This window comes from Pseudoalteromonas sp. 1_2015MBL_MicDiv (assembly GCF_002407505.1).
Classification (GTDB): domain Bacteria; phylum Pseudomonadota; class Gammaproteobacteria; order Enterobacterales; family Alteromonadaceae; genus Pseudoalteromonas; species Pseudoalteromonas fuliginea.
This window is the reverse complement of the sequence record NZ_CP012738.1, coordinates 346,029-403,699: the sequence shown is the minus strand read 5'-3', so window position 1 is coordinate 403,699 and position 57,671 is coordinate 346,029. Positions and strand designations below refer to the sequence as shown.

Genomic DNA, 57,671 nt, shown 5'->3' with positions numbered 1-57,671 from the left:
CTGGTATGGTAAAGGTTGAAAAGAACCAATAGATGCTACATTAATAATTCCGCCGCTATTTTTATTTACCATTGCAGGCAAACATAAATGAGTAAGTTCAACTAATGCATTAACATTTAACATCAACATTTTATGATAAGTTTCAAAACTCTCACCAGAAAACTCACAAAATTTTCCAAAACCAGCATTATTAATCAAATAATCAACTGACAAGCCTAAATCATTTATTTGTTCAAATAATTTTTTAGGGCCATTTAGTTCACTTAAATCGGCGGGAATAGTTTTAATCCAAATGTTCCTATGTTCACGCTCTAACTCTTGCGCTAAACTTATTAGATCGCTATGCGTTCTGGCTGTTAGGATTAAATTAGCTCCTTTGCTAGCGAGTTGTTTAGCAAACTCTTTCCCGATGCCTGAAGATGCGCCTGTAATTAATATATTTGTGTTTTCTAAATTCAGCTTTTTCACTATAAATCATCCTATGAGTTAATTATCAGTTAACTGTAAGCCTTTCCCTTGAGGGGAAGGTCAAGTGAATTCTTTAACTAAATCTATTTTAAATTGCTTCAAATTCTCATTTTTCAGCAAAATCTCGTCAATCTCTTGTTTTAAAAGTGATATTTTTTTATCTATAAGTAGGTGAATCAAATCAATAGGAAGTTTCTTTTCCTCCGTTTTTTTAGACACTATATCCTTGATTTCACCGAGGCTAAACCCAAGGGTTTTAGCACGACAAATCATACTTATAACCATAACATCATGATTACTATAAATACGGTAGCTACCTTTTCTATTTGGAAGCGTTATCAAACCAATTGACTCATAGTACCGAATAGCTTTTCGAGTTGCTCCAGTCAATTCAGAAACACGACCTATTAACATAGTAATCCTTATGAGTGATGGAATAGATAATCGTCTAATGCTTACATTAAACGGCTAAAGAACGTTGGCTGAAATGTGTGAAGCACGAACAATAGCCAGCTGTTATTAGCCCGTTTGAGAGTAAACTTGGTGAGCAGGCTTCAATGAGTTTTTCCATTGACCTAATCCTCTAAACACGGCCACCCCACTAAAAATGGTTATAACGCCCGCATAAACAGCGGAGCAAGTTGGACGCTTTTTTGCGCCGTGTTTTGCAAAAAACCGGCCTGCTTGCGGAATCAGGTTTGATGCGTTTGGTATATTTTTTTGTAAACGTAAAAACGAAATATTAAGGCTTGAAATAGTGCTGCGAGACCAAACAACAATGAACCTTTATAAAACAAGGACGGTAGAACAAACGCCATTGGTATAGCAGCATAATATAAATAGGAACGATTTGTGTATTTGCTTATTAAAAAATGAAGTGGAAACCCAATTACTAACCAACCTACGATAGAAATAAACAGATAAACACCCACATATAGTAAAAATGTAACAACCAACCCTAAAAGGTCGTTTACTGATGATGGTGCTAAACCAGTAAATAAAGCCGAGACAGCAATGCCTATTCCCACAAATAAGAGGCTTTTGAGTATTGCGTCATCCCACCTTCCAAGACTCAATTTTTTATCCTTAAAATTATTAAGGTGTGAGCAACGCTAGCACAAAACCTAACCTTACCACCGTAAACACAAAACCCAACGATGGAATGAAAAATGCCAAGCATTGGGAATCACTCTTAAATGCTTTGTTATGTATTTTTTTTGATGATTTCTCTTAACTGATCTGGGTGCATTGCTGGCTTTGTTCTATGAACCATAGCATGGCAATTTGGGCAAAGTGGACGAAGATCATTTATAGGGTCAACTTTGTACTCTTTCCCAACAAGAGCTATATCCAATACGTGATGAACATGGATAAATCCTGAACCTAGCTCAGCTCCGTACTTTTCAGAAAAGTCAAAATCACATGAGTTACACACGGCACCATAATATTCAATGCACTTTCGTCGAGCTTCAGGATTACGTTCGATTGCATTTACAGTAACTTGCCTTACCTTACCCTCTTTGTATTCAGGTTCGTTAGTCTCATCTGGATATAAAGAAATATTAACGTGGCTGGAAAGTAAATAAATACCACCAGTTCCATTAAACACTTTTGCTGATAACTTTTTGCCAATTTTAGTGGCAAATTTTTGCAGTTCATCAGAAGCTAATTTGTACTCTTCTGATGTCTCCTCTAGCTTGGAAAACCACTTATTTAAGACAGCTTGAGTCTCTCCGCCATTTCCTTTACCAACGTAGTTTGAAACTGTTGTATTTCTGTACCCGATGAATTTACTTGGAGCAAATAAGCTGAGCTCTGGGAAATAATACCAATGGAAGAACTGGGAAAAACGGTCATAAGCAATGCTATTCCCTTTAACTATGTAACTAAATTCTCGAGCATTTTCGATTACTTCAGCAGTAGACTCAACTAAGTTCATTTTTCACCTGATTTTGAGATTTTCGATAAATACATAAACGCCTCGTTAAGAGGCAAAAAATTGTTGGCCAAAATTAGCGACGAAGGAGCAAAAGCCTGAGAGTACACTTGACACCCATCTTAATTTAAATAAGGAAATTTAGGATGGGTGTCGCTGTAATTGCTGCGAATCACCCTTAAACAGTTTGTTATATGCCGCTTTAAACTTACTATAAAGCAACTCCCATTTTAAAGTAAGAAACATCAGCTTTATAAAAACGCTCTCCGTATGGCTGCATACCGAAACGCTGATAGAAACTTAAAGCTGATTCCCTAGCATCACACCAAAAAAAATTTACAACCGTATTATTAAGGGATTGAAGAATAAACTTTAGCATTTGAGAGCCAATGCCTTGCCCTTGATAATCAGTTTTAGTAGCAAACTTACGTAGGCGAGCTTTATGTGATTTTATGTATACGGAAGCAACACAAACAAGTTCGTCATTGATAAATGTACCAAAATGAATTGCATCAGGATCACCATCTACATGGCAATATTCAGGAGGCTTGTTTGGCCAAAGAATACTTTGTCGAAGCGGGATTGTTTGCTCCCAGGAAATATTGCGAATTTCCATATGATTTTGAAGAACCTCTATAGGCATATAACGAGCCTGTAGATTAACTCGTTTTTTATTTGTTTTTATTGATGAACAAACCATAGCTGAGTTCCTATTTTGGTTCAATCTATTACTGTATTTTATGCAGAATATAGAGTGGGAGTTTGGTGTTGTTTTAATTGCCGTTTTGGAAGGAATTACGGGGGTTGAGTGGCTTTTATTTAGGGTGAAAGGGCTTAACTCTAAATTTTCAAGGCAAACATTTGTGAAATTGGCAGGATAGTTGGCAGCAAAAAACCAAAATGAAATTCCATAATACCATCATCAGATCATTGGCATTTAAGTGGATACGAATCCTATTTAGGTACTGGAAAACACGTACGCTTTAAGACGAATCAACTTCCTTAACTTCATTGAAAAGTAAGGGTTCACCGCTGTTAAAATTTGCGGTGGAAAGTGAGCTTTAGCGCATGCTATCCACCTCAGGGCGAGTTCTTAGATTTCAAAGTGATGCAATATACGCCTCGGATTTTTTACGATAACTCTCTTCAAAAGCGATAATTGCAGCCACCACGCCAGAGCCTAATAAAACAAACATGGCTGATGGAAATATAGCTGTTGATAAAACAAACAATTGATTAATCCCAAATCCCGTTTTCATGAAGAAAGATGTGATAAAGGCAATAATTGATACGACAATAGCAATGAGCGCTAAAACAGTTGTAACCCTCGTGATTAGCAATAGCAAAGGTAAGTTTTGTGTAGATAAATTTTTATACGGCTTCATCGTAGATTCCTTTCATTGAAATATAACGAGCCTGAAGATTAACCCGTTTTCTATCTGTTTTTATTAATAAACAAACCATAACTGAGTTCCTATTTTGGTTCAATCTATTACTGTATTTTATGCAGAATATAAAGTGGGAGTTTGGTGTTGTTTTAATTAGTTTTTTGGAAGGAATTACGGTGGTTAAGTGCAAAATTTAAGGTGGGTGATGAGATGGACGCTCCCCAAAACGGCGTCAATGCGCCAAACTGGTTATAACTCACATTCAGTTAAAGGGAACGTCCACCATGAAAATTAGCACATTATCAATTGATTTGGCAAAAAATGTATTCCAAGTCGCTGGCTTCAATTCTAACCATAAAAGAGAATGCAATAAACGCTTAAACAGACCTAAACTCAACGCATTCTTGGCAAATACCCCACCGTGCCGCGTCGTTATGGAAGCCTGTTATTCTTCCCACTACTGGGGAAGAGTATTTTCGTCTTACGGTCATACCGTTGACCTTATTCCTGCACAACACGTTACCCCCTTTGTTCGCGGTAATAAAAACGACAGTAACGATGCACTTGCTATCTATGAAGCAAGCTTACGCCCTCATATTAAATTCGTTCCTATTAAAACCGAAGCTCAGCAAGAAATACTCATGTTCCATAAGATACGTGAGCGACTTCTGCAAAACAGGATTGCTGCAACCAACCAGTTACGCGGTTTATTGGTCGATTTTGGGTATGTATTTCCTGTCGGTATTAAGGCGTTTGAGCAAGGGATAATTGCCTTAGAAAGTGACTCTGAGCTTCGCCCTCAGCTGCGCATAATGGTGAGTGATATTTACACCGAATACAAAACCCTTGTTAAACGCATTAAAGCTATTGAAGCGATGCTTACTGCACACGTTGAACGGGATACAAACGCTAAAATACTTCACTCTATCCCTGGCGTGGGTGTACTCAATGCCTCAGCCTATGCAGCATCAATCGGGAACGGTCAGGCATTTAAGAGCGCAAAAGAACTCGGTGTGTGGCTAGGATTAACACCTAAACAATACGCATCAGGCGATAAAAGTAAAATGTCTGGTATTACTAAACGCGGCAACAGTTACCTACGAAAACAACTTATTCACGGTGCTCGCGCCCTTATCGCCAGAAGCCACCATAAAACAGATGCGCTAAGCCAGTGGATAAACCAGTTGCGCGAGAAAAAACACTTTAATTGTTTGGTGGTCGCCACCGCACACAGATTGGCGCGGCTGATGTGGGTATTGCTGACCAAGCAAGCCCTCTATTCACCTCAGTATGTGCAAAATACACGCAAGGATGCTTAATTATGCGTATTTTACACGCCAATCACACCCGAGTTTACGACTTAAGACAGCCTGGTTATGACATAGGTTTTAAAACCTGAGTGGGTGTTTGGGCACTTAAGTCGTAACATACGCTTATCCTGTATGTACTTCACTTATAATGAAACAAAAAGCGCACGCTAACCAAGGTTAACCAGATAAAGACACGAGATTAAATCTCGTTTGGGTGAATATTTTTTAGGTCCCTTGGTACGAAGCTCATTAGGAGCATGGCGCATGATAATCATGACACCATAGCTCGAATATATGTCAGTACCTTTGCTTTTTAGCAAGCTTGTGACGCATCATTACTGCGAAATGGAATACATGATAATGAATAAAAGCACCAACTTAGATGTTTATACATCGGCTCGTCTTGACTTCAAGGGAGCGTCCATATATGTCTTTGTTATTCTAAGTTTTACTTTCGCTTTACTTCACTAAAACGCATAGCTTTGATATTACCTTGTGATTCAAGCTTACTAGTATTTATCAAGTGATGAACCCTAAGTAATAACTTAATATCATTTAGATCTTTAAATTGATCGCGCAATTTTAAAGATTTGGCAATAACCATAGCTATTTTTTGCCAACTTTCACTCGTATGAGAATAAAGAGTATTATCAATTAATTCTAATTCATATTGGCTAAGCTGATTAAAGTAATTTAAGTCACTTTCTGTAAATTCGATTTCAACAGGTACTTCCATAGTTTTCTCATCTCGACTGTCACAACCTAAAAGAAAATACATTGTGATTAATATTGCTAAACTTGATTTCATCATCGTAAAACTAACGCCCTAATAATGGGCATAAAATTGTTGGCTAAAATGTTGAGGAACGAAAACAGCCAACTGTTTTTTGTCCTTATTAATTAGCTTGTTATGTGGCATTTAAACGCCCAGCTTTAAAAATTGCTAATGCCGATACTACCACACCAAATAAGATCATCATTGCTGTAATGTCAGAAGTACGTTCCCAAATAACAAAATACTCACTTAACCAAGTTGGAAAGAAAAACGAATATGGAATATATAAAGCAATAAATATAAGTGCTGCAATATACTCTAGTACGATTTTCCCTTTGATTTGAGCACGAATAATCACATTAAGTTTCGCAATATAGAAACACGAAAAAATATAGATTAGAACGCAAATAGTGAATATTAGAATACCGACTCCTTATGACACATAACGAGGCTGTAGAATAACTCTAACAGCCAAATTCAATTAAAAAACGAGCTCCTGTAATTAACTCTAAGCGTTTTTAAAGCATTAGGTAATGCATTGGAACCCATAAAACTGGCTGTTTTTCTTAAAAAAGAGTAATTCTACAGCCACAACGCCTCGTTAAGAGGCAAATAATATGTTGGCTAAAATAAGCGACGCAGGAGCAAAAGCCAACTGTTATTTGTCCTGCTTTAACGACTTGTTATACGAATTTTCACCTAACCATTCAATTTTTACTTATATAATCCATATAAAATGTCTTTAAGTCTATCGTATACCTAAGTCCACCATCATTTACTGGTCTATCGTAACCAACATAAATATAAGCAGAACTTAATTGGGTTTTGTCCAAAACGACCTCCAGAACATTTTTATTAGAGGAGTCTTGTGTATAACCTAGTTTAGAAATAAATAGCACTTCTGAGTCGTATATAATAGAACTATCCCCAAAATACCTATGTAAGTTCTGCTCAGCGATATTAAGTGGTTCTTTTGTTAAAACGATCCAAGCTGACTTTTTTAAAATAGAGAACTCTTCTTCTTTTCCGTTACCTACATAGTGATCGTCTAGCGTTAATTTAAATTGTTTGGAGAATTTTACTTTATTAAATGTAAATTTAAACCTTTGTTCATGTATGTTTTCAGGTGTGATTCTCGAATATGCAGACCATCCTGCATAGCTGTTATGGGAGATGAAAAATAGAGAAAGCAAGGCTATAAGAACGGTAGAGGTACTAATTATAACAACTTTATTAAGCATTCCTGGCTCCCTTTTTTAGCACCTAGCTAAAGATTCGTATAGACATAATGACTCCCACACGGTGTTAGCCTCCGCTTTTCGTGGGTTAGCTTAATTCAAAGCCAGAGCCATAATTAGTTTGTCAATTAACTAAACAGCAGAGGCTAACATGAATAAACATAGCATACTTTTTATCGGTCTTGATACACATAAAGAATTCAATGAAGTCGCCTATATTGAAGAACATAGAGGTGCGAAACCCGTTCATCTTGGCCGAGTTTCGTCTTCCAAAGTGGCTGTTCAAAAGCTTGTTCGTCAGTTTGAATCCAAATACCCTGGCGCAACACTTCATTTTGTTTATGAAGCTGGCCCATGTGGTCATTGGATTTACAGATTAATTACCAGTCTCGGCCATTGCTGTTATGTGGTTGCACCCTCTCTTATTCCCAAAAAGCCAGGTGAGAAGATTAAAACCGATAAACGTGATGCCCTTAAGCTCGCTAAATTACTTAAATCTGAAGATTTAACACCTATTTATGTTCCCGAGCCTGAAGATGAAGCCGTACGTGATTTATCTCGCGCACGCGAAGTGGCAATGAAGGATTTAAAAGATGCTAAATATCAATTAAAGGCACTGCTGCTTCGCAATAATATTAATTACAGAGGCACTGCAAATTGGTCACAAAAACATTTACGTTGGCTCACTGAGCTTGTGTTGCCACATCCCGCGCAGCACATCGTCTTACAAGAGTTTTTACACACAATTAATGAACGAATAAGCCGACTTGAACGGCTAGACAATGAACTAACACACCATGTTCACCAGTGGCGTTATTATCCTGTAGTAAAAGCAATACAAGCTATGCGTGGCGTTCGTTTGTTGGTCGCCACCGGCGTTGTTGCTGAGCTTGGCGATTTATCGCGCTTCGACCACCCCCGCAAATTAATGAGTTATCTTGGTCTTGTACCTAGTGAGCACTCGAGTGGTGGCAAACGCCATATTGGCGCCATCACAAAATGCGGAAACGGCCGAGCGAGGCGCCTTCTCGTTGAAGGCGCACACACTTATCGGTATGCGGCAAATATATCGACAGATATGCAAAAACGACAAGAGGGTTTACCAAAGGACATTATTGATATTGCGTGGAAAGCACAACTTAGGCTCTGCAAGCGCTATAAAAAAATGATAGCCAAAGGGAAACATTACAACCTGGTTGTCACCGCCATTGCTCGAGAAATGATTGCATACATATGGGCAATTGCAAAAGAAGTGGTGCTAACGCCAGTAAATACAAAACTTAGATTGGCAAGAGTACCTGCATGATAAACGAATTAGAGTTAATGCATAGGATCAAGCATCGGGAGTGGCACAACCACCGACGGCGTTAGGATGGCAATGTAGCTAACGCTTCATTGAACCACGAACATAGACTGAAGACAGGTGCCACGACGAAATAAGTAAGGTCTGCTCTGTTACTAGAAATAGTAATAACCAACGAATATCAGCAAGATAACCGACGACATTACTTGCTTCATCCTATGTATTAACTCGCTCTAATTCGAGCTAAAGTAATTATGGCTTAAAAAAGTTAGGCAGGGATCAGTGCGTTTAACTTGACAGTGGGAGTCATACCAACGCCCAAATAACAGGCTTAAAATTGTTTGTTAAAATTTTGAGGGACGAAAAACAACAAACTGTTTTAAGTCCTAGTTTATTTGCTTGTTAGCTTTTCAGCTTATATTTACGACGAATTTCATTTACCAAACGATGCCGTGAACTTTTTAACCTTTCGTGTGGTGCAAACAATGAACTAGCAGAGTCTAAGAGATTAACAGCTATAGTGAGTTTATTAGTTTGTTCCGTAGACAATTCACCAATCTCTGAAAGTTCATTAATTTCAAGGATTGAGAACTCTTTAGCTGCAATATCTTCTGGTAAGCCTGATTTAGTACACAATCCATATATTCCATTTAAAAAATGGCTCCACTCTTCCTTAATATGAGTATTAAATTCTGAAGCTATCTTAGGATTGCTTGAAGAATGACCTTGCTGTTTAAGGTTTTCAATTGCTAATTGATAACGGCTTGCAAATACGGAATAAATAGCCTCCGTTGAATTTAATGATTGTATTATGGCTAACCAAGATGCGTAGCCTTTAGCATAATATTCAATTTCCTGTTCATCATTGTGTAAACCGAAAAACGAGTCACTTTTCAAATTTAAACTTAACTTATAAGAGCACTTAGGCATCATTCCATTTTCTTGATATTTTACTAGATCACGCTCTGTAACTTTTGAAATATCAAGCAACTCTTGCTTAGTAAAAAAGTGCTCATTTAGATATTTGATTAATTCCACAGACTTTGAATCTCCATAAAAGCTAACGCCTCAATAATAAGTGAGCCAAATGTGGCGGGCGATTTGCTCCGCAAATGGCATGACATGTTTAGCGAATCTTAATTTATTGACTTGTTAGCTGTACTTTACACCCAAATATCATTTTCAGCCGTCAGCTCGCTACCTGAATCACCAGTATTAACGACTCCTTTAGGTTCAACAATCATAATCTTACATTCACTGTTAGCAACAGGTTTATGTTCTACACCTTTTGGAATTACAAACATTTCACCCGAATTTAGGGTTACGATGCCGTCACGGAATTCTATATTAAGGATACCTTCCAAAACGATGAATATTTCATCTGTATCAGGATGATCATGCCAAACAAATTCGCCTTCAACTTTTACTAACTTAAATTGATAGTCATTCATTTCTGCAACAACACGCGGAGACCAGTGTTCAGTAAATTTCGAGAACTTATCTTTAAAATTTATAGCATCAAACTTCATTCTTACTCCATACATTTATGTACTGCTAACGAGCCTGTAGATTAACTCGTTTTTTATTTGTTTTTATTAATGTATTAACCATAGCTGAGTTCCTATTTTGGTTCAATTAATTACTGTGTTTTTACGCAGAATATAAAGAAATGTTTGATATTGTTTTAATTGACGTTTTGGACGGGATTACGGGTGGTTGAGTAGCTTTAATTTAGGTTAAAAGGGCTTCCCCTTCTTAATGCATCGTGTTTTGCAGCTTTTCTATATTATGAACTAGGCAATACAGTTGCCATTGCGCATTCACTTTCGTTTGACCCCGTAAGGTCAATTTATTCATGCCTTTGTTGACGATAATATTGCACTTTTAACCTAAAGAAAAGCCGGTTCAATACAGCAAAATCGCTTGCCATTCTTTAATAAACAGCTGTCGTCGCCCTATTGGGCAGTCTATTTTTACTTTCATTTTGTCTACATTGCTCAGCTTTTTGCGTAGGGTGGGTGTGTTGCTTATTGTGCTTTGTGATTTATTTATCATTGCGTTCATACGAAAGCTGGTAGCGATCATGAATTTAATGGTGAGAGATGGTGTCATCTGGAACCCTAAATTGGTTTAAAATTAGGTATTGACACCAAACTTACTTTTTAACTTATAACTCATCCCGCGAAAAATCAGTTATACTATCTCCGAACTGACTGATGGCTCTCTCCTTCAAAGGATTTAGTAACAAGCGCAGCTCAATCAAATCATTGCCTACATCAGCAATCTCATCTGAGTCATCTGACGTTTCACATATTTTTGCCATTTCTTGTTCAAGTGCTATGAGACCCTCTAGCACGTATTTTAGCTCTGATCCTGCAAGTTCAAGCTTGAACTGACTCATACAATCTTTCCTTCTTTCTTAAATACTCGAGATGCTTTTAGGGCCATTTCCTCAAGAAGTCCCTTGAACTTGTCAACCGGCATATTCCGAGTGGGCGAAATACAGTAATGGTGTGGCTTATCCTGAACCATCTTCAATCCATGAGGCGGCTGGGTATTCGGTGGAAACCTCCAAACCCAACCAGTCATTGGTGCATTGTTGATACCTTCTATATCGAAAACGCTGATCCCTTTTCCGTTTGCGATAATAACCTTAATTCCATTTACGGTTGTAACATCAACATCACGAGCTCGAACATTCGATAGACGAGGACTTGAAGCATTTCCGAGGCGGAAAAGCTCTTCGGGTAGGATGTAAAATTCTTTTGGGTACATAATGATCTCCATATCGTTGACAAAAAGTTAGTTACTCTCTCTGAGGCCTTTATCGTTTTATAGACCGTAAAGTTTCATAAATTACGATGTATTTATCTTAGCCATCAAATAATCTTATGTAAACAACTAGCTAACTATGAATCAGCTTTTTATAAAACTCATATTATTAAATCACTTTTTTAACGCAGTTAATGAATTATTTAAAGCCCTGAAGTTTCAACATTTTAATTCAATTAGTATCCTATTTATGTATTACAACAAGCAGTAAGTGGTGCAATGGACCCCTTAAAATGAAAAAGCGCCGCAAATATGCAGCGCTCATTACTGAGTGATTGTTGTATTAAAATTTTTTAAAAGAAGCCAAGCGGATCTTCGCTGTAGCTCACTAATAAATTTTTAGTTTGTTGGTAGTGATCAAGTGCCAGTTTGTGCGTTTCGCGCCCTATTCCTGATTTTTTATAACCACCGAATGCAGCATGTGCTGGGTACATGTGATAGCAGTTGGTCCACACTCGCCCTGCTTCAATTTTACGACCCATGCGATAAGCACGGTTCATGTTTCTGCTCCATACACCGGCGCCTAAACCAAACTCAGAGCTGTTGGCAAGCTCGAGTGCTTCGGCTTCATCTTTAAAGGTCGACATAGAAATAACAGGGCCAAAAATTTCTTCTTGGAACACACGCATGTCATTTGTGCCCTTTAATAACGTAGGTTGTATGTAGTAACCACCGTTTAAATCGCCACTTAGTTGCTCTACGTTTCCGCCAGTGAGCACTTCTGCACCTTCTTTTTTACCTATTTCAATGTAGCTGAGTATTTTATCAAACTGTGCTTTTGAGGCTTGTGCGCCAACCATAGTTTCGCTGTCGAGTGGGTTTCCGCGTTTAATTTTTAAGGTACGTTCGAGTATTTTTTCAATAAACTGCTCGTAAATATCTTCTTGAATAAACAGCCTTGATGGGCACGTACACACCTCGCCTTGATTAAAATAAGCAAGCACGGCGCCTTCAATAGCTTTGGATAAAAACGCATCGTCTTTTTCCATTACATCATTAAAAAATATATTAGGTGATTTACCACCGAGCTCGACCGTAGAGGGAATAATATTTTCAGCAGCGCATTTCAAAATATGTGAACCTACAGGCGTTGAACCTGTAAATGCAATTTTAGCGATTCGTTTACTGGTGGCCAGTGCTTCACCTGCTTCTTTACCAAATCCATTTACAATATTAAGTACGCCTGCGGGAAGTAAATCGCCAATAATTTCCATTAACACTAAAATAGAAGCTGGGGTTTGCTCAGCCGGTTTTAAAATTACGCAGTTACCTGCAGCAAGTGCTGGCGCGAGTTTCCAGGCAGCCATTAAAATAGGGAAGTTCCACGGAATAATTTGCCCAACCACACCTAACGGTTCGTGAAAATGATATGCAACGGTGGTTTCGTCTATTTCGCCTATTGTGCCGTCTTGCGATCGCAGGCACCCTGCAAAGTAGCGAAAGTGATCAGCCGCTAGCGGAATGTCAGCAGCGAGTGTTTCACGAATTGCTTTACCGTTATCCCATGTTTCGGCTACGGCAAGTAACTCTAGGTTTTGCTCAATTCGATCGGCTATTTTTAGCAGTATGTTACTTCGGTCGGTCACCGACGTTGTGCCCCACTGCGCTCGCACTGCATGCGCTTTATCGAGTGCCAGCTCTATGTCGTCTTTATCTGAGCGCGGTATTTGGCAAAACACTTTACCGTTTACTGGGCTTATATTATCAAAGTATTGGCCATTCACTGGCTTTACCCACTCTCCGCCAATGTAATTACCGTATTGTTGTTTAAAGTTTAAAAGTGCGCCGTCGCTGCCTGGATTTGCATATATCATGTGTGTGCTCTCTTTATTGTTGTTAGCTAAAGGTCGAACATTTATATAAATCAAAATGCTTTATATTTAATCGACATTAAACTAACAAGCGCCTAAAAACTTGATTAGCTGTCCACAAAAATTGTCTGTGAGTCCACATTAATAAAAACCTAAAGGATTGATATGCACACATCTCAGTTAAACAAAAAACGCCAACAACTTGATGTATTAATTGAAAATAAAGTCACGTTTGCGGCCGATAACAGTGAGCTGAGTATTTACGACACGTATCAAAGTGCGCAAAAGGTGGCACTGCACTCAAACGAGTTACTGTTTTGTGCAATGCTTAGCGGCAAAAAGGTAATGCACGTAGAAAGCAGCCAATACCATAAAGCATTTTTACCACACGAGTCGTTTGTATTAGCGCCAGAGCAAGGCGTATTAATTGATTTTCCACAAGCATCAATGAGCACTCCTACTACCTGTTTAGCCATTGAAATTAGCACCGACAAAATAACGAGCGTGGCTAATGCGCTTAACATGCAGCAAAACTTTGCACACGATAGCTTGTTTGAATATGTACCGCAGTTAGTGCACACCCAACACAATATTCAAACGCAGCAATTATTAGAGCGTATTGTGCATTTATTTAGCGAACAAGGTGCCCAACGCCATTACTTGATTGACTTGTCGTTAAATGAATTGATCACCCGTTTATTACAACAACAAAGCCGTGAGTTATTACTGGCTAACTGCGATAAACCACACCTTAAAACAAACGTTAGTGATGCCCTGCTTTATATTGAAGAACATTTAAATGAAACGCTCGACATAAATACCTTATGCAAAATAGCCTGCATGAGCCGCAGTAAATTTTATCAGCAATTTAAACTCACATTTGGTACTAGCCCAGCCCTTTGGCAACAACAGCTAAGACTAAAAAAAGCGCGCACTCAATTGCTACAAGGTCATGCAATTAGTAAAGTTTGTTTTGATGTTGGATTTAATAGTGCGAGTCATTTTAGCCGTTTATTTAAACAAACCTTTGGCATTGCCCCTAAAGAGTGCCGACATTAGCCCTAAAATCTCATTTTTTACTTTGCTAACTCGCTGAATATGTTAATTTATTAATACCCTGTTTAATGGCTAAAAATAATTAATGAGCAAACCAATCCGCTGGACCCTAAAAAGTATCGCTAAAGAATTAGGCGTGTCTAATGCGACGGTTTCTAACGCGTTTAATCGCCCAGATCAACTCTCTGCCAAACGCCGTGAAGCCATACTTAATGCATGTAAAGAGCTTGGTTATTATGGCCCTAATAAGGCCGCGCAATCGTTGCGTAATGGCACATTTAATATTGTTGCTTTAGTGCTGCCCGACAGTGTGGAATACATGGTGTCTGACCCCGTTGCTAGCAGCTTTATGCGCGGTGTTACCTCGGTGCTTGAAAAAAACGGCATTAATGTTTTATTGTTTTCAGGTAATAGCGATAACCTTAACAACGTGGTCGACTTGGTAGATGGCTTTATTTGTTATGGCCGCCCTCGTAATAACGCGTTAGTTGAGCAGTTAAAAACAGTGTCTAAACATGTAGTGACAATTGATTTTGATATTGCTCGCAATGCCTCTGTAAATATTAATAACGAGCAAGCAAGTTACGAAATTGCTAAACACGTACTGCATAATCAAAGCGATAAAGTGGCTATATTAGGGCTTAGGCTACTTGATGAAAACGTATTATGCCGCGTGTATGAGCATCACGAATTTGAAACCGGACAATCTATTTCGCATCAACGTTTACGCGGGTACCAACGCGCTTTAAGCGAGGCAAATATTACGGTGGCTGACGATCGTATTTGGAACATTCCTGAAAGTAGCGAGCGTTTTGCAAATATTGCCGCAAAAGAAGTGCTCAGTGCCTCCCCTCGCCCTAATGTTATTATTTGTATGAGTGATTTAATTGCCCTTGCCACAATGCGAGAAGCAATAAAACAAGGCATAAAGATAGGTGAAGAACTGCGTATTGTGGGCTTTGATGGTATTGATGAAGCAGCCCGGTTTGTACCTCGCCTCACCACCATTCATCAAAACAGCCAAGAAAAAGGCGTTATAGCCGCTGAATTATTTATTTCTAAAGAAGAAAAAACTCGGGAAGTCAGTTACGAATTAGAGATTGGTGCGAGTAGTTAGCTTACAAACCTTGTAATAGTTTTATGTGTTAAAAAGCCAAGCTACTTAAGCTTGGCTTTTGCTTTACATGGCGTTGGTAAATTACTTTTATAACATTAAGCTAAAAATGAATTTAAGTTAATCGTTGTTTCTTCATCGCCGTTCACTTGCGTAATAAGTGCATGGCGTAATTTAAAATCAACAGTGAGTGAAATAGTTTGCTCATCTAGTTGCCACGATAAACAACACATACTGCCTTCACCTTGCGCACTAAACTCACCTGCAAATGCAGGGTGTGAATTGCGAATTTTAATTAATTCAATTAAACCTTTTACTACAGGCTTATTTAAGGCTTTGTCGATTATATTTGCATCTAAATATGGGCGGTTAATATCACGGCCTACATTTGTATTTGTCAGTAATTCCATGTCGTTTTCGCAAGCAAATAGGCCGCCGTAATACACTTGTGGTACACCTGGAGCAAAAAATTGAATTGCACGCGACAATAAGTAATCAAAGTCTTTAGCGCCTAATGCGTTGTAGTACGTACAGTTAACTTGATATAAGTCGACATTACTCGCCGCAGCGCCCGTAGCTTGGCGGCTTTGATTGTTGCTGTTGGCGTGCATTGTTTCGACTAGGTTATCAATCTGCTGTGCATTTAATAGCCCTGGTTTGTCGCCCATTGGACCTGCGTCAATAATGCCAATACCGTCGTGTGTATCAAGTACAGTTAAGCAATTACGTGGCGAAATTTGTAACCATTTGAGCAGTGCATCTACATCGTTGTTAAATAAGCTGTGTAAAATAAGTGGTGGTAACGCAAAGTCGTAAACCATATTTACGCGTTTTGCCACTTCTACCTGAGTTTGATAATGGCTATGTATTTCTGCAATGGTTTCCATGCCTAAATCGTTTGCTTGCTTAGATAAGTTATCTAGGTAGCCAAACGTTTCATCAAGCATAAAACAGTTAGTGCCAGCTTGCTTAATGGCGTAACCCGCCGCATCTAAACGAATAATATTTACATTGTTAGCCGAAAATTTAGTAAGTACGTTATTTAAATACGCAACACCCGCTGCTACTTTTACGTTTATGTCAATTTGGTTATCGGTAAATGTGGTCCAAAAATCATACGTTTTACCATCACCACACTTCATTGGGGTAAAGCAACTACCTGGACGCGGACGGTAAATAGCTTTTTGCTCAGCTTCGCTCATACCATTTGGAAATACATCATCTTTGGTTAAAAACAAATCCCAAAATTCTGATTGCTTACCTTTAGCTATTACATCTTGAAACTGAAAAGACTGCGCCGATACATGGTTAACAATTAGGTCTGCCATTAAGTCGAGATCTTTACCTAATACTTGTATGTCTTCCCAAGTGCCTATTCTAGAATCAACTTCACTATGATCAATAGGGTCAAAGCCAGCATCGCTGCCATCAATAGGGTTGTAAAATGGCAATAAGTGCACACCACCAAATACGCCTTTTAAAGGGCCGTTTAAAAGTGTGGTTAGCGCGCCTATATTTTGGCCAGTGATTCGATCAGCGTATGTGATCAATTGAACTTTATTCTTCATCATTGTGTGAATACCATGTTGAAACTTAATCGATTAAGATATATCTTTAACTAGCGAGTAAGAATTTACAAGTAATTTTTAAAAATTTTACATACAAAAATCGTGGCTCACATGATACTACAATAAGTAACTGATTGACTTACTGGGTGTTAACAGAGCATTTAACGAGGAAAAATACATGACAAAATCACACACACACGTAAGCAACGATCCGTTGCAACAAATACGTTGGCTTACATACATGATGTTTTTTATGTTTGCCATGACCTCTGACGCAGTAGGTATGATCATCCCTGAACTCATTACTGAGTTTGGGCTGAGTATGACCCAAGCCAGTGCATTTCATTACGCGCCTATGGCACTCATTGCCTTTAGTGGATTGTTTTTAGGCTTTTTAGCCGATAGCCTTGGGCGTAAAAAAACTATTATGCTAGGTTTATTAATATTTTCAGCGAGTTGTTTTTTATTCGCCTTTAGCACCAGCTTTGCATTCTTTTTAGTACTCCTTTGCTGTATAGGCTTAGCGATTGGTTTATTTAAAACTGGTGCACTTGCCTTACTTGGTGATATTTCACATAGTAACGAGGACCACACTAAAACAATGAATAAGGTTGAGGGTTTCTTTGGCATTGGTGCCATTGTAGGACCTGCGCTGGTTGGAATATTACTCGTGCAAAACGTAAGTTGGACATACCTGTATATTATTGCAGGAGTTATGTGTTTAGTGCTTGCTTTTTTAGCTTGGCGTGCCGACTACCCTAGCGTTGTTAAAACAACTGAAAAGCCAGCCTCTTTGGCAACCACCATGAAAATGATTAAAAACCCGTATGCCCTTGGTTTTTCGCTAGCTATCGCACTTTATGTAGCTACTGAAGTTGCTATATACGTATGGATGCCTACGCTTTTAAAAGACTACACTGGTTCTTGGCCACTCCTTGCAACCTATGCACTAACCATATTTTTTGTACTACGTGCAGCAGGTCGCTTTATCGCGGTATGGTTATTAAACCGTTATAGCTGGCAAGGTGTTATGGCTTATTTAAGCTTTGGCATTGCATTGTGCTATGTAGGTACGTTATTTGGAGGCGTTGATTGGGCTGTCGTGTTATTACCGCTTTCGGGTTTATTTATGTCAATGGTTTACCCAACTTTAAATTCCAAAGGTATATCGTGTTTTGCAGTGCAGCAACACGGTGCTGTAGCAGGCGTTATACTCTTTTTTACTGCTTTATCAGCTGCCTTAGCCCCATTGTTTATGGGTATGATCAGCGACTACTTTGGCCATGTACGCTATGGATTTTACTTAGCAACAGGCTTTGCAGTTATTCTGTTTTTAGCTATGTTATTTAATTATAGCCGTGACCCATCAGCAAGTGCTTTAACAGAAAGTAACCCAATTACAGAGTAAATTTGTATTTTAATACAATAAAAAACACTATAAAAAACAACAGATGGGTAAATAAATAACAAATTAATAATAAAATAATTTGCTTATTGTAAAATATTTGTTATTTTTACTTAATCGATTAAGTAAAAATAACAAACCCATCGGGCTCAACACAACGAGGCGTTCACATGACAACACACAATACACCTTTATATTTAATCAGTGCTTTAGCACTTGCCGTAAGCCAAGGCGTTCACGCACAAGAAACAGATCAAGCAAAACCAGAAGCGTCACAAAACAAAGGTCTTGAAACAATTGTTGTAACCGGCGTACCACGTCGAACAACAATCATGGCTTCTAGTGTATCAGTTAGTAGCGTATCACTTGAACAAGTTCAAGTGTCTACCCCTCGCTCAACAGCAGAAGCGTTTAGAATTATTCCGGGTATTCGTGCAGAATCTACCGGTGGTGAAGGTAATGCAAATATTGCTGTTCGTGGTTTACCTGTAGCATCAGGCGGTGCTAAATTTCTACAATTACAAGAAGATGGGTTACCTGTAATGCAATACGGTGACATCGCTTTTGGTAATTCTGATATTTTTATGCGATTAGATAATACGGTGCAAACAATTGAATCGATTCGTGGTGGCTCAGCATCTACTGCAGCAAGTAATGCACCTGGTGGCATTATTAACTTTATCTCTAAAAATGGCGAAAACGAATCTGGCAGTGTGTCTACAACACTAGGCTTAGATTACGACAGCGTTCGTACAGACTTTGAATACGGCACTTACTTAACCGATAGCGTGCGTTTTCATGTTGGTGGTTTTGTTCGACAAGGCGAAGGCCCGCGCGAAACAGGTTACACGTCTAATAAAGGTGGCCAAATTAAAGCTAACCTTACAAAAGATTTTGAAAATGGCTACGTTCGCCTTTATTACAAACACTTAGACGATAAGAGTGTTGGCTACCTTCCTATGCCAATGTACTCAAATGGTGACTCTATTGCTGGCTTTGATGCGCAATCAGACACCCCTCACTCAGCGTTATTTACTAAAACAGTACGCTTAAATGGTGAAAACCAAATTAGCAGCGGCGATATACGTGATGGTATGAATCCAAAGGTTGACTCTGTTGGTTTTGAAGCTGTATTTGATCTAGATAACGATTGGCGTATTGAAAACCGTTTCCGTAAGTCATCAATTAGCGGTAACTTTAATTCACCTTTCACAGAACAAGTCGGTAGTGCAACATCAATAGCTGAAAGCATTGGTGGCGCAGGTGCAACCTTGAGTAACGCGAACACCGGTGAAGCGTTTAACGATGGTTTAGCAATGAAGATGGTGACATTTGATGTCACAATGAATGACTTCGGCTCTATAGTTAATGACTTTAAATTAACTAAATCGTTCGACGATGATACCAGCCTTACATTTGGTTACTATGCATCTACGCAAAACATTGCTATGTCGTGGTTATGGAACTCTTACGTAATGGAGCTCAAGGGTGACAATGCTGCATTATTAAATGTAACAGGTGCCGATGGCACTGAGTTATCTGAAAACGGTTTATACGCTTACAGTGCATTTGGTAACTGTTGTCAACGTGATTACGATACAGAATACGATACTCGCGCCCCTTACGTAGCATTTTCGACTAAGCTAGGTGATGTCAGTATTGATGCAAGTGCTCGCTACGATAGCGGTGAAGCTCGCGGAACATACGCAGGTGCAGTGACTTCAACAGTAGATATGAACCGCGACGGTGTGATCTCTGTGCCGGAACAAAATGTTGCTGGAATTGATACTGCAAACGCAAGTCCAGTAAACTATGACTGGAACTATTCGTCTTATTCAATTGGTGCTAATTACCAAATTGACCCAAGCCTTGCCACGTTTGCACGTATAAGTAAGGGCGGGCGAGCAAACGCCGACCGACTTTTATTTGGTAAAGTACGCGCCGACGGCTCTGTTGCAAAAGAAGACGCAGTTGATGAAGTGAACCAATTTGAGTTTGGTGTTAAAAAGCGCTTTGATTCATTATCAGTGTTTGCTACTGCGTTTTTTGCCGAAACTGAAGAGCAAAACTTTGAAGCAACATCACAAACATTTTTTGACCGTGAATACGAAGCAAAAGGGATCGAAATAGAATCCACTTACTTTATAGATGCATGGGATTTCCGTGGTAATTTAACCTGGACCGACGCAGAAATAGCCAAAGACGCACTTGCTCCTGAGGTAGTAGGTAATACACCGCGTCGTCAAGCTGATTTAATTTATTCATTAATGGCACGTTATAACTATGAGCAAGGCTCTGCTGGCCTTAGCTTTATTGGTACTACCGATGCATATGCACAAGATAATAACGACCTTAAACTTGACGGTTACACACAAGTAAATGGCTTTGTAAGTTATGACTTATCTGAAAACCTTAACATTGCCCTTAATGTAAATAACCTCTTCGATACAGTAGGTATTACAGAAGCGGAGGAAGGTTCAGTACCTGAAAACAACATTATCCGTGCTCGTGCTATTAATGGCCGTACAACATCTTTAACGCTTAAATACGCGTTTAACTAATAGAGTTCTAGTGTGTAAGCGCTGAAACGATTTTTTTTCAGCGCTTTATAACTAACCAAACTTATTTAACCTGAACTCTGGTTAAGATATTTACTAACGTATTGAATCATGGTGATATTTAAATTTATTTTCTCTAGCCAGATATTTTCTGTGAAAACAAGGCGAATTTACGCGTCAATAGCTAGCCTATTACATATAAATTCAACGCAGTTAGCGCTGAAAATAGCTGCTCGAGATAGATTTATTATCCAGAGTTCAGGTTATTTAGTAATTCTCCCACTGACTTTAACCTAGCCTTGCTAGGTTTTTTAGGATTTACAATATGACCCAACTACTTAGCCTCGGCGAACTACTGATTGATATGCTGCCGCAAGACTCTCAAAACAGCGCTTATTTACCTATTGCAGGCGGCGCACCTGCTAATGTAGCCGTAGGCTATGCAAAGTTAGGTGGTAAAGCTGCTTTTTGTGGTGGCATGGGCGATGACTACTTTGCCAAGCAACTTGCTAAAGCACTTACACAATACAATGTAAGCACTGACTACTTATTTACAGTTATGGGCTCGCAAACTGCAATGGTAATAGTTAGCCTTGATGATACAGGCGAGCGCAGTTTTAATTTTTATCGCCAAAATACGGCCGATTTACTTTTAACGAGTGATCACTTGGCGCAAATTCAATGGGAAAAACTAAGTACCCTACACTTTTGTTCAAACACGCTTACCAATAACGCAATTGCGCAAACTACATTTAGCGCTTTGCAGCTTGCTAAAAGTAACAATAAATTAGTAAGCTTTGATGTAAATTTACGCTACAGCTTATGGCAAAGCATAGATGATATTGAAGCAAATGTACGTGCTTGCTATGAGTATTGCGACATAGTTAAACTCTCTCGTGATGAGTTAAACTTTTTAGCAGAACAAACAAAGCAGCTACCCGAGGATTATTTACAATCACTTTTAGATGTTGGTGTTAGCGTAGTATTTTTAACAGATGGTCCTGAGCCTGCTACGGTTTATCATAATGAGTTCACGCTAAGTGAAGCGGCACCAATTATTACAGCAGTTGATACAACAAGCGCAGGCGATGCTTTTATTGCTGGTGTTTTATATTATCTAAACCATAACAATGAAGATGTATTACTTACTACTAAAATAAATGATGAGAAAATAGTAAAACGCGCCCTCAACTTTGGCCTAAAATGCGGCTCAAAAGCCTGTTTAGCTAAAGGGGCATTTCCGGCATTACCTGTACTGGCTGATGTAATTTAATAGACCTAATGTTTTTTAAGTTCAAATATATGCAGTAACGCGTAGTTACTGCATAGCATCAAACACCATTTTACTATCCACTATTTGTTCAAAGTGCGTTATTTTTTGATTTTTAAGCTGCCAAATATGCGCGACCCTAGCTTGCATTTTTTTACCCGTTTTAATATAAGTACCAGAATACGTGCCATACACTACAACAGTATCATCTTGGGATAAGTAGTTTTGTGGCGTAAACGTATAGTTATACCACTCGCTTGCAAGCTTTTGAAAAACATGTTCAGTAATATCATTCATACCATGGTAAGTACCAGCATAGGCAAAACCGTCAGCCTCTTTCCAAGTAATAGTATCACTTGCATGAGCAACTAAATTTTGCCCATTCTCTTGTGATGTTTTGCCTTCATACGTACTTTTAATTATGTCTATGTTGCTCATTTTCACACACCCTTGCATTATAAAAAGGAAGCTCAATAAAGCTGTAATATAAACAGCTTTATTATTTAGAAATTTCATCACACTATACTAGCGCAACTGATTGCTGTAAGTAGGTAACCCACTGCTCAGTTTTTCCATAATAATGGGCTATATCAGCTTTTTGCCACTTACCTGTGTCAAATTTAAATGCTGCACTAGGAAAACCTTGCCCATGAATATCGTGTAATAAGCCGCGGCTTTGTGCTATGTGTTGATCTGTTGCATCGCCTTCTAGCGCATTAAAGTGGGTTTCAAATACGGCCTTGTTTAAACCCAGCTCCAATGCAATATCAGCCAGTACATGCAGCTGCATAATGTTTTTACCCTGAGCATAATAAGCATGTTGAATACTATTAAGCATTTTCCCACCTGATATACCAAGCTCTTGCGCTGCCAATATAGCGGTAATAGCCGGAGCCGAGTTGAGTATAATATCGTTGGTTTTTAAAAGCCCATCGGTATAGTTACTACCAAATACCTGACCTGTTTTCTTCGCTATGACACTGTCGTTTTTAAGTGCAAATTCACGCCATGCAGGAGTCACTGATTTTACATTATCACCTGTTAGCATGCCTCCACTGTGTACTTTTACAATTAAACCATCAATATTTTCAGCAGCGGTGATCAAGGGCACACTGCCATAAGTCCAACCACATAAAGGGTCAACAATTATATGTAACGTTACGTTTTTCATTAATATTTCCTATCTAAATAATTGCTTAACGCAAGGGCGCTTAGTGCCATTGCATCTCACCCATAACCACTTTTGAGCCCAACTCTAAAATGCTTCTTGCACCTAAATCAGGGTAGGCTTGAGTCATGAACTCTACAAATTCAGTTGAGTTTTTTGCATTTTTTGCAGCGCTATCCGCTTTATTTAAGTACCCTTTCATGAATGACACACCAGAAAGGTCTTGTTTACTGCCCTGTAAAAAGTGACCTGGAATAACAGTCTGTGGTTTTAAATTCTCAATGTTATCTAATGTTGACTGCCAAGTTTGACGCTCTGCGGCAGTGCTCGAATCAGCCAACCACACATGCATTTGATCAAATACTACAACCCCACCCAGCACTGTTTTTATAGAAGGGATCCAAAGGTAAGTATGCTTTGGATCATGCTGTAAATTTTTAATAATAATTTCTTTCCCATCTATAGTTAGGGTATTTGATAGTATTACTTCTGGCAAAATAAGTTCTTTAGGTGCATTGCTCTTTAAAATAGGCCCCCAATAATTTAACTTTCCTTGCATTGAGCGTTTAATATTCTCTACTGTTGATTTAGTCGCTAATAACTTTGCTTTTGGAAAAGCAGCTTTAATTACATCTAAACCAAAGTAAAAATCAGGGTCGCTGTGACTAATATAAACAGCTGTTAATGTTTTACCGCTCGCTTTTATTTTTTCAACCAATGCTTGTGCATCATTACGCTGAAATTGGGCATCCACTAATAACACTTCGTTATTACCACTTATAATGCTTGATGAGACAGCAAAAATACTTTTGTCTTGTGGGTTATATACATCCACAACTAATTCACTTTGCGCTAATACCGGTTGCATTAATGTACTTGCTAATAAAGCTGTTGCTGCTAATACGTGTTTAACTTTTTTCATTCTCAGTAGCCTGTTTGTTATTTCGTTAAGATGAGGCTATTGTATGTTGCAATTTAAGAATTAAAAACCAGGAAGAATGCAACCATCTGTTGCATAAATCGAACATATAGGCAAAGTGAATGGATAGAATTATTGCAGCTGATGTATTTATAAAAATTGTAGAGCAGAAAAGTCTAGCCGGTGCTGCCCGTGCTTTAGATATGTCTAGATCTATGGTTACACGGTATTTGAATCAAATGGAAAAGTGGGCAAATACCCAACTACTCCATCGGTCAACAAGAAAAATTACACTCACGGCAGAGGGTGAAAAAGTACTTAATCATAGCCGAGAGCTCATTGCCATCGCCCAAAATATTAGTGCGCCGATAGAAAGTAATAACAAATTAAACGGGCAAATTAGGTTGTCGTGCTCGCCTTTTTTAGCACATGATGTACTACAAGATATGTTCCAACAATTCTTACGCGCTCACCCCGAAGTCAGTATTGATGTACAAATTAGTAATCACGTTACAAATTTAGTAGAAGAGCGAATAGATTTAGCAATTAGAATTACCAATGACTTAGATCCTAATATAATTGCTCGCCCACTTGGGAAATGCCATTCAGTATTATGTGCAAGCCCAGAATATTTAGAAAAAAACTCTAAGCCTATAACTACGGATGATTTGAGTCGCCATAACTGTTTAAACTATTCACGGTTTGAAAAAAGTATGTGGCATTTTTCACACCCTGAAAAACCCGTATCTGTGGCGATTGCTGGTAACTTCAGTGCTAATGATTCGAGCTTACTGTTAAAAGCTGCTCTTAATAATCAAGGAATAACTCTACAACCTAAGTTTGCTGCGCAGAAATATATAAATAATGGAAAGTTAATACATTTACTACCACACCTTAAACCACAAACTTTGAGCATATACGGTATTTACCGCTCCAGGAAACATCAATCACTTGCACTTCGTTCATTTATTGATAGCTTAGTAACGTATTTTGATAAAATTGATACCTAACAATAAGCAAAAACTATTAGACGCTCGCTATAAGTCCTTTATTTAAGAGTTGAAATAGCGCTTTGTAAGCGCTATTTTTTGGGAGAAGGGATTTATTATTCGTCTAACCAATCTATGGCTGCGGTAGCATTTTCAAAGTATTGAACCTCACCCGATATAAACCAGTTACCTATTTTTGCCATTCGAGCTTGCCACTCTTTATTACCGTAAATAGCTACTTTTTTAAATTCTTTAGAGTGCTTAACACCTAATTTTAAGTCATCCCACGCTGCGCGTAACTCCCAACCTTCAAGTTCGCTACCATCTATTAAGGCGTTCACGACTGGGTGCTTAACTTCGCCAAGAGCTGAGTTTATCATTGGGGTAATTATCTTGTAATCGTCGTGAGTAAGCGTACCAACGGCTTTGAGTTTTAAAAAAAACTCTCTTCCTGCACGTTCAAGACCAATAGATAAACCATGTGTTGTGTGTACCATTACTGCTCTCCTTAAATAGGCTGAGTGGTAAAAGTACACCTTCTAAAATTAATTAGTCCTGAACTAGATCAATAAATAGTCTCAAATAAACGACTCAATTACGCATTTTGTATGCGAGATATCTGGTTTTCTACATCAATTAAATGACCCGTTTTAAGCCATACTTTTGCACCATTACTTCCCGCTTTAACGTTAACGGAGCTATTGATAGGCACTCTTAACCAACTGTTTTTTACAAAAGTATCGGCTTGCTCATCAAATGAGCCTTCTAGTACTAAGAACTCTGCTCCACCTTTTGCGCTTATAACCATGCAGGCGTTGGGCTTAAAGTGCAACAAGCTTACGTCTTCAAAGTCGTCTTTGTATAAAGGGGTTACGGCAACATTTTTAAAACTAGGGTGCGCCGTACTTTGCATCAAATCTGTTTGTAAACCCACGTGGGTTCTATCATCTGGCTGAAACTGCCATAACTTTACAAATATAACGCAGCCATTTTCAGACCCCGGTTTGTGCTTTGATTGCGGTGGATTACGGATATAAGAACCTGTCGGAAAGTCACCATGCTCATCTTGAAATACCCCTTCAAGCACAACAAACTCTTCACCGCCTGTATGTACATGCGGCGAAAATTCACTGCCAGGTGCATAACGAACAATGGTCGTTGCGCGAGCAACTTCGTCGCCCACTCTATCGAGCGCTCGTCTATCAACACCCGCCATTGGCGATGCAACCCACGGGAGCGATTCGCTATGTACCACAACTCGTTTACTAAAATCGGCAGCTATTTTCATATTTGGCTCCTAAGCGTAACTTCACTTAAATTTTAAACTAATAATCTAACTAAGCTGCAACACTTGGGCGTTTTGCTACTTTTTCTTGCCATGCAACTAAATGGGTTAACTCATTCGGGATTGCTATTTGTGCAAATCCAGCAAATACCAGCCCAGCATACAATGTAATATCAGCAATACTAAACTGCTCACCGCCAACAAATGCCGATTGCGCTAGTACATCATTAAAATAGCTAAACCCTTGGCGCGCTTTTTCGCCTTGTTTTTCACCCCAAGCCACATTTTGATATGTTTCAAGCTCAGGACCTAAGCCATCAGTTGCATGATGAAAGTAAGTTGCCACAGCGTCAAGCACCATAGATTCTGCACGCTTTTGCATCATGTTAATTACTGCACGCTCTTTTGCGGTTTCACCCATTAAAGATGGGCCTTCAAATGCGGTATCAATATACTCAGTAATAGCGGTACTTTCTGATATAAACGTGCCGTCATCTAGCTCTAATACGGGTACACCTGCTAATGGGTTTTTAGCTAAAAAGGCTTTTGTTCTGTGTTCACCATTTAATAAATCAACAGCTACAAACTCAACACTTGAAGTGGCATTTTTTTCAGCTAAAGCGATACGAACACGAAGTGGATTTGGAAAGTTTTCTACATCATAAATTTTCATAGCAATCTCTACCTTTATTGTTTAGAAGTGAATTAACGGCGCAACCTACCTACCGATAGGTAATTTATAATATTAAACTAAATTTAAGTCAACGTTTAAATTTTTCTGATTTATGGGATTTAACTTAATTCATAATAAAATTTGGGGGTTGCTTAAAAGTAAAAACACTTGTAAATAACTACCTACTGGTCGATAATTTTACTGTACCAATTGCATTAAATAAGCGTTCTATTATTGCGCTAAGAAAATAGTGCAATAACAAAGCGAAAGTTATGACAACTAGTTGTTATTTATTAATAATTTTTAACGCGGTTAGTAAGTTGTTTTATGCGATACAATGATCATGTTTTAATAAAATTGGTATTGCTACGGATAGGAAATATTAAAAATGAGTAAAAAAGAAGCTTTATTAAAAGCAGCTGAAAACAAGGTGCGCCTTGGCGGGTACAGTAATTTTAGTTTTAGAGAGCTCGCCAGCGAAGTCGGCATTAAAAGCGCCAGTGTGCACTATCACTTTCCAACTAAGGCCGATTTAGGTGCAGAGCTTGCTCATCAATATACTGATTCTTTTTTAGCTGCGTTAGGCGAGCCAAGCGAGCTTAAAGCAAGCGGTAAAAATCCTATTGATGTGTACATACAGCTTTTTAGAAGTGCATTAGTAACCGATAAAAAAATGTGTTTATGCGGGTTGCTAGGAGCCGAAAGCGATAGCCTTCCAGATAAAGTACGCCTTGAAGTAAAACGCTTTTTTAATCAAAACCTAACATGGCTTAGCGCTGCGCACTTAGCTAATGGTGAACTCAACCCTACTAAAGCGGCTATTCAAACAGTGAGCTTGCTTGAGGGCGCTATGATGATAAGCAAAACGCTCGACGATAATAGTTACTTTGAACTTGCAACTCAGTAATACCTAAATTTAGTACACAAAAAAAGCGAGCTATTGATTATCAATAGCTCGCTTTTTTAATGCTTGAAATAACTTATGTGATTATTATACCGCTGTTGGTTTAACTTTATGCTTAGAGTGCACAATTGCTAAAACAATTAAGCCAATCACTGTTACTACAGCGCCAATAGGTTTACCTAAATCGCTTGATAAGTTAAGGCCAATTGCTGCAGTGCCAATATAAGAAACCGTTACCGCTGTTGCTATAACAGCAGGAACGCTGGCAATCCAATGGAATGTGCCACGGTCAAACAAGTACTTAGTGGCAAGCCATAATACGCTTGTAGAAAGCAGCATGTTTGAGAATGCAAAGTAGCGCCAAATTAATGAAAAATCGAGCTTCGTCATAAAGTACGCAATCGTCAGTATAGGAACAGCCAATAATAAGCGGTTACGTAAACTTTGTGGAATATTAAACGCATCAACAACAGTTAAACGTAATGAGCGGAACGCTGTATCACCAGAAGTAATTGGGAATACGGCTACTGCAATAATTGCCATTATACCGCCAAATACGCCTAAGTAACTGTTAGCTACATGGTTTACTACTAAACCTGGACCACCTTGATCAAGCAATGCTTTTAAGCCTGCGTAACCCTCTGGGAACGCTGCAATACCAGCAAGTGCCCATACACAACCTACAATACCTTCACACATCATAGCGCCGTAATAAACTGGACGTACGTATTTTTCGTTAGTTAAACAGCGCGCAATAATAGGCGCTTGAGTAGAGTGAAAACCACTAATAGCACCACAGGTAATTGTTATAAATAACAATGGCCATGTTGGTAGTCCATCTGGATTTGGCTCTAAAAAGTCATGTGCGTGATCAGCTTCAAAGTAAGCTAAAAAGTCACTTGGTACCGGTAAGTGCGGCGCATTAATAAGTAATGAAATAGCAATTGCCACTGTCATTACAATCATTAGCGCACCAAAAATTGGGTAAAACTTAGTGATAATTTTATCAATTGGTAGCAAGGTCGCTAAAAAGTAATACGCTAAAATAGCAAGTACCCAAAAGGTGTTGTTTGCCAGTATTGTACCTTCAAAAAAATCAAGGTTACTTAGCAAACCTGCAGGGCTCATAATAAATACTACACCTACAAAAAACAGTAGCATGGCAGTAAATACAAGCATAAAGCCTTTAAATACGACGTTGTAATAATGGCCTGCGATTTCTGGTAGGCTTTTACCGTCTTCTTTTATACTCATTACACCTGAGAAGAAGTCGTGTACAGCGCCACCTAAAACATTACCAAGTACAATCCATACTAGTGCAACTGGTCCGTATAAAGCACCTAAAATTGGGCCAAATATTGGGCCTACGCCAGCAATGTTTAAAAACTGAATTAAAAATGCTCTTACAGGGTGAATAGCGACGTAATCCACACCTTCGCTAAAGCGTTTTTGTGGTGTGTCAGCAGTTGAATCCAAACCGGCTTGTTTTTCAACAAATGGGCTGTAAAACTTATAGCCCAGTATTAAAATAGTGAGGCAGATAAAAAAGATGATCATAAAGCACGTTTCTCTTTTTGTATTTGTATTATAGAGCGCATTGTGTGTCGCCCCGCCTTTTCAATCCGTGAATAATCGACGAACAATAACAAAGCTTCAACCCTCAAACAATAAGACGTTTAGCTAATACAATAATCGATATAAGCCACTATTTACGCAACCTGCACACTTAACGTTCCACATTGAATATTTATTACACGCGTCTTATTTTGGGCACAAAAAAAGCGGTTAAACTTTTACGTTATAACCGCTTTCACACACAATGTTTTTTAAAGTGGGTTCATAAACTCACTAATTTGTTGATGCGTTAAAGTAGGTGTTGCGCCAGAACTTTCGGCGACCATTGCTCCAACGGCACATGCAAAGTCTACGGCATATTGCGCGTCGTCGTTGCTACAAAGCTGATAAATTAACGAACCTAAAAACGAATCCCCTGCGCCAACAGTGTCAATTACGCTAATTAAATAACCTGAATTATAAAAATTATCGCCTTTGATTGTTAATAAAGCACCGTGGCTACCTTTGGTTACACATAAGTAATCGGTATTTGTTTGCTGTGCTATAAACGCTAAATTTTGTTCAAGCGAATGAAACTTACAACCCATCGCTTTTGCTATTTCGTATAGCTCTTCATCGTTTAACTTAATAAAGTCTGCTTTATTCATTAAATCTACAAGTGTTTCTAACTTGTAATGCGGCGCACGTAGATTTACGTCAAATACTTTAAAATTTGCTACATCAACGAGTTGATTTAACGTTGCTAAAGACGCTTCGCTTCGCCCAATTAGGCTGCCAAATACAAATACATCGCTACTTTTAACTTTACTAAGTAACTCATCGGTAAGCGCTATATTATCCCACGCAGTATCTGCCACTATTTCATAACTTGCAGAGCCACCATTGTCGAGTGTTACCTCAACCGTGCTAGTTTTTTTATCACTGTTAATAGCAATGTACTCGCAGCTTACGCCCTTGCTAGTAATTTCGCCTAGTAACTCAGCGCCTAACTCGTCGTTACCAACAGCGCTGATCATGTCGGCTTTAATGCCAAGTGAGTTAATACGCACACACATATTAAGTGGCGCGCCACCTAAGCGTTTACCTGAATCAAAACAATCCCACAGCACTTCGCCAAAACAGCTAACACTTACGTTTTCGCTTGATTTATGATTAATTAAAATGCTCATAATTAGTTACTCTTTTGCTCAAGTACGTTTTTCATAATGGCTTTAACTTTACTATTAGGTGCATACAGCGCAGCAATCGACTTTTTATATTCAGCAGTAAACGTTTCGTTATGCTCAAGCTTACCAAACAAGCTCGTTAACTTTAAAAATGCAATCGGGCTAGTTTGAGTCTCTTGCGCGTAAGAATTAAGCTCTTTGTGCATCGCATCTTGAATTTCAAGCTGCTCGCCGTTTTCACTTAAACCTTTATCGCTGTATAAACACCAAGTAGCAATAACAAGCGTTGCCAGTGATACATCTCGACCTTGTACTAGGTTTTCGTTAATTGTGGCAATTAAAAACTTAGGCAGTTTAGCTGAGCTTTCACTACAGATACGCGCTAGGCTGTCTTTAATATTAGGATTAGCAAAACGCTCTATTAACGTATCTTTGTAGCTTTCAAGGTCAATGCCTTCAAGTGGTTCAAGATTTGGGGTTACTTCTTTATCCATAAAAGCACGTAGGTATGTGGTAAATAATTCATCCGATACCGTTTCGTCAATAGTGCCATAGCCATGGATTGAACCTAATAAACCAAGTACAGAATGCCCTGCATTAAGTAAGCGTATTTTCATGGTTTCATAAGGCGTTACATCAGTAACAAACTGTGCACCAACAACGTCCCAATTTGGGCGAGAGTCACTAAATGTGTCCTCTATTACCCATTGTGTAAACGACTCACAGGTAATTGGCCACTCGTCGCTAACACCATATGCATCAACCACGTAATCAATATCACTCTTTTTAGATACCGGAGTAATACGGTCAACCATCGCATTTGGAAACGATACGTTTTGCTCAATCCACTCACTTAGGTTTTTGTCTTGCTCTGTAGCAAAGGCTAAAAGCATTTTGCGTGTTACGTTACCGTTGTGCTGAATGTTATCGCACGACTGTACTGTAAACGCGCCTAGGCCTTGCTCTTTACGCAATTTTAACGCAGCAGTAATGTAGCCAAACGCTGTAATTGGGTCGTTTGGGTTATTAATGTCGTTAATAATATCTGGATTACTGGTGTCAAACTCGCCCGTTGCAGGGTTAAAGTTGTAACCGCCTTCGGTAATAGTAAGCGACACAATTTTAGTATCGCTGTGCGCTAGCTTATTAATTACCGCTTGTTTGTCCTCTGGAGCAAACAAAAAGTCGATCATTGAGCCAATTACTTTGTTATCTATTGTACCGTCTGGGTGTCTAACCGTAAGCGTGTAAAGGTAATCTTGCTGCTTTAAAATATCACGCAGACCACGGTTACCCTCTAAAAGGCCAACACCACATATACCCCATTGCTCAGAGCCCGGAGTTTTTAAAAGCTCGTTAACATACACTGCTTGGTGAGCACGATGAAAACCGCCCACACCAATATGTACAATACCGGCTTTAACTGCGCTACGGTCGTAGGTTGGTGTATCAACATGGCTTGGTAATTGAGCCAAGCTTTGTTGGTTTAGCCCTGTAACTAGAGCGTCAGTGTGTTGATGTTGCGTCATGGTGCGACCTTACTAAACAAAGATAAAATATAAATTACGATACTGTATTACGATGCTGTATTGAGTACTTTATGGCGTTTTAACGACCAGTACGCAGTAACAAAATAAATAACAGTACAAATAAAACAGGCTATTTCGAACTGCGATTTATTAGCGCTGTACATATTCATAGTTTCACTGAAAAACATCACTTGGCTGGCAAATATAAAAATAATAACCAGTGAAACCGTAGAAACCGCGTTAAGTACTTTTGTAAATACAGAGCTGTCAATTACTGGCTTTGGAATGTCTTTAGCCTCAGCAGCTTGATATTCTTTAATATCACGTTGCTCTTGCTCTTCTGCTTCAATCTCTTGTGTGTAATCGTCACCAGCGCCGTATTTTTTAGCTAAAAGCGTGTAAACAACAATGGTGAAAATCCATGTAGGAATAAACAAGTAGTAAAACGACATTACATCAATTGCGTTTAAGCCAAAGCCAAACACAAGTGCTAACGCCCAAGATGCTATAGCCGGTACGCTGCGGGTAATATTTTTATATTTAGCCCAGTAACGTGTTAGGCCAATTTTAGGAAATAACACATGCTCAGCAAACACAATGCCGCCTACTGGTACAACTAATAAGCCTGCGTAGGTAAGTAGCGGAAGCATTTGAGAAAATACAAATGGGAAACACGCAATAATTACGGTTACAACACCTACAATAGCGGTGGTGCGTTCACGTGATTGATTAACAAATATAGATTGTGCTGCAAGGCCTGCACGGTAAAGGTTTGCGTTAGCTGTAGTCCAACCGGCAATAATTACAATAACAAAACCAGTCCAACCTAATGCATGGTATGCAACATCGCCCGGATCAAGTGATGAAATAGTTGTTTTAAGTAATACCGCAACACCTGCGCCCATAATACCGGCAGAGATCCACGCTAAGTAATGACCAAAAAACATGCCCACACCAGAAAACAAGCCATAGCTTTTGCGTTTAGCAAATCTAAAAATAGCCATGTCGATTAAACCAAAATGAGTAATTGAGTTAGCAGCCCATGCAAAGCCAATCACTTCTAATAGGCCAATGCCCTTTTCACCATCGGCGTTGGTGCCCGTCCATATGGAGGAGTCGCCTATGGTCATAAAGTCGCTAAAGCTACTTAAAGAGGTAGAACCTAATACATGATTTGAAAGCTCAGGGAATAACGCGAACGAGCCTGCAATAAATATAACAAATAGCCACGGCGCACACAGCTTTGAAAAGTCAGCAACCGTAGAAAAGCCATACATCGCAACAAATACAACAATAGATCCAACAGCTAAAACAATGGCTACAAACCAAAAGCTATTTGGATACCAATCAAGTTGCGCAGGTATATCAAACAAAAACCGCACGGCGGTGGAGGATACCGTGATCATAGCGGCCGATATAACACTAAAAATAACCACGTTAGCCCAGTTATAGAGCTTGGTCATTGAGTTACCAGCAATTTTGTTTAAGTAGTTATATAAACTTAAGCGGGTTTCTACTGCAATGGGTGCAGTAATCAGCCACCAAGAACACATTGCTAACAGGTTACCTATTAATAAACCAAGTAGAATATCGATGGTTGAAGCGCCTAATGCAACAAACGTTGCACCAATAACAAATTCAGTAGCCGCAACATGTTCGCCAGCGTATAGCCCTGCAAAATGCTTCCAGCCGTGAAGCTTATTATTAGCAACAGGAAGTTGCTCTTCGTTTACATCTTTAAATGTGTGTGTGTGTGGACTCGTTGCCATGGTATTTCCTATTGTTAACAGCAAAATATTTAATACCTAAATACTTTACCTTTTATAATTTGGCCTATAAACGCATGATGTTTTGCCATGTTTTGTTTTATTTTTAGTAAAGCAAAACCATCTACATTTATATTTTGCGTTTGCTTGCCTGTCAGTGTGTAGGCGAGCAAATCACGTTTAAAACTTTGTTGATTTAAAAAGCCGCGTGTTTACTACTTTTTAAGTGCAGGGTATGCACTAAAAAAATCTTGCCAATGCGTTAAATGATCAACATTTGGGTAAGCACTGTGTACATGATTAACAGAGCCTTGCATATGTTGCCCACCGCTGTAATGCAGTACTTGCATATTGGCGTCAACTCCTGCGTTTACGCCTGCTTTACTGTCTTCAATTACTAAGCAATGCTCTGGCTTTACACCCATTTGTTTAGCTGCATGTAAAAATAAATCGGGGGCTGGTTTGCCACGCTTAACTTCGCTGCTGGTAAAAACCGTATCGCTAAAGTACTTGCTTAAGCTCACTACGCTCAACGCTTTTGCGGTGCGTGCTGGGCTGCTGCTAGTAGCTATACAAATAGGCACAGCTAAATTGTTAAGTACGTCTTTTATACCGTCAGTCGTGGTTAGTCCGGTTTCAAATTCGTTTAACAGTGCCTCGCGGTAGTCACCTTCAAAGCTTTCAGGAAGAGTGACATTAAATGCATCCGCTATTTTTTGGCTTACTGTTTTAAAGTTGCAGCCTAAAAAATGTTGCTGTACATAAGCGCGGTCAATCTCAACGCCTTTTTCAACAAGCATATTAATGAGTACTTGTGCGCTTAAAATTTCGCTATCAATAACAACGCCATCACAATCAAATATCACTAGCTCAATATTAGTATTCATCTTGTCACCTTATTCAAACTGTTTGGTTTAGCTAATTTAAGCATAACGAATTAAGCGCGATTAATATTGTGCAACTTTTTAGTACAACCCAACCATGGGCATAAGCCCACAGATTGAGCATATTCCCTTTATTGCGCGAATATGTCAACACGCTGTAAGTATAAAACGCACCAACGTGGTGAAAATACCGCCAGATAAAACTAAACACCTTTGTATTTAATAAATTTTATAAAAGCATATTGCGACTAAGGTCGTAGTAAAAAAATTACATTAATGTAAAAAGTGTATCTGCAAATTCATTTCATCTATTTTACAAATCACATCAATCTAATTAATCAGTTTTACCGAAGTTAATAAAATTAATACTATCGTTAACAGATTAACAGCCTGCACCACTGCCGGCACTTTTAAATAGATGAGGTCGACAATGAATACTCAAATAAACAAAACAAAATTAACACTCACTGCACTGGCACTTGCAATAGCATTACCGGCAAGCGCAGCAACAACTCTTACTAAAGATAACGGCGCGGCTGTTGGCGACAACCAAAATTCAATGACTGCTGGCGAGCGCGGCAGTGTATTACTAGAAGACGTGCAACTAATTCAAAAACTGCAACGCTTTGCACGTGAGCGTATTCCTGAGCGTGTTGTGCATGCTCGTGGTACTGGCGCACACGGTGTGTTTGTAGCATCAAAAGAGCTAGATGATTTAACAATTGCAGCACCGTTTGCACAAGCTGGTAAAGAAACAGACGTATTTGTTCGTTTTTCATCAGTAATTCACTCAAAAGGCAGCCCAGAAACACTGCGCGATCCACGTGGCTTTGCAACTAAGTTTTACACAGACCAAGGTAACTGGGATTTAGTAGGTAATAATTTACCTGTGTTCTTTATTCGCGATGCAATCAAATTTCCAGACATGGTTCACTCTTTAAAACCATCTCCGGTTGATAACATTCAAGATCCTAATCGCTTTTTTGATTTTTTCTCGTATGAACCAGGTTCTACACAAATGCTAACGTGGGTTTACAGCGACTACGGTACACCAGCAAGTCTTCGTAAAATGGATGGTTGGGGTGTACATGCATACAAAATGATTAATAAATCGGGTGATGTTAAATACGTTAAGTTTCATTGGGTAAGCCAACAAGGTATTGATAACCTTGACGCAAAAGAAGTAGCTAAAGTGCAAAGCCAAGACTTCCAACACTTAACACGCGACCTTTACAGCGAAATTGGTAAAGGCAACTTCCCTAAGTGGGATCTATACATTAAAACGCTTGATCCGTCGCAGCTTGATGATTTTGATTACAACCCATTAGATGCAACAAAAATGTGGTTAGACATTAAAGAAACTAAAGTAGGAACAATGACCCTAAACCGCATGCCAACTAACTTCTTCCAATCTACGGAACAAGTAGCAATGGCACCGGCAAACATTATTCCAGGTATTGAGCCATCAGAAGACCGTTTATTACAAGGTCGTATGTTTTCTTACGCTGATACACAAATGTACCGCCTAGGTGCTAACCACCAGCAATTGCCAATAAACCGTGCAAAAGTTGAAGTGGTTAACTACAACCAAGACGGCGCAATGAATATTGGTAACACTACAAGCAATGTGAACTACCAGCCAAGCCAAGAAAACGTAGCTGAAAACCCAATTGCACGTAGAAGTAACACAGAGCTAAAAGGCTTTGTACAACAAGCCGCGATTAAAAAGCAGCAAAACTTCGCGCAAGCAGGTGTTATATACCGTGGTTTTAGCAAGCAAGAACGTACAAACCTAATTAATAACCTAGCAGGCGATTTAGGCAAAGTGCAAAACAGCAGTGTTAAACACAAAATGCTTAGCCACTTTTACAAAGCTGATAGTGAGTACGGTACACGCTTAACTAAAGCTGTAAAAGGCGATATTAAAATGGTTAAACAACTAGCAGCTAACTTATAAGCAACTAGTTAAAAGCAATTAGTCCCAACTAAATAGCTATTTAAACCACAACCATGAGGAAGGAATAAACCCCTTCCTCTTTTATAAGAGGCAATGGTTATGCGTAATTTATTAATTATAGTCGCCCTACTGCTAAGCTTTACCAGTAGCGTTTACGCTCAAAATACATCAGATACACAAACACCCAGTACGCAAGTTGAAAACCAACATTCTGCAAAAACTCAATACCAAAGCTTATTTGCTTATTATTTTGCCGCAGCACGCACAAACGACACCGCAGTAATAGAGCAATTTGTAGATGCTGGTATTCCTATCGACAGCTACAACAACAAAGGCTACACCGCGTTAATGATTGCCACTTATCACGGTAATAAAAACACGGTTAACACGCTTTTACACTTAGGCGCTAATGCCTGTTTAGAAGATAACCGTGGCAACACAGCGCTAATGGCCGCTATTTTTAGAGGTGAATTTAGTATCGCTAAAACGCTCGTATCACTTGATTGCGATAACGCGCATCAAAACAAAGCCGGTCAAACAGCCGAGCAGTTTGCACAAACATTTGGTCAACAAAAAGTTATAGAGTTACTAGCGCAGGTAAATAATGCAAAATAATCTGCACGCAACAAAAAGCCCTAAAATAATAGGGCTTATTTTTAATAAAATTAGTCTTATGTTGCAGACACTATTTAAGGTTGTTTAGGCTTTTCTCGCGTTACAAAGTAGCAAATTAGCGAGCCCACTGTTACCAGCACAACCCCTTGCCAAAACGAAGCACTCAGCGTAATAGATAAATACAACGCCGAAATAATAGTAGAAAACACCGGTGTAAAGTACGAAAGCGTACCCAACAGCATTAAGTTACCGCCAATAATAGCTTGATTCCACAGTGCATAACCGCTCCCCACGACTACACCAGCTAATAGCAATGTTATGCTTGAGCCCAGTGAAAACGTTAATGGCGCTTCATTACTAAGACCATATTGCGCCCACAAACTCATTGCCGTAACAGCAAAAAATAACGTAATGGCATTTTTACCATTACTCAGCTTTTGCGTTACTACGCAATAAATAGCCCATATAAACGCTGCAGCTAATGCCATTAAGTAAGTAGCAGGATTATCAGCAAAGTTAGTAACAAGCGTATCGAGTGACATTTTTTGATCGCCCGTAATACACCAAGCAACGCCTAAAAAAGCAATGATCATGCTTGGGTAAACCCAGAAACTTACTTTTTTACGACCAATAATAATAGAGAGCAATATAGTCAGCGTGGGCCATAAATAATTAATAACCGCCATTTCCATTGCCTGATGACGACTATTTGCCATACCAATAGAAAGCGCCAAACAAATTTCGTACGCTACAAATAATAAAGTACCTACTACCAAGTAACGTTTTGAAAACCCACTAAACTTGGGCACTCCCATAACCAAAATTAAAAATATCGCACTGACAGAGTACATAGCCGCCGCACCACCAATGGGGCTAAACAACTCAGAAATATCCCGTAGTAATGCAACTAAGCAACTCCACAGTAATATTGCAGCGACTCCATACAGTGTATATTTATTTTTGCTTAAAAACTCCATATTAAACCTAAAGTACTACTCGTAAATTTGAAACTAAACTAACAGTAATTATTTAATTAAACAATAAGGGTCTGTTGTTCTTTCAAGGTTAAATTTGCAGCAGCCTGTTTGGTATTTAGGCAAGGCAGAGCCTATATAGTGTGGTTATTCCCCATTAATGGGCGATAACGTAGCATTAATGCCAAACAGGCGCTGCCCAAAGGGCTGACGAATCCCCAAAACGTGACAGGCACAGCAATTTATGATCTTATGTAAATCACCACAACCCACATAAGTCACAACTGCTATGCCTGACACATCAGTTTGCCATAAGTACTTTAAACATGCATTAGCGCCATTCAATAATGCCAGAGTAAAAACATTACTAAGCTGCAGTAATGCATTAATTTCGGGCAATAAACTTACCTTAACTGAAATCGGCAGAAATTTGTCTGGCGCTGTGGATGTAAAACATAAAATAAAACGCGTTGATCGCTTCTTAAAAAATACTCACCTCTACAATGAAAGGGTCGCTATCTATAAAGCATTAGCTCATCCTATTATCGACTCTTTACCAATGCTTGCAATTGCCGTTGACTGGAGCGGTGCCTGTGGTCACGACTATCACTTACTGCGAGCAAGCTTACTTGTGGATGGGCGCTCTATCGTGATTTATAACATGATTGTTGAGCAGAAGAATTTTGATAGCCCAGCAACCAACAGCCTGTTTTTAGATGAACTTTATGAAGTGCTTGGACGACATCCTAGTGTCTATATTGTAACAGACGGCGGCTTTCTTACGCCTTGGTATAGTAAAGTACGCGAACTTGGTTGGCATATGATAGGTCGATTAAGAGGCTCAATGAAGTGTAAACTAGCCATGCAATCACAATGGCATACATTAAAACAACTTAGGGCTGGTGCCAGCGATATACCAAAGGCGTTAGGTCAAGCAAGACTAACTCAGTCCAGCCCGACAGCATGCGATGCATTTTTACACGTATATCATGGAAAAAATAAAGGAAGAAAAGGAAAAAGCAGATTTACGAAAGATACAAAAATGTATCAAAACTTAGCGAAAGAGCCATGGTTACTCGCGACATCAGACAATACAATGACGAGTAAGCGAGTAGTTGGTTTATATAGTAAAAGAATGCAAATAGAGCAAAATTTCCGCGATGACAAAAGTTTGAGATATGGTTTTTCGTGGCGTTTTAGTAAAAGCACCGGCATAAATAGAATAGGAATATTATGCTTGATAGCCACAATAGCGAGCACTGCGTTATGGTTTATAGGGTGTGAAGCAGAAAAAAGAAAGTGGCATATAAAATTTCAAGCAAATAGTGTTAAGAATCGCCGAGTTCTTTCATTTTTAACCTTAGCCAAGCAAGTCATAAAGCTATGTAAGAGACGTATTACACAAAGCTATATAGAAAAAAGTTTAAAAAACTTTATTTCTAATTATCAAAAAGAGGCCGCTGGATAAAGTGGGGATCCCTCAGCCCAAAGGGTTCTTCCTAGGGGCTACTTACTCTTTGTTGCTCGGTTTTTACTTAGCCCACTAGGTTACAAACCTCGCACCGCGATTAAATAGCCCCTAGTTTGAACAAATTTTAATCCGCAAAGATCAACAGACCCTAAAGTTAATAGCTTAAACCTCTCGTTTGTTTTTAGCATTCACCTTTTTTAGTAATTGACCTTTTGGTCAGTAAAGCTACAATCAATCAATACGTTAAACACGCAAACTCTATAATGACCACACAAATAAAGCCAAATAAAAAAGAAGTGACACGCGAGAAAAACCAAAAACTAATTTTAGATGCCGCCGAGCAATTGTTTTCGCAATTAGGTTACGACGGAGCAAGTATGAGCATGGTTGCTAAAGAAGCGCAGGTGCCAAAAGCTAATATTTTGTATTACTTTAAAAGTAAGGATGGTCTGTACGAGTCTGTGATCGACCGCATAATAGCTAATTGGAACTTAGGGCTTGATAACGTCACAATTAACGACGATCCAGCTACCGTGCTTTATAACTATATTAAAAGCAAAGTAATACTCGCCGTAAATCAGCCAATGCAATCTCGCTTATTTGCCAGTGAAATACTGCGCGGTGCACCTTATTTACAAAACTACTTTAGAACCAATACCCGCCCTTGGGTTAAACAAAAGGTTGATGTACTTCAAGCATGGATGGACGCAGATAAAATGGATAAGGTTGATCCCTACCATTTGCTCTTTACTATTTGGTCTACCACGCAATATTACGCCGACTTTCAGGCTGAGGTTTTACTCGTAATGAACAAATTAGAGTACGACGAAACCGATGTGGCACAAATTACGCAATCAATTGCCCACATAATTTTAAAAGGTATTGGTCTTAAAATACCTGAGCAAAGTGAGACTTAACCCATGACATCCTTTACTACACCCGATTTATTTGACGATCATCGCGATAACGTGCAAGTAGCAGACAGCGGCCTTTATCACTTTGGTAAAAAAACCACGTTTTATGGCAAAGTAGTTACCGTTACCTGCCCAGAAGACAACTCTTTTGCCGCCGATATATTGCATGAAAATGGTAAAGGTAAAGTGTTAGTTATAAACGGGTTTGCGAGCAAACGCTTTGCGTTTATAGGCGATATTATGGCTGAGCGTGCCCTAAATAATGGCTGGGAAGGCGTAATAATAAATGGCTGTTGCCGAGATATTGAGATACTTGCCACGATGAACTTACCTGTAATGGCGCTAGGCTCTACACCGCGTAGTACCTTAAAGCGCGGCTTTGGTGATAAAAACCAAGCTGTTACCATGCTTAGCACCACTATTGAACCTAACGATTGGGTTTACGCCGATATTAACGGTTTAATCATCAGTAAAACGCCCCTTATTTAGCACTCAAAACCATATAAATAGAGACCAACTTGGTGCACCTACGCACCAAGTTGGTTTGTTTTAGCTCATTTTAATCTCACTATTTCTACAGCCCACATTTACAAACCTCATACAACCCAATAAAACCTGACCAGTTGGACAGGATTTTAATTTATGGCATTCCTCTTGCTTAGGTTTTAAACAATATAATAAGCTAAACGATTAAAAAGCGGATCAGGCTCTGTAAAATAAAAACAAGATGTTACGCAGTGAGCTGAAAAATAATAAAAATTAATCCGTCTTTTTAATCACTCTAAATCTGAACTGCTTGGTCAGATTTTTTATAACGAGTGGTGATATGAGTACCAAAAATAATAATACGACCGGTATTTTTTGTGACCATGGTCCTACCCTGTGGCAAACAAACCAATCTGGTCTACTTGCAAACAATCGCTTAGCTGTAAAAGATGTATTTGCAGTAAAGGGCGAGCGTAACAGCGCAAGCAACCCACACTGGTTTAAAACAGCTAAACCGGCTCAAAATACGGCAAGCTCGGTTACTAAGCTCATGACCGCTGGTTGTAACTTTATAGGCTTTACCCACACAGACGAACTGGCTTATAGCTTAGAGGGTAATAATATACATTATGGCGCTGCGCAAAATCCTAAATTAAAAGGGCATGCCTGCGGTGGTTCGAGTATGGGGTCTGCTGCATCCGTTGCTGCAAACTTAGCTGATATTGGCTTAGGCACCGACACTGGCGGCTCAATTAGAATACCCGCCAGCTATTGTGGTTTATATGGCATAAGGCCAAGCCATAACGTGGTTGAAAAAGACGGCCTAATACCGTTGGCTCCGCCTTTTGATACCATAGGTTGGCTTACCCAAAGCGCCGAGCTATTAAGCGATGTAGGTAATGTACTGTTACCAAATCAAGCTATTAATAACGTTGATACCTTAGTTATTTGCGAGCCGTTATTTGAACTCGTTGACCCTGCTTTACAAGCCCCACTTAAAAAATTGCTTGAAAAAACCAAGCCTAATTTTAAACACCATAAAGAATTTGAACTACCTAACAGCAGCTTATTAAACGAACTGGCTGATAGTTTTAGAATACTGCAAGGGCGAGCAATCGCAAAAACGCATAAAGATTGGCTTCAATTGCAGGGGCAACTTCCCCAGTTTGCTCCAGCAATTGCGGCACGTTTTAATATGGCGCTTGCCCTAACTGATCAAGAAGAACAAGAAGCACTAAAAGTACAAACCCAATGGCAAACACTAATAGCTAAAAACCTAAATACAAACAGCTGTTTATTTTTGCCAACCACACCCACAACCGCACCTAAATTAGGCGCCGACACAAGCGCCTTACGCATGCAAATTATTACGCTTTCGGCAATTGCAGGGCTTAGTGGCTCAGCGCAAGTGCATTTACCGCTGGCTGATTTAGCAAATGATCATCCGTATGGTTTTTCATTAATGATGAGCCACGGTAACGATAAAAGCCTACTTGCTTGCGTTAAGCACCTAGCTGCACACTTTAAACAAGGCACAACGGCATGACCACACACAACATTGCATTTACCGCATCTCATTTTTCGGCCACTGAGGCGGGTATAAATATACTAAAACAAGGCGGTACAGCTACCGAGGCTATGGTAGCGGCTGCCGCTGCGATTAGCGTTGTATATCCACATATGAACTCAATTGGTGGCGACAGCTTTTGGCTTATCGATAACCCAAACCAAAAAACGCCTACCGCTATTGACGCCTGCGGCCGCGCAGCAACTAATACAACGCCCTATAACACGCTCACGCAAATACCAGAGCGCGGCGGATTAAGCGCACTAACTCAAGCGGGCACAATACGCGGCTGGCAAAAAGCGCTTGAACTAGATGAGCACGCAGCACTACCACTGTCAAAAATTTTAGCACCTGCTATTGAACTTGCTCGCGAGGGTTTTACCGTTACAAAAAGCTTGCAAGCAGGCTGCGAAAAGCTAGCCGCTGCTAACAATACCAATGAGGCGTTTAAAAACCTCTACATACCCAATGGCAAGCCCTTACAAGCAGGTCAACATTTTAAAAACCCTAAACTTGCAGCAACGTTTGAATACCTAGCAAAGCATGGTTTAAACGCATTTTATGAAGGCGCACTTGCCAACTCATTTGCCGCCGACTTAGCAAAAGCAGGCAGCTCAATTACAGCAGGTGACATTGCAAATACTAAAGCCGAGGTAGTTACTGCGCTAAATGCAAACCTCAGTGGTATTGATTGCTACAACTTACCCGCGCCAACACAGGGCGTGCATTCACTACAAATAATTGGTTCCGTAAATAAGTTAAAGCATTTAGCTAAAACCGATGCCGACTGGACGCACTTAATTGTTGAGGCAACTAAGCAAAGCTTTACGCATCGCCCTACCCTTTGGGCTGACCCTGATGTGTTAGGGGATGATTATAAAAACGCACTAACCGATAATCGCTTAAGCGAACTTGCTAATAATATTGATATGAGTAAAGCCAAAAAATGGCCATTTAACGCAGAGCCTGGCGATACTGTGTGGATGGCAGCCAGAGATAAAAACGGGCAATTAGTCAGCTTTATTCAAAGTATTTACTGGGAATTTGGCAGCGGAATATTAATGAGTGAAGGCGGCTTTGTGTGGAATAACCGTGGTTTAAGCTTTAGTTTAAACAATCAAGATACCAACGCCCTTGCTCCAAATAAAAAGCCCGCTCATACACTTAACCCAGCACTGGCAAAGTTTAGCGATGGTCGTCGACTTGCTTACGGAACAATGGGCGGTGAAGGGCAGCCACAAACTCAAGCCTCTGTTTTTGCAGGCTATGCGTGGCGAAATAAATCAATAAAACAAGCAATTAGCGACCCTCGTTGGTTACTTGGACGCACATGGGGCGATACAAGTACAAATTTAAAAATTGAAAAAGAGTTAGTTTTTCATATAGAACATGAATTAAATCAACGTGACCACGATTGGGTAAGCGTTGATAATAATAACGAAATGATGGGGCACGCTGGGGCTATTTTAGATACACCTACAAGCCTTGAAGCTGCAACAGATCCTCGTTCAGATGGACGTGCAACAGTAACTACAGCAGGAACACAATGTCAGAAATAATAAATCAATGGCCAATTATAGTAGCCTTAATAGCAACCGGTATTTTTGCCGGTATTTTAGCAGGACTTTTTGGTGTAGGCGGCGGTATTGTTATCGTCCCTGTGCTGTATTTTTTACTGCAAGGTTTTGGCGTAAGCCCAGAGTCGGCAATGATGATAGCCACCGCTACATCACTTGCAACCATAGTACCTACTTCGCTTTCATCTATTCGCTCGCATCATAGCAAAGGGAATATTGACCTTGCGCTAATAAAATACTGGGCACCATTTATTTTAGTTATGGCCGTTGTAGGCAGCTACTTAGCGCACTCAATACGCGGTAATGCACTGGTACTTATGTTTGCCTGTATTGCTATTTTAGTCAGTTTAAACATGCTATTTAGAGCCGGCGCACCCGCGCTTGTAAAACAACTACCAGGTAAATTTGGTCAAGGCGTTATGGCAAGTATTGTAGGTGGTTTGTCGGTAATGATTGGCATAGGCGGCGGCACTATTGGCGTACCTATGCTAAACGCATTTAATGTACGTGCCCATGTTGCAGTAGGTACTGCGGCCGTTTTTGGTTTATTGATTGCGCTACCTGGCGTTATTACTTTATTAAGTATTGGCACAACGCCAACCGATGCTCCCCTAGGTACGTGGGGGTTGGTTAACCTCCCTGCCTTTTTTCTTATTATTCCGCTAACTATTTTATTTGCGCCTATTGGCGTAAAGATTGGTAGCAAACTGGATCAAAAACAACTAAAACGCGCCTTTGCCGTTGTCTTAATGATAACCGGCGTACGCATGCTTATTCAGACTCTGGGAGCCTAAAATATGTTTAATAACACGCAAGTTCAAACCTTAAACCCACCACAGCGTTTATTAATGGGACCAGGCCCAATTAATGCCGACCCTCGTGTTTTACGTGCTATGTCGGCGCAGCTTATAGGTCAATACGATTCAGTAATGACCGGTTTTATGAACGAAACCATGGCACGTTACCGCGAAATTTTTAAAACAAAAAACGAATGGACCATGCTAATAGATGGCACATCGCGCGCTGGGATTGAAGCCGTACTGTGCTCTATTTTGCGCCCAGGCGATAAAGTATTGGTGCCAATTATGGGGCGTTTTGGGCATTTACTGGCTGAAATTGCAGAACGCGTTGGCGCAAAGGTGCACACAATAGAAGTACCGTGGGGCGAAGTGTTTACGCCAGAGCAAATCGAAAAAGCCATTGTTGATGTAAAACCCCATGTACTTGCTATGGTACAAGGCGATACATCCACCACCATGAACCAACCTCTTGAGCATATTGGCGATATTTGCCAAAAGCACGATGTACTATTTTACTGCGATGCCACCGCATCTATTGTGGGTAACGAACTTCCTGTCGATGAATGGAAACTCGATGCACTTTCGGTTGGCCTGCAAAAATGTTTAGGCGGACCTTCTGGGTCAGCGCCATTGACACTAAGCGACAAATGCGCCGAGTGGATCCAAAAACGTAAAAAGGTAGAGGCAGGTATTCGCACGGCCGATCATATCGACGGCACAGAGCCATTTGTACGCTCAAACTACTTTGATTTAGGCATGATAATGAATTACTGGGGCGAGGAGCGCCTAAATCATCATACCGAAGCCACCAGCATGTTGTATTGCGCCTCAGAATGTGCTCGCATTGTTATTGAAGAAGGCGTGGATAACTGCGTAGCGCGCCACACATTACATGGCGATGCCATGCTAACAGGCATTCAAGCGCTCGGCTTAAATGTATTTGGTGATTTAACACATAAAATGAACAACGTACTGGGTGTGTGTATACCCGAGGGCATTAATGCCGATCACGTACGCGGACAAATGCTAACCGATTTTGGAATAGAAATTGGCACCTCGTTTGGCCCACTGCATGGAAAAATTTGGCGTATTGGCACTATGGGCTACAACGCCCGCAAAGATGCTGTATTACAAACACTTGCAAGCTTAGACGCTTGCTTACATGCCAACGGTTACAAAGGCCCTAAAGGCGAAGCCGCCATTGCCGCCCTTGCTCACTATAAATAAAAAAAGGATTTAGCATGACGATTGTAAGCCCACAACACAGCCCTTTATTAGATAAAGAACTTGCTGATGAATACGCAACACGCGCTTTATCTCGCTGTAAAACCCTCAGCGCACTATCGCAAATGCAAGGCGGTATTCACCGTGTGTACTTATCAAAAGAGCACAAAGAGTGTAACGCCGTTACTGCATCGTGGATGGTTGAGGCAGGCATGCAATCGTGGCAAGACGAAGTGGGCAACCTTTGGGGGCGGCTTAAATCATCAAACCCACATGCTAAACGTTTAATTATAGGGTCGCACCTCGACACCGTACCAAACGCAGGTGCATTTGATGGTATTTTAGGTGTACTACTGGGGATAGAAATTGCCGCGCTTGCACATAAGTTAAAGCTCGACCTGCCCTTTCATTTAGATATAGTGGGCTTTTGCGATGAAGAAGGCACCCGCTTTGCCACAACTTTAATTGGCTCAAAAGCACTCGCTAACGAATTTGACCCACAGTGGCTAAACATTGAAGACACAAACGGCATAACTATGCGCCAAGCCATGCTCGACTTTGGCTTAAATCCCAGCGACTACGCAAAAGCCGCACTAAATAAAAGCGAATTACTAGGTTACTGGGAAACTCATATAGAGCAAGGTCCGGTGCTCGAATCGGTTAATCAGGCGTTAGGCGTTGTAACGGCTATTGCAGGGGCAAAACGCGCCATGCTTACCCTAACAGGCCAAAGCGGTCATGCAGGCACTACGCCTATGAATTTACGTCAGGATTCGTTAGCAGGCTGCGCCGAATTAGTAACCGAAATTGAAAAACTAGCAAGCAATGCTAAAAATGGCGAAGTAGCCACCGTAGGGCAAATACAGTCTCGCCCAGGCGCTACAAACGTGATTGCAGGTAAAACAACCATAAGCCTAGACGCACGCGCACAAAGCGACACCGATCTCGCTAACTTACTAAGCGCCATACAAAGCAGCGCACAGTCTATAGCAAGCAAACGCAATTTAACGCTTGATTGGCAATGGACTCATGCCGCCGATGCCGTAGCGTGCGACACCACTATTCAGCATTTATTTTCAAGCGCATGTAAACTCAATAACCAAGCATCGCCTTCACTTGCCTCAGGCGCAGGGCACGATGCAATGGCAATCGCTCCAATTTGCCCCGTTGGCATGTTGTTTATACGCAGCCCTGGCGGTATAAGCCATCACCCAGCAGAAGCGGTTATCGACAGCGATGTAACAAAGGCACTCAGTGTAATGTACAGCGCGCTTTTACTTTATGTGAAAGAGTGTGAGTGATTTAAGGTAATCGAGTAAACCAAGTATATTAACTTGGTATGCTTAGGGGCTTAAACCTCCTCAAAGTCATTTGGAGGTTATTACTGAAGGCAGGTAAATGCAGGAATATACGTTATTTAAAGTAGCTTTATCGGGCTGCCCTTTGCTCTTTTAGGCTAAGGCGTTTATGTGAGCTATATACATGTTGAATGTTTGTACCATTAACCAAATATGCATCCATTTCGACGGTAATTAAACCCGATAATGGCTTGATTTCTAGAACACCCAACTCACCTAAATTTGCAGATAGTAAAGTATTATTCCTAAAAGCGAACAAAGTCTTGTCAGTATCTCGTAAGTCACCATTTACATATAATTTAGCACCACTAAACCAAGCGTTAATTATTTTAACTTTGATTGACTTAACAGTAAATTCAAAGGATTTTCTCATCAGACCTCCATACCCAGAAATGTAATTATTACACTTTATGTTTTTATGTGTTTAGCGCACAAACACTTTCTTTTAATACCCGTTTAGTCGATGCTGGGTAATTTTTTAGTGCAGCCAAAGGGCGAATTGGCCGCTGAACCAAATTACCTGAGCAGTTTGGGCACACGTTATTTAATACCGTTTGAGCACAGCCCGAACAAAATGTGCATTCAAATGAACAAATAAAAGCCTCTGTGGACTGTGCAGGTAGATTCTTATCACAACATTCACAATTAGGTCTTAAATCTAGCATTTAGAGCTCCCTTTTATCCACCCAATGCTGAGTAAATATCTATTACCTTTTATAACTTTTGATACCTGATGCTCACTTACATCAGGGCGGAATAGCTTAACCCGCTTTGTTTCAAATATCGGATTACTACAAATAAACTCACCACCCAAATCTGCTTTTTTAAGCACTATATTCAATCGATAGTGTTTACCAGATTCAACTTTGTCTGTGTGTGGTGCTATTTCACTTCCTTGTGGGAATTTAAGCAAATATGTATCAAATTTAATTGGCCACGTAGCACCACAAATCAACATTTTATCGTAGCCTGATTTTTGTCGGCCTCGCTCCCAACAAAATAATTTACTCAAAAAAAACATACAATCCCTCGAAACAGCTAACAAGCTGCAGGTTAACTCGTTTTTTATTTTTATTGATAAACAAACCATAGCCGAGTTCATATTTTGATTCAATCGTTTACTGTATTTTACGTGGGATATAAAAGGGAGTTTTAATGGTGTTTTGATTGGCGTTTTAAAAGACATTATGGTGGCTATAATTGACAGAAAATCAAAATATAGCCACCCGTTTTACTTTAATGCTTATTTAAAGTCTTATTTAATAGTTACCTTTGCATCACTTACCCATGTCTCAGTTATAGCTTCATCATTTTTATCAACTAAATACGCGCGTATGTTCACCGGATTGTTGTTAGCTTGTTTGTAGTCAAACGCTAATCGCCATTGGTTTGTACCAACTACCGGATAAACCCCAATAGGCTCTAGTATTTCACCATTGCTGGCTTCAACAATCGGCTTTATACCACTTTTGTTATCTAAGCCTTTAAATACTGGACCTTCAAAATCAATCACCATTTTATTAACGCCTTCAGGAATAGGCTGGCCGGGAATTCCGCCTAAGCCTTGGCGAGTATTTACAACGCTTGCAAGGTTTTTTGATTTTGGATCGAGTGGACGCCATTCAATATCATAAGAAAAGGTAAACTCATCACCTTTGCGCGCCTCTTTTTCGGGCACCCAGTAGGCAACAATGTTGTCAAACGTTTCATCTTTTGTTGGAATCTCGATTAACTGAACTGCGCCTTTGCCCCAATCGCCAGTAGGTTTAATCCACGCTGATGAACGCTTATTGTAAAATACGCCGTCGTCTTGGTAGTTATTAAAGTCACGGTCTCTTTGGATTAAACCAAACCCTTTTGGGTTCTCATCGATAAAGCTATTGGTCGACACCGACTGAGGATTATTTAATGGGCGCCAAACGTATTGACCCGATCCTGTGTGAATCGCCAGGCCATCGCTATCGTGAATTTCTGGGCGCCAATCTTTAGCTTCTGTTTTATCTTTTTGTGAGTACCAATACATACTGGTTAACGGTGCTACGCCTAAGCGTTCAACATCGGCGCGCATATACAAATTAGCGCTCACTGAGATGATATGGCCTTTGGCTTCTTTGTTATCTTTGCTTAAACCAAATCGATAAGCACCAGTGATAGAAGGCCCTTCAAGCAATGCCCAAACAGACACGCTTTCACCTTTTTTCTCTGCGGGGCCAATCCAAAATGCAGAAAAGCGCGGAAATTCTTCTGGCTGATTCATACCCGTATTAATTGCAATACCTCGAGCCGACAGTCCATATTGCCCCTCTGGCCCGTCGGTACGAAAATAAGACGCGCCTAAAAAAGATATCCAATCGGGTTTCATATCTGGGCGCATTATTCTAAAGCCTGCAAATCCAAACCCCTCTGGGAGATCGTGAGCTGGGCTGTCATCAGGCATATCAAAAACGTCATTACTAAAAGGTATGTTTTGAACCTGATTTTTATCATCTCTGATGTAAATACTTACTGGCTCAGGAAAATATCGCCCAGGATAAAATAATTGTACAGGTGCCTTTTTTCCACTTGGATATAAGGTTTCATCTTCTTTAAAGCGTATTTTCCAATGTTCGTCATACGTAATTTTATCGATTAACTCCGGCGCTGGCACCTTGGTTTCTGTATAGGGCTTTTTGGCTGAGGCTTTTGCCAGCGCTTTTAAGTCTTCGAATGAAAACTCCGTTTGATCTACTGTTTCTGTCGCGTAAGACGACATCGAAGTGCTAAAAATAATTGCGATAAATAACTTTAATTTCATAAAAAGAATGTCCAATAAATTGAGTCAAATAAAAATGGGAACGCTGCACGAACGTATGTTTAGCTTAAAGTTCTGTATGGATATTACGTCACGCAATATGAACTAGCGTTTACTAAAGTATTGTTATTTGACTACAGGACCTCCCATAATTAATTTTTTTAGGGTATTGGTTTTAATAGAAATTGCGCGCGTTTAATGATATCGCTGAAGTGAAAATAAGTGGAATAGCGCAATTGATTATTAGATCGCTGGTATTCAAATGGATAAGGGTTGTATTTAAGTGGTGGAAAACGAAGAGGCTCACCACTTTTAAAACTTGCAATTAATGGCTGGATTTTACTTGGCCCTCACTTCAGGGCATGTTTTGAAGTTAATTTTTCAATGGCATTTTTAGCTTCTTTCAAACTTACACCATGAACAGATCTATAATATTTTATTGCTCTAACTTTATGACCTGATTTTAAAGCAACAATAACATCATCTTCAGTTATGCTGCCATGCTTAGGTATTGAGTTACCAAATATTAATATAAATAAAACTGCAATAACCGCTAAAACACCCCAAATATATTCAATTTCCATAAATATCCTCGATGTTCGAAAAATAATGAGCCTGTAGATTAACTCGTTTTCTATTTGTTTTTATTGATAATCAAACCATAGCTGAGTTCCTCTTTTGTTTGTAATAATGTTCACCAAGAGCAAAATGTATTTTTATCTTATTTTAATTATTCTTATTGGCTACTGGTTAAATAGCCTTTCGCATTTTATTTAATAACTCGTAGCATGCTTTATACAACAGTATTTCCATGTCTTCGTTATGATACAAAGGACCCCAACGAAAAAAGCCTCTTAAGCTAAATTTTTTAGCTATGAATTCGCGCCACGTAACAGATTTAGAAACGCTGAACGTTTTAATCGTCTTGTTGTGTTTAATGTTATACAAGCGCGATACTAACTTAACTTTTGGTCGCCAAAATAGCGGAATAATAGCTGTATCAAAATCTATAGTGAATGCATCACCACCATGCAAAGTAACTATAACAACATCTAAACCAATATCTGATTTTTTAGGCTCTTTAATAGATGAGATGCTGTGAAGACAAAAAATATCTTCAAGCTTCTTGTGCATATGATCTTGTAGTGAATCGCCCGTTATATAAAAAAACGACTCTACCTTAGAAAAATGGCTGCTATTAGCTACAGCTAACGATCCCAAATAAACATTTGGCTTTTCAGAGCTAAACCAATTGAATAGCAAATTTAAATTCCTTTTTTACTTATGCCGAATAAATAGGCCGTAAGGTTGTTGTCTAAGGTTTGGGTGAAAAAGCAAAAACCAGCTGTTTTTGTTCTGCTTTACGATTTGTTTATTTACGCTCAACTATTTTACGACGTAATTGAATACCAAGTAATGTCCCTAATAAAACAGCAATAACATGCAACAAAGCTGAAATTAAATATATCAAAAGCTCCATTGGTATTTTTAACAAAATGTATAGTAAGGCACCGACACTTAGATCAATAAACCAATAAACCGCCGCAACTAAAAAGGCTTGTTTATACGGACTCACTGTTTGCTTATAGCCTAAGTAACAATACACGATTAAAGAGGTGCCAAACCCGAGGAAATAATGAGTAAAATTGTATGATGTACTTTGAATCATTTCATCAAAGCCAACAATCAACGTTGCTATTGTTGATAAAGCAACTAGCAATAAATACAAGCCTACTGAAAAGAGTACAATCCTAGAGTATTTCACGATAATCCTTTAGTAATATAATTAGGCTGTAGATTTGAATGCTAACGCTGCAATAAGCAGACTAAAATGGTGGGTTATAATGTGCAGCGAAGCGAAACCTAACCCACTGTTTTATTTCTGTTTAATTTCCTTGTTATACACGCTTCAGCATTGCACGCCAATCAACAAATTGCCCCATATTAAGCAAATTACTATCGTCAATATAACGCTTATTTAATTCTTTACGGCAATCTTCAACATATGTCTGTATCGCTAAAAATATATCAGAATTATTACCTTTCCTATCAAAACTAACCTCTGGGGCTAGTTTGTGTGTTATATATACAAACTGCTTTTTTCTACTTCTTACAAATCGTTTTTTGTTATCTTGGCAATATGTACCACGAATTTGATTCCCCATAAAATGAAGATCAATGTAGCCAATAATCTCATTGTACTCCCATGCACCACCGTATATTTTCCTTAAATGAACAGTATATGTGGACAACCATTCAGGATTCTTTAAAGCATATTCACGTTTGAATTCTCCATCTCGGGCACCAAAAATAGTTTTCTCAATAAATTTATTTAATTGATCATAATATTCATCACGAGTTAGCCTATAAACAGGAAGTGATGTAATTGGAGTAATTTTCAATATGAGAACCCTCGATAGAGCTAGTAGTGTATAACGAGCCTGTAGATTAACTCGTTTTTTATTTGTTTTTATTAATGTATTAACCATAGCTGAGTTCCTATTTTGGTTCAATTGATTACTGTGTTTTTACGCAGAATATAAAGAAATGTTTGATATTGTTTTAATTGACGTTTTGGACGGGATTACGGGTGGTTGAGTAGCTTTAATTTAGGTTAAAAGGGCTTCCCCTTCTTAATGTATCGTATTTTGCAGCTTTTCTATATTATGAACTAGGCAATACAGTTGCCATTGCGCATTCACTTTCGTTTGACCTCGTGAGGTCAATTTTTTCATCCCTTTATTCACTGTGATATTACCGAACACAGGCTCGATACAACCTAATCGCTTACTGTATTGTCGTCGCCCCATTGGGCTGTCTATTTTGACCTTCATTTTGTCGATGTAGCTTAGCTTTTTGCGTGATTCATTATTTATAAACTGCACTTGTCGCCCCGTTTTAATGGGTGGTTTTCGCATGCATTGCTGCTGTAGCGGGCATGTTTTACAGTCTTTTAAGTAACCACAGAATCGCGTGTATTGCTGGTTATTACTTTTTACATTTATACCACTTCGCCACATATCGTTACCTGCGGGGCAGCGGCATGTTTGCGTTGCTTCATCATAATGAAAATCATCTGAGGTAAATAGTCGTGGCTTGCCTTTACTGCGTTTTAGTCGGCGTTTTTCTTGCTCTGTTTCGTATGTTTCGCTGTCTTTAAACAGCGGATTTCGTTTTCTAAATTGGTTATCTGCAATGTAGGTATCGAACCCACTTTTCGCCATATATTCAAGGTTCACTTCGCTGTTAAACCCGCTGTCTGCGGTGAATTTAATGGTGTGTTTATCTGCCATTTTTTCTGTATTGAGTTTAGCGAGTTGCTGTTTTAATTGCTTAACAGCTGGCTGTAGAGTTTGTTGTTCGCCCACCGACCCCCACGCTTGTGCTTGAAGGATGATTTGATGTTTGTCATCGTTTATCGCTATGCCGTTATAGCCTTGAATTGTCCCTTTTGACGTGGTCATTTTCGCGCTATCAGGGTCAGTGATATTACTTTTAACAGGCTTGCCTTTACTGCCTGTTTTTTCTTTGTGAGTGGCTAAGAACTCGGTAATTTTATCTGCACTTTTATCCAGCTTTTCTTTTTGTTTTAAGTCCTGAGTTATCAACTCTTCGCCCAGACCATCTTCTGATTGGTGGCGTTCAATAATACGTTTACTTGCGCGTTCTAGTTTTGCTTTTTTGCGGCCTAACTCATCGAATGTGCCACTCCACTCTTTACTCGCATTGGACTTTAATTTACATCCATCAATGGCAAACATGTTACGGCCTATCAAGCCTTCTTCATCACATATCATCAGCACTTGCGTAAAAAGTGGCTCAATCTGTTCATGCATTTTAGCCACAAAACCCGCTATAGATGTGTAATGTGGCTGGATATCACCCGACACACTCATAAATAAAATGTTCGTCTCACACGCTTTAGCAATTCGGCGACTACTAATTAAACCATGTGCATAGCCCAGTAAAATAATCTTTAACATTACCGAAGGCGGATACGCAGCAGCGCCCGTTTTGTCGTTGTTATACCACGCGTCAAATCCCGATAAATCGAGTTTATTTTCGACGATATAACAAAGGGCATATTCAAATGTGCCAGGCAGAATCTGCTCAGCGAAATTGATAGGAATGAATTTATTTTGACAGGATAAGTCAGGCTTGACTTATAACCTAAAAAAAGTGCCACAACAGTTTACCATGGGTGAATAATATCTATTAGATCACAGCGAACAGATGGATTCAAGGTTAAAAAACAATCAATTGGAAATAGTAGAATACGTTCCTAAAAAGAGTAATTCTACAGCCTATCGTGGTAGAGCGACCTATTACTAGGCCGACCCCACACAGATCCGGACGAGCGGAACTACCGCATCCGGCTCTTCAGTTATATATTCACTCGTGTAAAACACACTACCCTAGTACCAATCAACAAAGATATTTCGCTTGCTGACTTTGATACTCTCAATGTTAAAATACCCTATCATCTTCTTGAAATTACTCCAGTTATAACTTCGTCGACCACTGCGTCTGTTCAACCATTTATATAAACTATGTAGCACATAGTCATATATTGTGGATAAGCTTCGGCTGTTGTCTGGTAAACCAAAGTAATTTCTAAATCCTATCAGTTTTCGTCTCAATTGAGGTAGCCAGCTTTTCAATTTTAATGAATACCTTGCTTTGATCCATCGATAATATTCACTCAGCGTCGCCTTTTGCTTCTTCGCAGCCGTTCGTCGCCTAAGTCGTGGCTTACCATTTGAATCTGTGCCCCAATAGAACTCAAACCCTAGAAATACAAAGTGACGTTTTCGACCAACATGAAATCTACTAAATCGCATTAGCGAGGTTTTGTCTTGCGCAACGTCTAAATTAAATTTCTTTAATCGCTTGGGTAACACTTTATAAAAGCGCTCTGCGTCATTTGCAAATTGAAATGCGCAAACAAAATCGTCTGCATAGCGGATCATCATTGCACTTCCACGCATCCTCGGCTTTACTTTCTTTTCAAACCAGAGATCTAAAGCATAATGCAGATATATATTAGCCAACACTGGGCTGATAATTCCACCTTGAGGGCTTCCACTTGATGGTTTAGTGAATACGCCATCGGGTGATTTTATCCGCGCTTTTAACCACTGGTTGATTAAATTAAGCATTGCCTTATCATCAATGCGTAACGCTAACATTTTCATCAGCCATTCATGCTCAAGGTTATCGAAGAAGCCTTTAATATCAGCCTCAACTATATAACCATAACCTTGAAACTGCAGATTAAGTGTCAAACTATGCACCGCTTGATGCGCACTTTTATTCGGTCGATAACCATAACTATTGCGCATAAAGTCTTGCTCCCAAATACTTTGCAGGATCTGGCTAACACTTTGTTGCACAAGCTTGTCATCAACCGTTGGCAGACCCAAGGGCCGTTGTTTACCATTCGATTTAGGGATGAAAATGCGTTTAATATCATTAACTCGGTAGCGTTTCTGCTTAAGTTGCTGACCTAAACGGTCAATATTTTCGATTAGCTTTGCCTTGTACATAGGCATAGTAATGCCATCAATACCGGGGTTAGCTAATTTATTGAGTTGACCCCAACTTTGATGCAGGCTATCAGTATTTAACAGTCCATATAAATTCTGAAACCTGTGTTTGGGGTGGGTATGTGCTTTAAATGCGATGGTATTAAGTGTTGTTGTCATAGTGGTTCCAGCCCTACTTTGTCCGGACTATGTGCCGGCTTAATACCGAAAATAACTGTCAGCTCCTTCGCCATGTACAAGGCTTTCCCCTGCGCAGACTACTATGGGCTGATCTGACTTCCAAAGGGTCATCGTTGGCTTTGCTTTTCGTTAAGCTTCTCTACCACTATCCGTGTGGAACGCCTTTGGATCTCTCAAGTTCTCAATACATCTATTTATACATGCCACGGCTTGAAAACTCCGCTGACTCTCTACAGCCTAACCAATGCGGCTGTTTTGCATGGACTTCGGTAGCGTTGCAAACCTCGTCAGTCAGATCTAATATTTATCGGAGCGATACCAGCACTTCAGGGCCACGATAGCCCCTATGGCCTACATAATTCTCTGTGTACGCTTCACCAATATTGTTCGTGTGATGCAGTCCTCACTGCTGAAAAGCATTTGCTAATCCCACACTCCGCCAAAGGCGCAACACTCGATACAGGTGGTTGGTTAAACCTTACCTGACAGGGACTTGCACCCTGCAAGATGCATCAAGCTTCGCTTGACGCACCAACGCCGCGTTAAGCGGACTAAAATTGTTGGTTATAATGTGTAGCGAAGCGAAACCTAACCAACTGTTTTAGTTCCGTTTAAACGCCTTATAGTTACTCCGTTCCATTAATTAATGTATTTACCTATCTCATTAATACATGGAATATGCTTCTGTTGATCACGAATATTTGAGCGGAAACAATCAATGTTTGTAACAAGACTTTCGGATCAACAGGAGTTATTTGTTTCAATACGCATACTCAGGGATTGTCGTAATGCCGACTATCTATAAGACCTGCGAGAAACACTATTAGCCTCTATTTATTCTTTCACTTTACCTCTAGGAGGCCCAAAATGGAAGCCTTTAACGTCTCAGATTTTGCAGCCCTTATCGGGATCGATTGGGCTGACCGTAAACACGATATTTGTGAAATAAATCGTGACACAAATACACAACATTTAAGTGTGATTTCCTCTGAACCTAAGTCAATTAATGCATGGGCGCTTGAGTTAAAACAACGCTACAACGGCAGATCTGTTGCCGTCGCGTGTGAGCTAAAAAAAGGCCCACTTATATATGCACTCAGTAAATTTAAGCACATTGTATTATTTGTGATTAACCCATCAAGTGTTGCTAAATACCGTGCTGCATTTACGCACAGCGGGGCTAAAGATGATCCTACTGATGCAATTATTCAAGTTGAAATCTTACAACTTCACATGGATAAATTAACGGTTATTAGGCCGGATTCAGAGGACGTTAGGTGTCTTGCGCAGCTTGTCGAATACAGACGTAAACTAGTACAAG

56 protein-coding genes and 2 pseudogenes (2 of these 58 cut by a window edge) are annotated in these 57,671 nt (G+C 39.6%); 21 read left to right on the top strand and 37 right to left on the bottom strand.

Going from position 1 to position 57,671, the window contains the following annotated elements; translation table 11 throughout:
- The 4 genes from AOR04_RS19360 to AOR04_RS19340 all read right to left on the bottom strand — a co-directional run.
- Nucleotides 1-468 carry the 5' portion of an SDR family NAD(P)-dependent oxidoreductase gene (locus tag AOR04_RS19360; RefSeq protein ID WP_007377192.1) on the bottom strand. Its footprint begins 342 nt before the window's first position, so only the first 468 of its 810 coding nucleotides appear in the window; it begins with the start codon at nucleotides 466-468; its stop codon lies off the left edge, out of view.
- A 60-nt stretch (nucleotides 469-528) separates the two neighbouring features.
- Nucleotides 529-882 (bottom strand): MerR family transcriptional regulator, encoded by a 354-nt coding sequence (locus tag AOR04_RS19355; RefSeq protein ID WP_096794380.1) that lies wholly within the window; start codon nucleotides 880-882, stop codon nucleotides 529-531.
- Between the two features lie 790 nt (nucleotides 883-1,672).
- On the bottom strand, nucleotides 1,673-2,407 hold the full coding sequence (locus tag AOR04_RS19345) for an HNH endonuclease (RefSeq protein WP_096794378.1): 735 nt from the start codon (nucleotides 2,405-2,407) through the stop codon (nucleotides 1,673-1,675).
- A gap of 208 nt (nucleotides 2,408-2,615) precedes the next feature.
- Entirely contained in the window at nucleotides 2,616-3,104 is a 489-nt protein-coding gene (locus AOR04_RS19340; protein ID WP_096794377.1) for a GNAT family N-acetyltransferase, read from the bottom strand.
- Between the two features lie 185 nt (nucleotides 3,105-3,289).
- Here AOR04_RS19340 and AOR04_RS22160 point away from each other — a divergent pair.
- Nucleotides 3,290-3,469: pseudogene (locus AOR04_RS22160) on the top strand (IS110 family transposase); the annotation flags it as partial.
- 35 nt (nucleotides 3,470-3,504) lie between these two features.
- On the opposite strand, the gene AOR04_RS19330 reads toward AOR04_RS22160, so the two are convergent.
- Nucleotides 3,505-3,789 carry a hypothetical protein gene (locus AOR04_RS19330; RefSeq protein WP_007377189.1) on the bottom strand — a complete coding sequence of 95 codons (285 nt, stop codon included), beginning with the start codon at nucleotides 3,787-3,789 and terminating at the stop codon, nucleotides 3,505-3,507.
- Nucleotides 3,790-4,076: 287 nt separating this feature from the next.
- Between AOR04_RS19330 and AOR04_RS19325 the strand changes: the two genes are divergently transcribed.
- Nucleotides 4,077-5,111, top strand: coding sequence for an IS110 family transposase (locus AOR04_RS19325; protein ID WP_096794376.1), 1,035 nt, complete (start codon nucleotides 4,077-4,079; stop codon nucleotides 5,109-5,111).
- A 439-nt stretch (nucleotides 5,112-5,550) separates the two neighbouring features.
- On the opposite strand, the gene AOR04_RS19320 is transcribed toward AOR04_RS19325, so the two are convergent.
- The 3 genes from AOR04_RS19320 to AOR04_RS19310 all read right to left on the bottom strand — a co-directional run bounded on the left by AOR04_RS19320 (nucleotide 5,551) and on the right by AOR04_RS19310 (nucleotide 7,118).
- Nucleotides 5,551-5,913: a DUF3658 domain-containing protein gene (locus AOR04_RS19320; RefSeq protein WP_096794375.1), complete on the bottom strand. Its 363-nt coding sequence runs from the start codon at nucleotides 5,911-5,913 to the stop codon at nucleotides 5,551-5,553.
- Nucleotides 5,914-6,010: 97 nt separating this feature from the next.
- Nucleotides 6,011-6,235, bottom strand: coding sequence for a hypothetical protein (locus AOR04_RS19315; RefSeq protein WP_096794374.1), 225 nt, complete (start codon nucleotides 6,233-6,235; stop codon nucleotides 6,011-6,013).
- 349 nt (nucleotides 6,236-6,584) lie between these two features.
- Nucleotides 6,585-7,118, bottom strand: a complete 534-nt coding sequence (locus tag AOR04_RS19310) for a hypothetical protein (protein WP_096794373.1) — start codon at nucleotides 7,116-7,118, stop codon at nucleotides 6,585-6,587.
- A gap of 148 nt (nucleotides 7,119-7,266) precedes the next feature.
- Here AOR04_RS19310 and AOR04_RS19305 point away from each other — a divergent pair, with 148 nt between their 5' ends.
- Nucleotides 7,267-8,421 (top strand): IS110 family transposase, encoded by a 1,155-nt coding sequence (locus AOR04_RS19305; RefSeq protein ID WP_096794372.1) that lies wholly within the window; start codon nucleotides 7,267-7,269, stop codon nucleotides 8,419-8,421.
- Between the two features lie 399 nt (nucleotides 8,422-8,820).
- Here AOR04_RS19305 and AOR04_RS19300 read toward each other — a convergent pair whose 3' ends face one another.
- The 6 genes and pseudogenes from AOR04_RS19300 to exaC all read right to left on the bottom strand — a co-directional run bounded on the left by AOR04_RS19300 (nucleotide 8,821) and on the right by exaC (nucleotide 13,064).
- Nucleotides 8,821-9,456: a DUF6058 family natural product biosynthesis protein gene (locus tag AOR04_RS19300; protein ID WP_096794371.1), complete on the bottom strand. Its 636-nt coding sequence runs from the start codon at nucleotides 9,454-9,456 to the stop codon at nucleotides 8,821-8,823.
- Nucleotides 9,457-9,581: 125 nt separating this feature from the next.
- The gene (locus AOR04_RS19295; RefSeq protein ID WP_096794370.1) at nucleotides 9,582-9,947 is read right to left on the bottom strand and encodes a cupin domain-containing protein; all 366 of its coding nucleotides are present in this window, start codon (nucleotides 9,945-9,947) and stop codon (nucleotides 9,582-9,584) included.
- Nucleotides 9,948-10,173: 226 nt separating this feature from the next.
- Nucleotides 10,174-10,296, bottom strand: a pseudogene (locus tag AOR04_RS21930) (transposase); the annotation flags it as partial.
- Between the two features lie 289 nt (nucleotides 10,297-10,585).
- Nucleotides 10,586-10,819 carry a hypothetical protein gene (locus AOR04_RS19280; protein ID WP_007379016.1) on the bottom strand — a complete coding sequence of 78 codons (234 nt, stop codon included), beginning with the start codon at nucleotides 10,817-10,819 and terminating at the stop codon, nucleotides 10,586-10,588.
- The gene (locus AOR04_RS19275) at nucleotides 10,816-11,193 is read right to left on the bottom strand and encodes a hypothetical protein (protein ID WP_033028505.1); all 378 of its coding nucleotides are present in this window, start codon (nucleotides 11,191-11,193) and stop codon (nucleotides 10,816-10,818) included. The genes AOR04_RS19280 and AOR04_RS19275 overlap by 4 nt, the downstream gene beginning before the upstream one ends.
- Nucleotides 11,194-11,543: 350 nt before the next feature.
- Complete coding sequence (gene exaC / locus AOR04_RS19270) at nucleotides 11,544-13,064, bottom strand: acetaldehyde dehydrogenase ExaC (RefSeq protein WP_096794369.1); 1,521 nt, start codon at nucleotides 13,062-13,064, stop codon at nucleotides 11,544-11,546.
- A 162-nt stretch (nucleotides 13,065-13,226) separates the two neighbouring features.
- Between exaC and AOR04_RS19265 the strand changes: the two genes are divergently transcribed.
- On the top strand, nucleotides 13,227-14,120 hold the full coding sequence (locus AOR04_RS19265; protein WP_096794368.1) for an AraC family transcriptional regulator: 894 nt from the start codon (nucleotides 13,227-13,229) through the stop codon (nucleotides 14,118-14,120).
- Nucleotides 14,121-14,202: 82 nt separating this feature from the next.
- A complete protein-coding gene (locus AOR04_RS19260) occupies nucleotides 14,203-15,234 on the top strand; it encodes a LacI family DNA-binding transcriptional regulator (protein ID WP_096794367.1) in 1,032 nt (343 codons plus the stop codon).
- Between the two features lie 95 nt (nucleotides 15,235-15,329).
- On the opposite strand, the gene gtfA is transcribed toward AOR04_RS19260, so the two are convergent.
- Nucleotides 15,330-16,802, bottom strand: coding sequence for a sucrose phosphorylase (gene gtfA, locus AOR04_RS19255; protein ID WP_096794366.1), 1,473 nt, complete (start codon nucleotides 16,800-16,802; stop codon nucleotides 15,330-15,332).
- A gap of 175 nt (nucleotides 16,803-16,977) precedes the next feature.
- Here gtfA and AOR04_RS19250 point away from each other — a divergent pair, with 175 nt between their 5' ends.
- The 3 genes from AOR04_RS19250 (at nucleotide 16,978) to AOR04_RS19240 (ending at nucleotide 22,035) form a co-directional block, all read left to right on the top strand.
- The gene (locus AOR04_RS19250; RefSeq protein WP_007378862.1) at nucleotides 16,978-18,207 is read left to right on the top strand and encodes an MFS transporter; all 1,230 of its coding nucleotides are present in this window, start codon (nucleotides 16,978-16,980) and stop codon (nucleotides 18,205-18,207) included.
- Between the two features lie 167 nt (nucleotides 18,208-18,374).
- Nucleotides 18,375-20,765 (top strand): TonB-dependent siderophore receptor, encoded by a 2,391-nt coding sequence (locus tag AOR04_RS19245; RefSeq protein WP_008139277.1) that lies wholly within the window; start codon nucleotides 18,375-18,377, stop codon nucleotides 20,763-20,765.
- Between the two features lie 322 nt (nucleotides 20,766-21,087).
- Entirely contained in the window at nucleotides 21,088-22,035 is a 948-nt protein-coding gene (locus AOR04_RS19240; RefSeq protein ID WP_096794365.1) for a carbohydrate kinase family protein, read from the top strand.
- 45 nt (nucleotides 22,036-22,080) lie between these two features.
- On the opposite strand, the gene AOR04_RS19235 is transcribed toward AOR04_RS19240, so the two are convergent.
- The 3 genes from AOR04_RS19235 to AOR04_RS19225 form a co-directional block, all read right to left on the bottom strand.
- Entirely contained in the window at nucleotides 22,081-22,470 is a 390-nt protein-coding gene (locus tag AOR04_RS19235; RefSeq protein WP_058553102.1) for a nuclear transport factor 2 family protein, read from the bottom strand.
- A gap of 82 nt (nucleotides 22,471-22,552) precedes the next feature.
- The gene (locus tag AOR04_RS19230; protein ID WP_096794364.1) at nucleotides 22,553-23,203 is read right to left on the bottom strand and encodes a DsbA family protein; all 651 of its coding nucleotides are present in this window, start codon (nucleotides 23,201-23,203) and stop codon (nucleotides 22,553-22,555) included.
- Between the two features lie 40 nt (nucleotides 23,204-23,243).
- Nucleotides 23,244-24,122 (bottom strand): MBL fold metallo-hydrolase, encoded by an 879-nt coding sequence (locus tag AOR04_RS19225; RefSeq protein WP_096794363.1) that lies wholly within the window; start codon nucleotides 24,120-24,122, stop codon nucleotides 23,244-23,246.
- 119 nt (nucleotides 24,123-24,241) lie between these two features.
- Here AOR04_RS19225 and AOR04_RS19220 point away from each other — a divergent pair, with 119 nt between their 5' ends.
- Nucleotides 24,242-25,129 carry a LysR family transcriptional regulator gene (locus AOR04_RS19220; RefSeq protein ID WP_096794362.1) on the top strand — a complete coding sequence of 296 codons (888 nt, stop codon included), beginning with the start codon at nucleotides 24,242-24,244 and terminating at the stop codon, nucleotides 25,127-25,129.
- Between the two features lie 95 nt (nucleotides 25,130-25,224).
- Here AOR04_RS19220 and AOR04_RS19215 read toward each other — a convergent pair whose 3' ends face one another.
- The 3 genes from AOR04_RS19215 to AOR04_RS19205 form a co-directional block, all read right to left on the bottom strand.
- A complete protein-coding gene (locus AOR04_RS19215) occupies nucleotides 25,225-25,605 on the bottom strand; it encodes an STAS/SEC14 domain-containing protein (RefSeq protein ID WP_002960091.1) in 381 nt (126 codons plus the stop codon).
- Nucleotides 25,606-25,703: 98 nt separating this feature from the next.
- Nucleotides 25,704-26,396 (bottom strand): cupin domain-containing protein, encoded by a 693-nt coding sequence (locus AOR04_RS19210; RefSeq protein WP_096794361.1) that lies wholly within the window; start codon nucleotides 26,394-26,396, stop codon nucleotides 25,704-25,706.
- A gap of 49 nt (nucleotides 26,397-26,445) precedes the next feature.
- Entirely contained in the window at nucleotides 26,446-27,066 is a 621-nt protein-coding gene (locus AOR04_RS19205; RefSeq protein WP_096794360.1) for a glutathione S-transferase family protein, read from the bottom strand.
- Between the two features lie 388 nt (nucleotides 27,067-27,454).
- Here AOR04_RS19205 and AOR04_RS19200 point away from each other — a divergent pair, with 388 nt between their 5' ends.
- Entirely contained in the window at nucleotides 27,455-27,973 is a 519-nt protein-coding gene (locus tag AOR04_RS19200) for a TetR/AcrR family transcriptional regulator (RefSeq protein ID WP_007378853.1), read from the top strand.
- 84 nt (nucleotides 27,974-28,057) lie between these two features.
- Here the strand turns inward: AOR04_RS19200 and AOR04_RS19195 are convergent, their stop codons facing one another.
- From AOR04_RS19195 to AOR04_RS19175, 5 genes are all read right to left on the bottom strand, one after another.
- Entirely contained in the window at nucleotides 28,058-29,527 is a 1,470-nt protein-coding gene (locus tag AOR04_RS19195) for a carbon starvation CstA family protein (protein WP_096794359.1), read from the bottom strand.
- Between the two features lie 269 nt (nucleotides 29,528-29,796).
- Nucleotides 29,797-30,714 carry a carbohydrate kinase family protein gene (locus AOR04_RS19190; protein ID WP_096794358.1) on the bottom strand — a complete coding sequence of 306 codons (918 nt, stop codon included), beginning with the start codon at nucleotides 30,712-30,714 and terminating at the stop codon, nucleotides 29,797-29,799.
- A 2-nt stretch (nucleotides 30,715-30,716) separates the two neighbouring features.
- Nucleotides 30,717-32,240, bottom strand: coding sequence for a mannitol dehydrogenase family protein (locus AOR04_RS19185; RefSeq protein ID WP_096794357.1), 1,524 nt, complete (start codon nucleotides 32,238-32,240; stop codon nucleotides 30,717-30,719).
- 47 nt (nucleotides 32,241-32,287) lie between these two features.
- Complete coding sequence (locus tag AOR04_RS19180) at nucleotides 32,288-34,009, bottom strand: purine-cytosine permease family protein (protein WP_096794356.1); 1,722 nt, start codon at nucleotides 34,007-34,009, stop codon at nucleotides 32,288-32,290.
- 212 nt (nucleotides 34,010-34,221) lie between these two features.
- Nucleotides 34,222-34,893, bottom strand: a complete 672-nt coding sequence (locus AOR04_RS19175; RefSeq protein ID WP_096794355.1) for an HAD family hydrolase — start codon at nucleotides 34,891-34,893, stop codon at nucleotides 34,222-34,224.
- A 427-nt stretch (nucleotides 34,894-35,320) separates the two neighbouring features.
- Here AOR04_RS19175 and AOR04_RS19170 point away from each other — a divergent pair, with 427 nt between their 5' ends.
- A complete protein-coding gene (locus tag AOR04_RS19170) occupies nucleotides 35,321-36,847 on the top strand; it encodes a catalase (protein ID WP_096794354.1) in 1,527 nt (508 codons plus the stop codon).
- A gap of 99 nt (nucleotides 36,848-36,946) precedes the next feature.
- Nucleotides 36,947-37,462, top strand: coding sequence for an ankyrin repeat domain-containing protein (locus tag AOR04_RS19165; RefSeq protein WP_007378540.1), 516 nt, complete (start codon nucleotides 36,947-36,949; stop codon nucleotides 37,460-37,462).
- Between the two features lie 74 nt (nucleotides 37,463-37,536).
- Here AOR04_RS19165 and yddG read toward each other — a convergent pair whose 3' ends face one another.
- Entirely contained in the window at nucleotides 37,537-38,439 is a 903-nt protein-coding gene (gene yddG, locus AOR04_RS19160; RefSeq protein WP_096794353.1) for an aromatic amino acid DMT transporter YddG, read from the bottom strand.
- A gap of 286 nt (nucleotides 38,440-38,725) precedes the next feature.
- Here yddG and AOR04_RS19155 point away from each other — a divergent pair, with 286 nt between their 5' ends.
- The 8 genes from AOR04_RS19155 to AOR04_RS19120 all read left to right on the top strand — a co-directional run bounded on the left by AOR04_RS19155 (nucleotide 38,726) and on the right by AOR04_RS19120 (nucleotide 47,776).
- Complete coding sequence (locus tag AOR04_RS19155) at nucleotides 38,726-39,904, top strand: IS4 family transposase (RefSeq protein WP_050484169.1); 1,179 nt, start codon at nucleotides 38,726-38,728, stop codon at nucleotides 39,902-39,904.
- A 266-nt stretch (nucleotides 39,905-40,170) separates the two neighbouring features.
- Entirely contained in the window at nucleotides 40,171-40,824 is a 654-nt protein-coding gene (locus AOR04_RS19150) for a TetR/AcrR family transcriptional regulator (RefSeq protein WP_004334664.1), read from the top strand.
- 3 nt (nucleotides 40,825-40,827) lie between these two features.
- The gene (locus AOR04_RS19145) at nucleotides 40,828-41,310 is read left to right on the top strand and encodes a putative 4-hydroxy-4-methyl-2-oxoglutarate aldolase (RefSeq protein WP_007378542.1); all 483 of its coding nucleotides are present in this window, start codon (nucleotides 40,828-40,830) and stop codon (nucleotides 41,308-41,310) included.
- A 337-nt stretch (nucleotides 41,311-41,647) separates the two neighbouring features.
- Nucleotides 41,648-42,853: an amidase family protein gene (locus AOR04_RS19140; RefSeq protein ID WP_096794352.1), complete on the top strand. Its 1,206-nt coding sequence runs from the start codon at nucleotides 41,648-41,650 to the stop codon at nucleotides 42,851-42,853.
- The gene (locus AOR04_RS19135; RefSeq protein WP_096794351.1) at nucleotides 42,850-44,433 is read left to right on the top strand and encodes a gamma-glutamyltransferase family protein; all 1,584 of its coding nucleotides are present in this window, start codon (nucleotides 42,850-42,852) and stop codon (nucleotides 44,431-44,433) included. Before AOR04_RS19140 ends, AOR04_RS19135 begins: the two co-directional genes overlap by 4 nt.
- Nucleotides 44,421-45,245, top strand: coding sequence for a sulfite exporter TauE/SafE family protein (locus AOR04_RS19130; protein WP_096794350.1), 825 nt, complete (start codon nucleotides 44,421-44,423; stop codon nucleotides 45,243-45,245). Before AOR04_RS19135 ends, AOR04_RS19130 begins: the two co-directional genes overlap by 13 nt.
- 3 nt (nucleotides 45,246-45,248) lie before the next feature.
- A complete protein-coding gene (locus AOR04_RS19125) occupies nucleotides 45,249-46,478 on the top strand; it encodes a pyridoxal-phosphate-dependent aminotransferase family protein (RefSeq protein ID WP_096794349.1) in 1,230 nt (409 codons plus the stop codon).
- Between the two features lie 14 nt (nucleotides 46,479-46,492).
- Complete coding sequence (locus AOR04_RS19120; RefSeq protein WP_096794348.1) at nucleotides 46,493-47,776, top strand: allantoate amidohydrolase; 1,284 nt, start codon at nucleotides 46,493-46,495, stop codon at nucleotides 47,774-47,776.
- Nucleotides 47,777-47,903: 127 nt separating this feature from the next.
- On the opposite strand, the gene AOR04_RS19115 is transcribed toward AOR04_RS19120, so the two are convergent.
- The 10 genes from AOR04_RS19115 to ltrA all read right to left on the bottom strand — a co-directional run bounded on the left by AOR04_RS19115 (nucleotide 47,904) and on the right by ltrA (nucleotide 56,329).
- Entirely contained in the window at nucleotides 47,904-48,206 is a 303-nt protein-coding gene (locus AOR04_RS19115) for a hypothetical protein (protein WP_096794347.1), read from the bottom strand.
- A 43-nt stretch (nucleotides 48,207-48,249) separates the two neighbouring features.
- Nucleotides 48,250-48,498: a DUF1272 domain-containing protein gene (locus AOR04_RS19110; RefSeq protein WP_096794346.1), complete on the bottom strand. Its 249-nt coding sequence runs from the start codon at nucleotides 48,496-48,498 to the stop codon at nucleotides 48,250-48,252.
- Nucleotides 48,492-48,854: a 2OG-Fe(II) oxygenase gene (locus AOR04_RS19105; RefSeq protein ID WP_010553586.1), complete on the bottom strand. Its 363-nt coding sequence runs from the start codon at nucleotides 48,852-48,854 to the stop codon at nucleotides 48,492-48,494. Before AOR04_RS19105 ends, AOR04_RS19110 begins: the two co-directional genes overlap by 7 nt.
- A gap of 234 nt (nucleotides 48,855-49,088) precedes the next feature.
- Nucleotides 49,089-50,627: a glucan biosynthesis protein gene (locus AOR04_RS19100; RefSeq protein ID WP_096794345.1), complete on the bottom strand. Its 1,539-nt coding sequence runs from the start codon at nucleotides 50,625-50,627 to the stop codon at nucleotides 49,089-49,091.
- Nucleotides 50,628-50,974: 347 nt separating this feature from the next.
- The gene (locus AOR04_RS19095) at nucleotides 50,975-51,208 is read right to left on the bottom strand and encodes a hypothetical protein (protein WP_096794344.1); all 234 of its coding nucleotides are present in this window, start codon (nucleotides 51,206-51,208) and stop codon (nucleotides 50,975-50,977) included.
- Nucleotides 51,209-51,374: 166 nt separating this feature from the next.
- Nucleotides 51,375-51,887: a hypothetical protein gene (locus AOR04_RS19090; RefSeq protein ID WP_096794343.1), complete on the bottom strand. Its 513-nt coding sequence runs from the start codon at nucleotides 51,885-51,887 to the stop codon at nucleotides 51,375-51,377.
- A gap of 109 nt (nucleotides 51,888-51,996) precedes the next feature.
- Nucleotides 51,997-52,389, bottom strand: a complete 393-nt coding sequence (locus AOR04_RS19085) for a hypothetical protein (protein ID WP_232525568.1) — start codon at nucleotides 52,387-52,389, stop codon at nucleotides 51,997-51,999.
- 133 nt (nucleotides 52,390-52,522) lie between these two features.
- Nucleotides 52,523-53,113: a hypothetical protein gene (locus AOR04_RS19080; RefSeq protein ID WP_096794342.1), complete on the bottom strand. Its 591-nt coding sequence runs from the start codon at nucleotides 53,111-53,113 to the stop codon at nucleotides 52,523-52,525.
- A gap of 144 nt (nucleotides 53,114-53,257) precedes the next feature.
- Nucleotides 53,258-54,754, bottom strand: a complete 1,497-nt coding sequence (locus tag AOR04_RS19075) for a transposase (RefSeq protein ID WP_096794341.1) — start codon at nucleotides 54,752-54,754, stop codon at nucleotides 53,258-53,260.
- A gap of 285 nt (nucleotides 54,755-55,039) precedes the next feature.
- Nucleotides 55,040-56,329 carry a group II intron reverse transcriptase/maturase gene (gene ltrA / locus AOR04_RS19070; protein WP_096794340.1) on the bottom strand — a complete coding sequence of 430 codons (1,290 nt, stop codon included), beginning with the start codon at nucleotides 56,327-56,329 and terminating at the stop codon, nucleotides 55,040-55,042.
- A gap of 888 nt (nucleotides 56,330-57,217) precedes the next feature.
- Here ltrA and AOR04_RS19065 point away from each other — a divergent pair.
- On the top strand, nucleotides 57,218-57,671 hold the 5' portion of the coding sequence (locus AOR04_RS19065; protein WP_096794339.1) for an IS110 family transposase. The gene runs 815 nt beyond the window's last position; the window shows 454 of its 1,269 coding nt (coding positions 1-454); the start codon lies at nucleotides 57,218-57,220; the stop codon falls past the right edge of the window.

Excerpts from the sequence above, each read along its gene's own strand:
- AOR04_RS19355 (WP_096794380.1), bottom strand. The coding sequence starts at position 882 with ATGTTAATAGGTCGTGTTTCTGAATTGACTGGAGCAACTCGAAAAGCT.
- AOR04_RS19345 (WP_096794378.1), bottom strand. The coding sequence starts at position 2,407 with ATGAACTTAGTTGAGTCTACTGCTGAAGTAATCGAAAATGCTCGAGAA.
- AOR04_RS19340 (WP_096794377.1), bottom strand. The coding sequence starts at position 3,104 with ATGGTTTGTTCATCAATAAAAACAAATAAAAAACGAGTTAATCTACAG.
- AOR04_RS19330 (WP_007377189.1), bottom strand. The coding sequence starts at position 3,789 with ATGAAGCCGTATAAAAATTTATCTACACAAAACTTACCTTTGCTATTG.
- AOR04_RS19325 (WP_096794376.1), top strand. The coding sequence starts at position 4,077 with ATGAAAATTAGCACATTATCAATTGATTTGGCAAAAAATGTATTCCAA.
- AOR04_RS19320 (WP_096794375.1), bottom strand. The coding sequence starts at position 5,913 with ATGATGAAATCAAGTTTAGCAATATTAATCACAATGTATTTTCTTTTA.
- AOR04_RS19310 (WP_096794373.1), bottom strand. The coding sequence starts at position 7,118 with ATGCTTAATAAAGTTGTTATAATTAGTACCTCTACCGTTCTTATAGCC.
- AOR04_RS19305 (WP_096794372.1), top strand. The coding sequence starts at position 7,267 with ATGAATAAACATAGCATACTTTTTATCGGTCTTGATACACATAAAGAA.
- AOR04_RS19295 (WP_096794370.1), bottom strand. The coding sequence starts at position 9,947 with ATGAAGTTTGATGCTATAAATTTTAAAGATAAGTTCTCGAAATTTACT.
- AOR04_RS19280 (WP_007379016.1), bottom strand. The coding sequence starts at position 10,819 with ATGAGTCAGTTCAAGCTTGAACTTGCAGGATCAGAGCTAAAATACGTG.
- AOR04_RS19275 (WP_033028505.1), bottom strand. The coding sequence starts at position 11,193 with ATGTACCCAAAAGAATTTTACATCCTACCCGAAGAGCTTTTCCGCCTC.
- exaC (WP_096794369.1), bottom strand. The coding sequence starts at position 13,064 with ATGATATATGCAAATCCAGGCAGCGACGGCGCACTTTTAAACTTTAAA.
- AOR04_RS19265 (WP_096794368.1), top strand. The coding sequence starts at position 13,227 with ATGCACACATCTCAGTTAAACAAAAAACGCCAACAACTTGATGTATTA.
- AOR04_RS19260 (WP_096794367.1), top strand. The coding sequence starts at position 14,203 with ATGAGCAAACCAATCCGCTGGACCCTAAAAAGTATCGCTAAAGAATTA.
- gtfA (WP_096794366.1), bottom strand. The coding sequence starts at position 16,802 with ATGATGAAGAATAAAGTTCAATTGATCACATACGCTGATCGAATCACT.
- AOR04_RS19250 (WP_007378862.1), top strand. The coding sequence starts at position 16,978 with ATGACAAAATCACACACACACGTAAGCAACGATCCGTTGCAACAAATA.
- AOR04_RS19245 (WP_008139277.1), top strand. The coding sequence starts at position 18,375 with ATGACAACACACAATACACCTTTATATTTAATCAGTGCTTTAGCACTT.
- AOR04_RS19240 (WP_096794365.1), top strand. The coding sequence starts at position 21,088 with ATGACCCAACTACTTAGCCTCGGCGAACTACTGATTGATATGCTGCCG.
- AOR04_RS19235 (WP_058553102.1), bottom strand. The coding sequence starts at position 22,470 with ATGAGCAACATAGACATAATTAAAAGTACGTATGAAGGCAAAACATCA.
- AOR04_RS19230 (WP_096794364.1), bottom strand. The coding sequence starts at position 23,203 with ATGAAAAACGTAACGTTACATATAATTGTTGACCCTTTATGTGGTTGG.
- AOR04_RS19225 (WP_096794363.1), bottom strand. The coding sequence starts at position 24,122 with ATGAAAAAAGTTAAACACGTATTAGCAGCAACAGCTTTATTAGCAAGT.
- AOR04_RS19220 (WP_096794362.1), top strand. The coding sequence starts at position 24,242 with ATGGATAGAATTATTGCAGCTGATGTATTTATAAAAATTGTAGAGCAG.
- AOR04_RS19215 (WP_002960091.1), bottom strand. The coding sequence starts at position 25,605 with ATGGTACACACAACACATGGTTTATCTATTGGTCTTGAACGTGCAGGA.
- AOR04_RS19210 (WP_096794361.1), bottom strand. The coding sequence starts at position 26,396 with ATGAAAATAGCTGCCGATTTTAGTAAACGAGTTGTGGTACATAGCGAA.
- AOR04_RS19205 (WP_096794360.1), bottom strand. The coding sequence starts at position 27,066 with ATGAAAATTTATGATGTAGAAAACTTTCCAAATCCACTTCGTGTTCGT.
- AOR04_RS19200 (WP_007378853.1), top strand. The coding sequence starts at position 27,455 with ATGAGTAAAAAAGAAGCTTTATTAAAAGCAGCTGAAAACAAGGTGCGC.
- AOR04_RS19195 (WP_096794359.1), bottom strand. The coding sequence starts at position 29,527 with ATGATCATCTTTTTTATCTGCCTCACTATTTTAATACTGGGCTATAAG.
- AOR04_RS19190 (WP_096794358.1), bottom strand. The coding sequence starts at position 30,714 with ATGAGCATTTTAATTAATCATAAATCAAGCGAAAACGTAAGTGTTAGC.
- AOR04_RS19185 (WP_096794357.1), bottom strand. The coding sequence starts at position 32,240 with ATGACGCAACATCAACACACTGACGCTCTAGTTACAGGGCTAAACCAA.
- AOR04_RS19180 (WP_096794356.1), bottom strand. The coding sequence starts at position 34,009 with ATGGCAACGAGTCCACACACACACACATTTAAAGATGTAAACGAAGAG.
- AOR04_RS19175 (WP_096794355.1), bottom strand. The coding sequence starts at position 34,893 with ATGAATACTAATATTGAGCTAGTGATATTTGATTGTGATGGCGTTGTT.
- AOR04_RS19170 (WP_096794354.1), top strand. The coding sequence starts at position 35,321 with ATGAATACTCAAATAAACAAAACAAAATTAACACTCACTGCACTGGCA.
- AOR04_RS19165 (WP_007378540.1), top strand. The coding sequence starts at position 36,947 with ATGCGTAATTTATTAATTATAGTCGCCCTACTGCTAAGCTTTACCAGT.
- yddG (WP_096794353.1), bottom strand. The coding sequence starts at position 38,439 with ATGGAGTTTTTAAGCAAAAATAAATATACACTGTATGGAGTCGCTGCA.
- AOR04_RS19155 (WP_050484169.1), top strand. The coding sequence starts at position 38,726 with ATGCCTGACACATCAGTTTGCCATAAGTACTTTAAACATGCATTAGCG.
- AOR04_RS19150 (WP_004334664.1), top strand. The coding sequence starts at position 40,171 with ATGACCACACAAATAAAGCCAAATAAAAAAGAAGTGACACGCGAGAAA.
- AOR04_RS19145 (WP_007378542.1), top strand. The coding sequence starts at position 40,828 with ATGACATCCTTTACTACACCCGATTTATTTGACGATCATCGCGATAAC.
- AOR04_RS19140 (WP_096794352.1), top strand. The coding sequence starts at position 41,648 with ATGAGTACCAAAAATAATAATACGACCGGTATTTTTTGTGACCATGGT.
- AOR04_RS19135 (WP_096794351.1), top strand. The coding sequence starts at position 42,850 with ATGACCACACACAACATTGCATTTACCGCATCTCATTTTTCGGCCACT.
- AOR04_RS19130 (WP_096794350.1), top strand. The coding sequence starts at position 44,421 with ATGTCAGAAATAATAAATCAATGGCCAATTATAGTAGCCTTAATAGCA.
- AOR04_RS19125 (WP_096794349.1), top strand. The coding sequence starts at position 45,249 with ATGTTTAATAACACGCAAGTTCAAACCTTAAACCCACCACAGCGTTTA.
- AOR04_RS19120 (WP_096794348.1), top strand. The coding sequence starts at position 46,493 with ATGACGATTGTAAGCCCACAACACAGCCCTTTATTAGATAAAGAACTT.
- AOR04_RS19115 (WP_096794347.1), bottom strand. The coding sequence starts at position 48,206 with ATGAGAAAATCCTTTGAATTTACTGTTAAGTCAATCAAAGTTAAAATA.
- AOR04_RS19110 (WP_096794346.1), bottom strand. The coding sequence starts at position 48,498 with ATGCTAGATTTAAGACCTAATTGTGAATGTTGTGATAAGAATCTACCT.
- AOR04_RS19105 (WP_010553586.1), bottom strand. The coding sequence starts at position 48,854 with ATGTTTTTTTTGAGTAAATTATTTTGTTGGGAGCGAGGCCGACAAAAA.
- AOR04_RS19100 (WP_096794345.1), bottom strand. The coding sequence starts at position 50,627 with ATGAAATTAAAGTTATTTATCGCAATTATTTTTAGCACTTCGATGTCG.
- AOR04_RS19095 (WP_096794344.1), bottom strand. The coding sequence starts at position 51,208 with ATGGAAATTGAATATATTTGGGGTGTTTTAGCGGTTATTGCAGTTTTA.
- AOR04_RS19080 (WP_096794342.1), bottom strand. The coding sequence starts at position 53,113 with ATGGTTAATACATTAATAAAAACAAATAAAAAACGAGTTAATCTACAG.
- ltrA (WP_096794340.1), bottom strand. The coding sequence starts at position 56,329 with ATGACAACAACACTTAATACCATCGCATTTAAAGCACATACCCACCCC.